Annotated in this window: 60 protein-coding genes and 1 riboswitch (1 of these 61 running past the window's edge); of the genes, 40 read left to right on the forward strand and 20 right to left on the reverse strand. The window is 56.7% G+C overall.

The features are described from left to right. The 20 genes from ruvC to folD form a co-directional block, all read left to right on the forward strand. Window positions 1–357, forward strand: the 3' portion of a protein-coding gene (ruvC, locus tag PH7735_RS03485) for a crossover junction endodeoxyribonuclease RuvC (protein ID WP_058311128.1). It extends 150 nt beyond the left edge of the window; the window shows 357 of its 507 coding nt (coding positions 151–507); its start codon lies beyond the left edge, outside the window; it ends in the stop codon at window positions 355–357. Then, the gene (gene ruvA / locus PH7735_RS03490; protein ID WP_058309915.1) at window positions 354–1,037 is read left to right on the forward strand and encodes a Holliday junction branch migration protein RuvA; all 684 of its coding nucleotides are present in this window, start codon (window positions 354–356) and stop codon (window positions 1,035–1,037) included. The genes ruvC and ruvA overlap by 4 nt, the downstream gene beginning before the upstream one ends. A 44-nt stretch (window positions 1,038–1,081) precedes the next feature. After that, window positions 1,082–2,107 carry a Holliday junction branch migration DNA helicase RuvB gene (gene ruvB, locus PH7735_RS03495; protein WP_058309916.1) on the forward strand — a complete coding sequence of 342 codons (1,026 nt, stop codon included), beginning with the start codon at window positions 1,082–1,084 and terminating at the stop codon, window positions 2,105–2,107. A gap of 126 nt (window positions 2,108–2,233) precedes the next feature. Beyond that, the gene (locus tag PH7735_RS03500; protein ID WP_058309917.1) at window positions 2,234–2,872 is read left to right on the forward strand and encodes a hypothetical protein; all 639 of its coding nucleotides are present in this window, start codon (window positions 2,234–2,236) and stop codon (window positions 2,870–2,872) included. After that, window positions 2,872–3,414 (forward strand): RNA 2',3'-cyclic phosphodiesterase, encoded by a 543-nt coding sequence (gene thpR, locus PH7735_RS03505; RefSeq protein ID WP_082645116.1) that lies wholly within the window; start codon window positions 2,872–2,874, stop codon window positions 3,412–3,414. The genes PH7735_RS03500 and thpR overlap by 1 nt, the downstream gene beginning before the upstream one ends. Before the next feature lie 68 nt (window positions 3,415–3,482). Further along, window positions 3,483–3,869 carry a tol-pal system-associated acyl-CoA thioesterase gene (ybgC, locus tag PH7735_RS03510; RefSeq protein WP_058309919.1) on the forward strand — a complete coding sequence of 129 codons (387 nt, stop codon included), beginning with the start codon at window positions 3,483–3,485 and terminating at the stop codon, window positions 3,867–3,869. 111 nt (window positions 3,870–3,980) lie between these two features. Continuing rightward, a complete protein-coding gene (gene tolQ / locus PH7735_RS03515) occupies window positions 3,981–4,655 on the forward strand; it encodes a protein TolQ (protein WP_058309920.1) in 675 nt (224 codons plus the stop codon). Between the two features lie 3 nt (window positions 4,656–4,658). Next, window positions 4,659–5,135 (forward strand): protein TolR, encoded by a 477-nt coding sequence (tolR, locus tag PH7735_RS03520; RefSeq protein WP_058309921.1) that lies wholly within the window; start codon window positions 4,659–4,661, stop codon window positions 5,133–5,135. A 7-nt stretch (window positions 5,136–5,142) separates the two neighbouring features. Then, window positions 5,143–6,216, forward strand: a complete 1,074-nt coding sequence (gene tolA / locus PH7735_RS03525; protein ID WP_082645117.1) for a cell envelope integrity protein TolA — start codon at window positions 5,143–5,145, stop codon at window positions 6,214–6,216. Continuing rightward, window positions 6,213–7,526 carry a Tol-Pal system beta propeller repeat protein TolB gene (gene tolB, locus PH7735_RS03530; RefSeq protein WP_058309923.1) on the forward strand — a complete coding sequence of 438 codons (1,314 nt, stop codon included), beginning with the start codon at window positions 6,213–6,215 and terminating at the stop codon, window positions 7,524–7,526. The genes tolA and tolB overlap by 4 nt, the downstream gene beginning before the upstream one ends. 74 nt (window positions 7,527–7,600) lie before the next feature. After that, entirely contained in the window at window positions 7,601–8,119 is a 519-nt protein-coding gene (gene pal / locus PH7735_RS03535; protein ID WP_058309924.1) for a peptidoglycan-associated lipoprotein Pal, read from the forward strand. Window positions 8,120–8,132: 13 nt separating this feature from the next. Continuing rightward, on the forward strand, window positions 8,133–8,960 hold the full coding sequence (gene ybgF / locus PH7735_RS03540; RefSeq protein ID WP_058309925.1) for a tol-pal system protein YbgF: 828 nt from the start codon (window positions 8,133–8,135) through the stop codon (window positions 8,958–8,960). Further along, a complete protein-coding gene (gene tilS, locus PH7735_RS03545) occupies window positions 8,957–10,192 on the forward strand; it encodes a tRNA lysidine(34) synthetase TilS (protein WP_058309926.1) in 1,236 nt (411 codons plus the stop codon). Before ybgF ends, tilS begins: the two co-directional genes overlap by 4 nt. Before the next feature lie 108 nt (window positions 10,193–10,300). Beyond that, the gene (ftsH, locus tag PH7735_RS03550; protein ID WP_058309927.1) at window positions 10,301–12,223 is read left to right on the forward strand and encodes an ATP-dependent zinc metalloprotease FtsH; all 1,923 of its coding nucleotides are present in this window, start codon (window positions 10,301–10,303) and stop codon (window positions 12,221–12,223) included. A gap of 125 nt (window positions 12,224–12,348) precedes the next feature. Further along, window positions 12,349–13,116 (forward strand): methyltransferase domain-containing protein, encoded by a 768-nt coding sequence (locus PH7735_RS03555; protein WP_082645119.1) that lies wholly within the window; start codon window positions 12,349–12,351, stop codon window positions 13,114–13,116. 20 nt (window positions 13,117–13,136) lie between these two features. Beyond that, window positions 13,137–13,736 carry an MOSC domain-containing protein gene (locus PH7735_RS03560; RefSeq protein ID WP_058309928.1) on the forward strand — a complete coding sequence of 200 codons (600 nt, stop codon included), beginning with the start codon at window positions 13,137–13,139 and terminating at the stop codon, window positions 13,734–13,736. A 170-nt stretch (window positions 13,737–13,906) separates the two neighbouring features. Next, window positions 13,907–15,583, forward strand: coding sequence for a formate--tetrahydrofolate ligase (locus PH7735_RS03565; RefSeq protein ID WP_058311130.1), 1,677 nt, complete (start codon window positions 13,907–13,909; stop codon window positions 15,581–15,583). Window positions 15,584–15,640: 57 nt separating this feature from the next. Continuing rightward, complete coding sequence (locus tag PH7735_RS03570) at window positions 15,641–15,946, forward strand: chorismate mutase (protein WP_058309929.1); 306 nt, start codon at window positions 15,641–15,643, stop codon at window positions 15,944–15,946. A gap of 11 nt (window positions 15,947–15,957) precedes the next feature. Further along, the gene (locus PH7735_RS03575) at window positions 15,958–16,851 is read left to right on the forward strand and encodes a bifunctional 5,10-methylenetetrahydrofolate dehydrogenase/5,10-methenyltetrahydrofolate cyclohydrolase (RefSeq protein WP_058309930.1); all 894 of its coding nucleotides are present in this window, start codon (window positions 15,958–15,960) and stop codon (window positions 16,849–16,851) included. A 14-nt stretch (window positions 16,852–16,865) separates the two neighbouring features. Then, entirely contained in the window at window positions 16,866–17,756 is an 891-nt protein-coding gene (gene folD, locus PH7735_RS03580; RefSeq protein WP_058309931.1) for a bifunctional methylenetetrahydrofolate dehydrogenase/methenyltetrahydrofolate cyclohydrolase FolD, read from the forward strand. 63 nt (window positions 17,757–17,819) lie between these two features. Here folD and PH7735_RS03585 read toward each other — a convergent pair whose 3' ends face one another. Next, the gene (locus PH7735_RS03585; protein ID WP_058309932.1) at window positions 17,820–18,248 is read right to left on the reverse strand and encodes a PaaI family thioesterase; all 429 of its coding nucleotides are present in this window, start codon (window positions 18,246–18,248) and stop codon (window positions 17,820–17,822) included. 158 nt (window positions 18,249–18,406) lie between these two features. On the opposite strand from PH7735_RS03585, the gene PH7735_RS03590 reads away from it, so the two are divergent. After that, the gene (locus PH7735_RS03590) at window positions 18,407–19,165 is read left to right on the forward strand and encodes a LytTR family DNA-binding domain-containing protein (RefSeq protein ID WP_158503169.1); all 759 of its coding nucleotides are present in this window, start codon (window positions 18,407–18,409) and stop codon (window positions 19,163–19,165) included. Between the two features lie 3 nt (window positions 19,166–19,168). On the opposite strand, the gene pdeM is transcribed toward PH7735_RS03590, so the two are convergent. From pdeM to PH7735_RS03655, 13 genes are all read right to left on the reverse strand, one after another. Further along, a complete protein-coding gene (gene pdeM, locus PH7735_RS03595) occupies window positions 19,169–19,831 on the reverse strand; it encodes a ligase-associated DNA damage response endonuclease PdeM (protein WP_058309934.1) in 663 nt (220 codons plus the stop codon). Window positions 19,832–19,901: 70 nt separating this feature from the next. Further along, the gene (locus PH7735_RS03600; protein WP_058309935.1) at window positions 19,902–22,313 is read right to left on the reverse strand and encodes a ligase-associated DNA damage response DEXH box helicase; all 2,412 of its coding nucleotides are present in this window, start codon (window positions 22,311–22,313) and stop codon (window positions 19,902–19,904) included. A 3-nt stretch (window positions 22,314–22,316) separates the two neighbouring features. Further along, on the reverse strand, window positions 22,317–22,637 hold the full coding sequence (locus PH7735_RS03605; RefSeq protein ID WP_058309936.1) for an ArsR/SmtB family transcription factor: 321 nt from the start codon (window positions 22,635–22,637) through the stop codon (window positions 22,317–22,319). Between the two features lie 64 nt (window positions 22,638–22,701). Continuing rightward, window positions 22,702–23,934 carry a mandelate racemase/muconate lactonizing enzyme family protein gene (locus tag PH7735_RS03610; RefSeq protein ID WP_058311131.1) on the reverse strand — a complete coding sequence of 411 codons (1,233 nt, stop codon included), beginning with the start codon at window positions 23,932–23,934 and terminating at the stop codon, window positions 22,702–22,704. Window positions 23,935–23,999: 65 nt separating this feature from the next. Next, the gene (locus PH7735_RS03615; protein WP_058311132.1) at window positions 24,000–25,088 is read right to left on the reverse strand and encodes a Zn-dependent alcohol dehydrogenase; all 1,089 of its coding nucleotides are present in this window, start codon (window positions 25,086–25,088) and stop codon (window positions 24,000–24,002) included. A 120-nt stretch (window positions 25,089–25,208) separates the two neighbouring features. Then, window positions 25,209–26,414: a TCR/Tet family MFS transporter gene (locus PH7735_RS03620; RefSeq protein ID WP_058309937.1), complete on the reverse strand. Its 1,206-nt coding sequence runs from the start codon at window positions 26,412–26,414 to the stop codon at window positions 25,209–25,211. 3 nt (window positions 26,415–26,417) lie between these two features. Continuing rightward, complete coding sequence (locus PH7735_RS03625; protein WP_058309938.1) at window positions 26,418–27,752, reverse strand: lyase family protein; 1,335 nt, start codon at window positions 27,750–27,752, stop codon at window positions 26,418–26,420. A gap of 2 nt (window positions 27,753–27,754) precedes the next feature. Beyond that, window positions 27,755–28,465 (reverse strand): alpha/beta fold hydrolase, encoded by a 711-nt coding sequence (locus PH7735_RS03630; protein WP_058309939.1) that lies wholly within the window; start codon window positions 28,463–28,465, stop codon window positions 27,755–27,757. Then, window positions 28,458–29,261 (reverse strand): 3-oxoadipate enol-lactonase, encoded by an 804-nt coding sequence (gene pcaD, locus PH7735_RS03635; protein ID WP_058309940.1) that lies wholly within the window; start codon window positions 29,259–29,261, stop codon window positions 28,458–28,460. Before pcaD ends, PH7735_RS03630 begins: the two co-directional genes overlap by 8 nt. 4 nt (window positions 29,262–29,265) lie before the next feature. Further along, window positions 29,266–30,459, reverse strand: a complete 1,194-nt coding sequence (locus tag PH7735_RS03640) for an endonuclease/exonuclease/phosphatase family protein (protein WP_058309941.1) — start codon at window positions 30,457–30,459, stop codon at window positions 29,266–29,268. A gap of 99 nt (window positions 30,460–30,558) precedes the next feature. Next, a complete protein-coding gene (locus PH7735_RS03645) occupies window positions 30,559–31,533 on the reverse strand; it encodes a threonine ammonia-lyase (protein ID WP_058309942.1) in 975 nt (324 codons plus the stop codon). After that, window positions 31,530–32,366: an alpha/beta fold hydrolase gene (locus tag PH7735_RS03650; protein WP_058309943.1), complete on the reverse strand. Its 837-nt coding sequence runs from the start codon at window positions 32,364–32,366 to the stop codon at window positions 31,530–31,532. The genes PH7735_RS03645 and PH7735_RS03650 overlap by 4 nt, the downstream gene beginning before the upstream one ends. Beyond that, complete coding sequence (locus PH7735_RS03655; protein WP_058309944.1) at window positions 32,367–33,053, reverse strand: haloacid dehalogenase type II; 687 nt, start codon at window positions 33,051–33,053, stop codon at window positions 32,367–32,369. A 161-nt stretch (window positions 33,054–33,214) separates the two neighbouring features. On the opposite strand from PH7735_RS03655, the gene PH7735_RS03660 reads away from it, so the two are divergent. Continuing rightward, window positions 33,215–33,643, forward strand: a complete 429-nt coding sequence (locus tag PH7735_RS03660) for an FKBP-type peptidyl-prolyl cis-trans isomerase (protein ID WP_058309945.1) — start codon at window positions 33,215–33,217, stop codon at window positions 33,641–33,643. 149 nt (window positions 33,644–33,792) lie between these two features. Here the strand turns inward: PH7735_RS03660 and PH7735_RS03665 are convergent, their stop codons facing one another. The 3 genes from PH7735_RS03665 to fabA all read right to left on the reverse strand — a co-directional run bounded on the left by PH7735_RS03665 (window position 33,793) and on the right by fabA (window position 37,303). Further along, complete coding sequence (locus PH7735_RS03665; RefSeq protein WP_199534965.1) at window positions 33,793–34,581, reverse strand: enoyl-ACP reductase FabI; 789 nt, start codon at window positions 34,579–34,581, stop codon at window positions 33,793–33,795. Window positions 34,582–34,768: 187 nt separating this feature from the next. Then, the gene (gene fabB, locus PH7735_RS03670) at window positions 34,769–35,998 is read right to left on the reverse strand and encodes a beta-ketoacyl-ACP synthase I (RefSeq protein ID WP_058309947.1); all 1,230 of its coding nucleotides are present in this window, start codon (window positions 35,996–35,998) and stop codon (window positions 34,769–34,771) included. 798 nt (window positions 35,999–36,796) lie between these two features. Beyond that, window positions 36,797–37,303, reverse strand: coding sequence for a bifunctional 3-hydroxydecanoyl-ACP dehydratase/trans-2-decenoyl-ACP isomerase (fabA, locus tag PH7735_RS03680; RefSeq protein WP_058309949.1), 507 nt, complete (start codon window positions 37,301–37,303; stop codon window positions 36,797–36,799). 173 nt (window positions 37,304–37,476) lie between these two features. Here fabA and irrA point away from each other — a divergent pair, with 173 nt between their 5' ends. Then, complete coding sequence (gene irrA, locus PH7735_RS03685; protein WP_058309950.1) at window positions 37,477–37,893, forward strand: iron response transcriptional regulator IrrA; 417 nt, start codon at window positions 37,477–37,479, stop codon at window positions 37,891–37,893. Between the two features lie 160 nt (window positions 37,894–38,053). Continuing rightward, window positions 38,054–39,040, forward strand: coding sequence for an NADPH:quinone reductase (locus PH7735_RS03690; RefSeq protein ID WP_058309951.1), 987 nt, complete (start codon window positions 38,054–38,056; stop codon window positions 39,038–39,040). On the opposite strand, the gene PH7735_RS03695 is transcribed toward PH7735_RS03690, so the two are convergent. After that, complete coding sequence (locus PH7735_RS03695) at window positions 39,037–40,572, reverse strand: phospholipase D family protein (protein ID WP_158503171.1); 1,536 nt, start codon at window positions 40,570–40,572, stop codon at window positions 39,037–39,039. The two genes, PH7735_RS03690 and PH7735_RS03695, sit on opposite strands and share 4 nt — an antisense overlap. Next, a complete protein-coding gene (locus tag PH7735_RS03700) occupies window positions 40,563–41,432 on the reverse strand; it encodes a hypothetical protein (RefSeq protein ID WP_058311133.1) in 870 nt (289 codons plus the stop codon). Before PH7735_RS03700 ends, PH7735_RS03695 begins: the two co-directional genes overlap by 10 nt. Window positions 41,433–41,543: 111 nt before the next feature. Here PH7735_RS03700 and miaB point away from each other — a divergent pair, with 111 nt between their 5' ends. From miaB to PH7735_RS03775, 15 genes are all read left to right on the forward strand, one after another. Continuing rightward, window positions 41,544–42,866, forward strand: a complete 1,323-nt coding sequence (miaB, locus tag PH7735_RS03705; RefSeq protein ID WP_058309953.1) for a tRNA (N6-isopentenyl adenosine(37)-C2)-methylthiotransferase MiaB — start codon at window positions 41,544–41,546, stop codon at window positions 42,864–42,866. Between the two features lie 378 nt (window positions 42,867–43,244). After that, window positions 43,245–43,766 (forward strand): OmpA family protein, encoded by a 522-nt coding sequence (locus PH7735_RS03710; RefSeq protein ID WP_058311134.1) that lies wholly within the window; start codon window positions 43,245–43,247, stop codon window positions 43,764–43,766. 12 nt (window positions 43,767–43,778) lie between these two features. After that, window positions 43,779–44,075, forward strand: a complete 297-nt coding sequence (locus PH7735_RS03715; RefSeq protein ID WP_058309954.1) for a hypothetical protein — start codon at window positions 43,779–43,781, stop codon at window positions 44,073–44,075. Between the two features lie 163 nt (window positions 44,076–44,238). Continuing rightward, entirely contained in the window at window positions 44,239–45,270 is a 1,032-nt protein-coding gene (locus PH7735_RS03720) for a PhoH family protein (RefSeq protein ID WP_058309955.1), read from the forward strand. A 66-nt stretch (window positions 45,271–45,336) separates the two neighbouring features. Further along, a complete protein-coding gene (ybeY, locus tag PH7735_RS03725) occupies window positions 45,337–45,840 on the forward strand; it encodes an rRNA maturation RNase YbeY (RefSeq protein WP_058309956.1) in 504 nt (167 codons plus the stop codon). 31 nt (window positions 45,841–45,871) lie between these two features. Then, entirely contained in the window at window positions 45,872–46,756 is an 885-nt protein-coding gene (locus PH7735_RS03730) for a hemolysin family protein (RefSeq protein ID WP_058309957.1), read from the forward strand. Beyond that, window positions 46,749–48,239: an apolipoprotein N-acyltransferase gene (gene lnt / locus PH7735_RS03735; RefSeq protein ID WP_058309958.1), complete on the forward strand. Its 1,491-nt coding sequence runs from the start codon at window positions 46,749–46,751 to the stop codon at window positions 48,237–48,239. Before PH7735_RS03730 ends, lnt begins: the two co-directional genes overlap by 8 nt. 33 nt (window positions 48,240–48,272) lie before the next feature. Next, window positions 48,273–48,321: riboswitch (SAM-SAH riboswitch) on the forward strand. 4 nt (window positions 48,322–48,325) lie between these two features. Continuing rightward, window positions 48,326–49,507 carry a methionine adenosyltransferase gene (gene metK, locus PH7735_RS21260; protein ID WP_058309959.1) on the forward strand — a complete coding sequence of 394 codons (1,182 nt, stop codon included), beginning with the start codon at window positions 48,326–48,328 and terminating at the stop codon, window positions 49,505–49,507. A 110-nt stretch (window positions 49,508–49,617) separates the two neighbouring features. Next, window positions 49,618–50,478, forward strand: coding sequence for a bile acid:sodium symporter family protein (locus PH7735_RS03745; RefSeq protein WP_058309960.1), 861 nt, complete (start codon window positions 49,618–49,620; stop codon window positions 50,476–50,478). A gap of 51 nt (window positions 50,479–50,529) precedes the next feature. Further along, entirely contained in the window at window positions 50,530–51,243 is a 714-nt protein-coding gene (gene trmB / locus PH7735_RS03750; protein WP_058309961.1) for a tRNA (guanine(46)-N(7))-methyltransferase TrmB, read from the forward strand. A gap of 145 nt (window positions 51,244–51,388) precedes the next feature. Continuing rightward, complete coding sequence (gene aroA, locus PH7735_RS03755) at window positions 51,389–52,741, forward strand: 3-phosphoshikimate 1-carboxyvinyltransferase (RefSeq protein WP_058309962.1); 1,353 nt, start codon at window positions 51,389–51,391, stop codon at window positions 52,739–52,741. Next, complete coding sequence (locus tag PH7735_RS03760; RefSeq protein WP_058309963.1) at window positions 52,738–53,271, forward strand: hypothetical protein; 534 nt, start codon at window positions 52,738–52,740, stop codon at window positions 53,269–53,271. The genes aroA and PH7735_RS03760 overlap by 4 nt, the downstream gene beginning before the upstream one ends. A 29-nt stretch (window positions 53,272–53,300) precedes the next feature. After that, window positions 53,301–53,807, forward strand: coding sequence for a hypothetical protein (locus PH7735_RS03765; protein ID WP_058309964.1), 507 nt, complete (start codon window positions 53,301–53,303; stop codon window positions 53,805–53,807). Window positions 53,808–53,871: 64 nt separating this feature from the next. Further along, a complete protein-coding gene (locus PH7735_RS03770) occupies window positions 53,872–54,483 on the forward strand; it encodes a (d)CMP kinase (RefSeq protein ID WP_058309965.1) in 612 nt (203 codons plus the stop codon). A 104-nt stretch (window positions 54,484–54,587) separates the two neighbouring features. Beyond that, window positions 54,588–54,860, forward strand: coding sequence for a DUF6525 family protein (locus PH7735_RS03775; RefSeq protein ID WP_058309966.1), 273 nt, complete (start codon window positions 54,588–54,590; stop codon window positions 54,858–54,860). Window positions 54,861–54,863: 3 nt separating this feature from the next. On the opposite strand, the gene PH7735_RS03780 is transcribed toward PH7735_RS03775, so the two are convergent. Continuing rightward, the gene (locus tag PH7735_RS03780) at window positions 54,864–55,244 is read right to left on the reverse strand and encodes a winged helix-turn-helix transcriptional regulator (RefSeq protein WP_058311135.1); all 381 of its coding nucleotides are present in this window, start codon (window positions 55,242–55,244) and stop codon (window positions 54,864–54,866) included. A gap of 124 nt (window positions 55,245–55,368) precedes the next feature. On the opposite strand from PH7735_RS03780, the gene PH7735_RS03785 reads away from it, so the two are divergent. Next, complete coding sequence (locus PH7735_RS03785) at window positions 55,369–56,010, forward strand: NAD(P)H-dependent oxidoreductase (protein WP_058309967.1); 642 nt, start codon at window positions 55,369–55,371, stop codon at window positions 56,008–56,010. The last annotated feature ends 115 nt before the right edge of the window (window positions 56,011–56,125 follow it).

The raw sequence follows: 56,125 nt of genomic DNA on the forward strand, positions 1-56,125 counted from the left end.
TTGACGGATGTCTTCGCGCAGTACCAGCCAGATCATGCCGCGATCGAGAATACCTTCGTGAACAAAGATGCTGTTGGTACGCTCAAACTGGGGCAGGCGCGAGGTGTCGCCTTGCTGGTGCCCGCACAGTTTGGGCTGGTGATTGGCGAATATGCCCCCAACAAAGTAAAGAAAACCGTTGTAGGTGTCGGGCATGCAGAGAAACATCAGGTGGAACACATGGTCAAACTCCAGTTGCCCGGTGCAAAGATCAACGGGCCGGACGCGGCGGATGCATTGGCGATTGCGATTTGTCATGCACATTATGCCCGTGCTGGAGCGGGCATTGAGGGCGCATTGAAAAGGGCACGGGCATGATTGGCAAACTTTCAGGGCGTATCGAATATCGAACGCTGGATCATATCCTGATCGATGTGCGCGGTGTCGGGTATATCGTGCATGTTTCAGAACGCACGCTGGCCTCGTTGCCCGCGAACGGAGAGGTCGTCGCGCTTTATACGGATATGCTGGTCCGCGAAGACCTGATGCAGCTTTTTGGGTTTCAGACCCTTCTGGAAAAAGAATGGCACCGGCTTTTGATGTCGGTTCAGGGCATTGGTGCCAAGGCTTCCCTTGCGATCCTCGGCGCGCTTGGTGCCGAAGGGGTCGGGCGTGCGGTTTCGCTTGGGGACGTCAACGCCATTAAGGTGGCCAAGGGCGTCGGGCCGAAAACGGCGCAACGGGTTGTGTTGGATCTGAAAGACAAGGCGCCCGCCGTAATGGCACTGGGGGGCACGCTGTCCGAGGCGGCTGGCGAGGCCACAGCAGAGGTGGTCGAAGAGATCACGGAAACGGTTGCTGTCAAAAAGCCGGCTCCGGCGAAACGATCCAATGCGTCGGCGTCGGCACAGGCCGAAGCCCTGTCTGCACTGGGCAACCTTGGATACGCACCCGGAGAGGCCGCCGCGGCAGTTGCAGAAGCGGCCGGAGATGCACCGGATGCAGATACCGCGATCCTGATCCGAACGGCGCTCAAGCTTTTGGCGCCGAAAGGGTGATGGATGGAACGAACTCAACTGCTGCGGCTTCCTAGGACATTGAAATGACCGACTCTGACCCGACCTTGCGTCCCGAAGCACAGCCCGGCGATGTTGATCGCGCCTTGCGTCCTCAGGCGCTTGAAGAATTTGTTGGCCAGGCCGAAGCGCGGGCCAACCTTCGTGTCTTCATTGAATCCGCACGCCAACGCGGCGAAGCGATGGATCACACCTTGTTTCATGGGCCCCCCGGACTTGGGAAAACTACGCTGGCGCAAATCATGGCGCGTGAGCTGGGCGTGAACTTTCGCATGACATCCGGACCTGTACTGGCCAAGGCCGGTGATCTGGCTGCGATCCTGACCAATCTGGAAGCGCGCGATGTTTTGTTCATTGACGAAATTCACCGTCTGAACCCCGCTGTCGAAGAGGTGCTTTATCCGGCTATGGAAGATTTCGAGCTGGATCTTGTCATAGGCGAGGGGCCTGCGGCGCGGACGGTTCGCATTGAGTTGCAGCCCTTCACTCTGGTGGGGGCGACCACGCGACTTGGGCTTTTGACAACGCCGCTGCGTGACAGGTTCGGAATTCCGACACGGTTGCAGTTTTATACAGAAGACGAGTTGAACATCATCGTGAACCGTAATGCGCGAAAGCTTGGCGTGCCGGCTGAGGATGCCGGTGCCCGTGAAATCGCACGCCGCTCGCGCGGGACGCCCCGTATTGCGGGGCGCCTGCTGCGGCGGGTCGTTGATTTTGCGCTTGTTGAAGGCGACGGACATATCACGCATGCCTTGGCAGACGGCGCATTGACGCGCTTGGGCGTTGATAAACTGGGGTTGGATGGGGCCGACAGGCGGTATCTGACCTTTATCGCAGAGAACTATGCCGGTGGTCCGGTGGGCATCGACACCATCAGCGCGGCCCTCAGCGAGAGCCGTGATGCATTGGAAGAGGTGATTGAACCGTTCCTGTTGCAACAGGGGTTGGTGCAGCGCACACCGCGCGGCCGGATGTTGGCCCAGAAAGCCTGGAAGCATCTGGGCCTGCATGCTCCCAAACGCCCCGATCAGGATGACATGTTTCGTTAACCTGCGGCGTCACGGGGTGTCCTCCGAAAACGGGGTAAATGATCACAAGGCAGGCTCGCAAAAGGTCATGGGGTTGCGTTTTCGACGATGAAAAGGGAAATAGTCGGTCCAAAGAAGGAGAGCCCGATGACGCCCGAAGCTGTGCAAGCGCTGTTTACGCGAAATGATGGCAACTACACCTTTGCCCGTTGGGGACGCCCGATTGTACCGATTGTTTTCGGGGTTCAGGATGAAACGCTCAAGGTTGTCAAAGGCGCTATCGAAGCGGTTGCAACTTTGGCCGGACACCAGATGGCCGAAACCGACCCTGAATTGGGGGCAAACCTGATGTTCTTCTTCTTTCGGGAATGGGAAGAACTGTTGGACGTGCCTGATCTGGGTCGTTTGATCCCTGATCTGCCTGCATTGGTCGCGCGGCTGTCCCAAGCGGACGCAACGCAATATCGCGCCTTTCGGTTTGATGATGACAACGCCATTCAGGCGGCATTCGTGTTTTTGCGCATGAATGAAGAAATGTCCCAGATGCCTGCGGATGGTCTTGCCTTGGCCCAAGCGGTTCAGGTGATGTTGTTGTGGGGGGACAAAGCCTTTTCGGAAACGTCGCCGCTTGCGATTTTGCCCGACAGTGGTGCCACTGTGCTTCGGCCTGAAATCGCGGCCATTATTGCCGCCGCCTATGACCGTATGATGCCGGTGAGCGCCAATGACGCCAGCCATGCGCTTCGGTTGTTTGCCCGTTTGCGACTGGATACACCCGAAGGCTGATGCGGTGCTTCCTTGCCCTTGATTTGCCGGAGGCGCTGCGGGACGAGGTGTCGGATTTGCAGATGCACCTGCGGGTCGGGCGTCTGGTTCCTGAAGAAAATTTTCACCTGACTTTGGCCTTTCTGGACGATCAGCCGAAAGCCGTATTGCAAGACCTGAACGAAGCTCTTTGCGAAATCGAGCTGCCGGTCTTCAAGGTCGGACTTCAGGGGTTGGATCTGTTTGGCGGAAAAAAGCCCCGCCTTTTGTACTTGCAGGCAAATGGCGGTCCGGCCTTGCGAGAGTTGCACCGCGTCATTCGCCGTGCCGCTCAGGACGTCGGGATCGATCTTGCGCGCGAGAGATTTCGTCCGCATGTAACGCTGGCACGGTTTGGGCGGTATATGCGCGAGGACGAGGCCGCAAAGCTGGGGCATTTTCTCGAATCCCATGCAGATGTGGATTTTGGGTCTTTTGAGGTGACGCAGTTCTGTTTGTTTGGCTCGACCCTGCATCCAGACGGGGCCGAGCACGAGGTTCTTGCTCAATACGCGCTTGGGTGACTGCGAGGGTTGCGCAAGTGGTGCGTTCTTGCTTTGGTGCCCGCGACTGATCCCAAGGCAGGTGCCCCATGACTCATAAGCTTACGATCCGCGTCTATTACGAAGACACCGACATGGCGGGTATCGTGTATTACGCGAACTATCTGCGGTACATCGAACGTGGTCGCAGCGAATGGGTGCGCGACAACGGCATGGATCAAAACGCTATGAAGGAAGAGGGCGTTGTTTTTGCCGTGCGCCGCGTCGAAGCGGATTACCTGTTGCCGGCGAAACTTGACGATGAACTTGTGGTAGAAACCGATGTGATGAGTGTTACCGCCGCACGGATGGTCATGGAACAGCACGTTAAACGGAACGAAGAGGTTCTGTTCCACGCGATCGTCACAGTCGTTTGTATTGGTGAAAACGGTCTTCCGACCAGACTTCCGGCGAAAGTCCGCCAAATGGTTCATTAATCTGGCCCGTTTCACGTGGATGACGCCAAATTGATGGCATTCCCCGTGGAACTCCTATAGCTTTGCCGCATAACAAGGCCGCAAAAGCAGGCCACAAAGCAGAGCAGGCATATGGAAGCAGCAGTCGATTTCTCGATGTGGGCGCTTTTTGCGCGCGCCACTCTCACCGTTAAACTTGTGATGTTGATGCTGATGATCGCGTCCTTTTGGTCATGGTCCGTCATCATCCAGAAACTTATCTCATATCGTGCCGCGCGCGCAGAAGCCGCGCAGTTTGATCGCGCATTCTGGTCCGGTGAACCCCTGGACAAGCTGTTCGATGACGTCGGCAACGAACCTGATGGCCGTTCGGAACGCATCTTTGCTGCTGGTATGATGGAATGGCGCCGGTCTCACCGTCAGGATGGCGGCCTGATCGCCAATGCCACCAGCCGGATTGACCGGTCTATGGATGTGGCCATCGCAAAAGAAGCCGAAGCTTTGCAAAAAGGTCTGCCGGTTCTGGCAACGGTTGGATCAACCGCCCCGTTTGTGGGCCTGTTCGGGACCGTCTGGGGCATTATGAACGCCTTTATCGAGATTGCGGCACAACAGAACACAAACCTTGCTGTCGTTGCTCCGGGCATTGCCGAAGCGTTGCTGGCGACTGGCTTGGGTCTTTTGGCAGCTATTCCTGCAGTTATTTTCTACAACAAGCTGAGCGCGGACAGCGACCGGATCATCGCTGGATATGAGGCCTTTGCAGATGAGTTCGCAACGATCCTCAGCCGCCAGTTGGACAGCTGAGCCATGGGCGCGGGTGTCATGAAAAAACAGGGGGGCGGGTCACGCAGACGCCGCCGGACAACCCACAGTCAGCCGATGGCCGAAATCAACGTGACGCCGTTTGTCGACGTGATGCTGGTGTTGTTGATCATCTTTATGGTTGCCGCGCCTTTGTTGACTGTTGGCGTTCCTGTCGAATTGCCAAAGACCGCCGCCAACCCTTTGCCCAGCGAACAGCAGGAAGAGCCGCTGACGATTACCATCGCCAGCGACGGAACGGTGGCCATTCAAACGTCAGAGACCCCGTTGGAGCAGCTGGTGCCAAAATTGCGGGCGATTGCGGCAGAGCGGGATTCGCAGCGGGTTTATCTGCGTGCGGACGGGGCCTTGCCCTATGAGACCGTGGTGCAGATCATGGGCGCTTTGAACGCAGGTGGGTTCACCGACATCGGGTTGGTGACAGATATTGGTGGCCCCGAATTGGGCAACGAAGACGGCTGAGGCGCGCGTGCATATCGGGCATTATATCTCGGGAGCGGCCCACGTCGGGGTGATCGGCTGGGTGCTTTTAGGCGGCGCGTTCCAGTCGGAGCCGCCTCCCATGGAGGTGGCTGGCGTATCGATGGTATCAACGGAAGAGTTTAACGCGATCCTGAATGCCGAGCGTGCGCCGTTTCCCGAAACGGATGTTGAAACGCCGGTTGCGCCCGAGTTGACGGAAGACAGCCCCGCCTTACCTTCCGAAGAAGACACGCCTGTCCCAACCGAGCGCCCTGCGGAAACCGAAACCATTGAACCGGACACGTCGCCTGATCTGAGTGACCTCACGGCCCCCAAGCCGGCAGAGGTGACAGATGATGCGCCAACTTTGACGCCGCCAACCGAAGAGATGGCGGTTCTCATTCCGCGCGAGATCGTGCGCCCGACAGCGCGCCCGACCAACCGCGTTGCGCCCGAACCGGTTGCCGAACCGGAACCAGATACCAAAGTGGACGACATTGTGCGCGAAACCTCGACGCCCGATGAAAGTGCCGCAGAAAGCATCGAAGAACCACAAGAGGCAACCGCGCCAGAGGCCGCTTCAACCGAGATCGTGACCGAGGCAAAAGAGCAGCCACCGCTTGCGCCCAAAGCGTCTTTGCGTCCTGTTGTACGCCCTCCGTCACAGGCAAGCCGCCCGGCGGCGAGTACGCCAAACGTTGCAGCGGGTGCCGACGCCGCAGTTGCCGCCGCATTGGCCGAGGCCGCAGCCGCGCCAAGTGGTCCACCCCTGACAAGTGGCGAGAAGGATTCCATGCGGGTGGCCGTGCAAAACTGCTGGGTGGTCGACGTGGGCAGCCAAGCTTCGAATGTGACCGTCACGGTCGGATTTTCCCTGTCACAAGAGGGCAAAGTGGAAGGGCCGGTCAACCTGTTGTCTTCCGAAGGTGGAGACCAGACATCGGTCAATACCGCCTTTCAGGCTGCGAGACGTGCTATTTTGCGGTGCCAAAAAGGTGGCTATAAATTGCCGATCGAGAAATATGATCATTGGCGCGACATTGAAATAACGTTTAACCCGGAGAAAATGAGGCTGAAATGACGAGACTTCTTATAACTCTCCTTGCCGGACTGGTGATGTTCTCACAGGTCGCCACGGCGCAAAACGGACCCCTCCGGATTGAAATCACCGATGGTGTGGTTGAACCTTTGCCGTTTGCCGTGCCGAATTTTGTGGCCGAGACCGGACAGGCCTCGCAATACGCCAGAGATATTTCTCTTTTGATCGCAACCGACCTTTCGGGAACCGGACTGTTTCGCGAAATTCCGGCCAAGGCGCATATCAGCAAGATAACCAATTTTTCCTCACCGGTTCAGTATGCGGACTGGAAAGCGATCAACGCCCAGGCTTTGGTAACCGGCGCCGTCAGCGTGTCGGGCAATAACCTCGAAGTGAAGTTCCGCGTCTATGATGTGTTTGCAGGACAGGAATTGGGCAGCGGGCTGCGGTTTAAGGGCACCACGGACGGCTGGCGCCGCATGGGGCACAAAGTGGCCGACGAAGTCTATAGCAGGATCACGGGCGAGGGCGGGTACTTTGACAGCCGCGTCGTGTTCGTTTCTGAAATGGGCCCCAAGAATGATCGCAAAAAGCGCCTCGCGATTATGGATTATGACGGGGCGGACATTCATTACCTGACCGACAGCAGTTCCATCGTGTTGGCGCCGCGGTTCTCTCCCGCTGGGGACAAGGTTCTTTACACGAGTTATGAAACCGGCTTTCCGCAAGTCTTTGTTCTTGACGTTGGCAGCGTGCAACGCCGCGCCCTGCAAAACCAAAAGGGCACGATGAGCTTTGCTCCGCGCTTTTCTCCGGATGGCAGCAAAGTGGTGATGTCGATCACGGAAAACGGCAACACCGATATTTATAGCATGGCCGTCAACGGAGGGGCGCCCAAACGTTTGACAAGTTCGCCCGCGATTGAAACCGCCCCAAGCTTTAGCCCCGATGGCAGCAAGATCGTTTTTGAAAGCGACCGGTCGGGTACCCAGCAACTCTATGTGATGAGCGTGAATGGCGGCGAAGCCAAACGGATCAGTTTCGGCCAAGGGCGCTATGGCACACCGGTCTGGTCTCCTCGTGGGGACCTGATTGCTTTCACCAAACAAAACAAAGGGCGTTTCCACATTGGCGTGATGCGCACAGATGGCAGCGAAGAGCGCTTGCTCACGGCTTCGTTTCTTGACGAAGGGCCGACTTGGGCCCCCAATGGCCGCGTCATCATGTTTACCCGCGAAACCCAGGGGGCAAGCGGTGGCGCGTCGTTGTATTCTGTGGATGTCTCTGGGCGAAACCTGAAGAAAGTCGCAAATGGCGCGTCGGATCCGGCGTGGTCTCCCTTGCAGAAATAGTGGCGCGTTCCCTTGATCGGGGGGCTGTGTTAAAATGTTCAAAAGAACTGAATGAATAATAAGAGGCAATTGGCATGAGTGGTTGGACAAAAGCAGCATTGCTGGTGGCAGGAATGACCCTGGCCGCCTGTAGCAACAATGACGGTCTGTTCGGAAGCGGCAGCTCGGGAACAGGTACCGGAACGGGCGCGACGGCAATCGAACCGGGTAGTGTGAATGATCCAACCTCTGTGGCCTATTTCCAGCAAACCGTGGGCGACCGCATCCTGTTTGTTGTCGATCAGTCGACCCTGACCGATGAGGCACGGTTGACGCTTCAGTCCCAAGCTAACTGGCTTATGGAAAACACAGATTATGTTGCCGTGATCGAAGGGCACGCAGACGAGCAGGGCACCCGTGAATACAACCTTGCCCTTGGCGCCCGTCGTGCCAGTGCCGTGAAAGAGTTTCTTGTGTCTCGTGGCGTTGCCGGATACCGCCTGAACACTGTGAGTTATGGCAAAGAACGTCCGCTTGAAATCTGCTCTGCCGAGGCCTGCTATTCGCAGAACCGTCGCTCGGTGACTGTTCTGACCGCTGGTCTGAGCAGCTAAAAGGGGATCACCGATGCGTTTAACGGTTTCTGTCCTAGCACTCTCAATTGCATTTTGTCTGCCGCTTGGGGCGAATGCACAGTCCAAAGACGAAACGCTGGCCGATGTGCGTCAGCAGCTTTCGGTGCTCTATGTCGAGATGCAACGCCTTAAGCGCGATCTTTCGACAACAGGTACGCCTCAGGGGATCGATACAAGTGGCACGACGCTTCAACGGCTGGATGCCATTGAATCCGAGTTGCAGCGCCTGACAGGACGTACCGAACAGCTTGAAAACCGTGTCGAACGTGTTGTGGAAGATGGCACCAATCGTATTGGTGATCTGGAATTCCGTCTTGTTGAACTCGAAGGTGGCGATGTGAGCCAGCTTGGTGAAACAACGACACTGGGCGGTGATGTCGAGGTGATCGAGGCTCCGGCGGAACCATCAGGGTCAACCAATTCAACAAGCGAGCTTGCCGTGGGCGAGGGGCCCGACTTTGACCGCGCTGCCAAAGCGCTTGGTGAAGGGGATTATCGCAGCGCAGCAGACCAGTTTAGCGCCTTTTTGATGACGTACCCCGGCAGCCCGCTAGAGGCCGAAGCGCATTTGCGCCGTGGTGAGGCTCTTGCCGGTCTTGGCGAGACCACCAGCGCCGCGCGCGCGTTCCTTGACAGCTATTCGGGGAACCCTCAAAGCCGCGTTGCAGATGAAGCTTTGTTTCGCCTTGGCAAATCCCTTGGTGTTTTGGGGCAGAAAAACGAAGCCTGCGTAACCCTAAGCGAGGTGAATGTTCGTCACCCGGGGTCCCCTTGGGTGGGGCAGGCCCAAAGTGAAATGCTCGCTCTGGAGTGCAATTGAGTCAGTCTGAGATAAGTCCGGAACATGCGGTTTCCGAATTTCTTGCCTCTCTTCCCGGTCTAACACTTGGTGTCGCTGTTTCTGGCGGCAGCGATTCCCTTGCCTTGTTGCATCTTGTCCACGAATGGGCCCGTCTGAACCATACCAAAGTCGTCGCTGCCACCGTGGATCATGGGTTGCGGCCGGAAGCCGCCGGTGAAGCCCGGCAGGTGGCTGGGGTTTGCGATGGTCTGGGAGTTTCTCACACAACGCTGACGTGGCAAGGTGCTGGCAGCGGCGGGAACATCCAGTCGATGGCGCGGGATGCGCGGTATAGACTGCTGGCAGACTGGGCAAAGAACGAACAGGTGGATTTTGTCCTTTTGGGACACACGCAGGACGATCTGGCCGAGAACCTTTTGATCCGGCTGGCCCGTCGCGCGGGTGTCGACGGGCTTGCTTCGATGGATGATCGGTTTGAACGCCAGCACCAGCGCTTTGCCCGCCCCATGCTTGATGTGTCGCGTGCGCATTTACAGTCCTACTTGCAGGATCGCGACATACAATGGGTCGATGACCCTTCTAACGAAGACGAGGTTTTTGACAGGGTGCGCGCGCGGCGCGCCCTGGTGACCCTTGCGGATGTGGGCATCGACAGCAGCGCCTTGGCGCAGGTCAGCCGGAACATGTCTGATGCCAAGGTCGCTTTGCATGACCAGATGGCCGATCTTGCCTGGACACATGCCCGCATCGAAAGTGGGGATTTGTTGATCCGGCGCGAGGCCTTTACTGACGTGCCCGTAGAAATCTCAAGGCGCCTGTTGCTGGTGGCCCTGCAATGGGTGTCTGGAAACGGATATGCCGCCCGTCGAGAGCCCCTTGTCGCATTGCTGCGATCCATACAGCAAAATCAGGGTGGCACCTTGCAAGGGTGTCTTGTGACTGTTGATGATCAAAATTGCCGGATTGGCCGCGAATATGCGGCAGTCAAATCCCTTTCGGCGGTTGATGGCATCTGGGATGGTCGCTGGAACCTGGAGGGCCCGTATCAACCCGGGTTCGAGGTGCGCGCCTTGGGAGAAGAGGGGCTTAGACAGGTGCCGGATTGGCGCGAGTCGGGGCTGGTTCGCAGCAGCCTGATCGCAAGCCCCGCTGTTTGGGGAGGTGATATGCTGGTCGCGGCCCCACTTGCAGGCTATAATAAGGCTTGGAGTGCCAAGTTGTTGCCGGAACGGGCAGTTTTCCTGCCCTAGCCGCCATGAACTGGCATTATCGCATTGAACATGCCGAACTGATGTCTATTTATCAGTAACATTCGCTGTGATAGGGACGGCGAAGATCGACGTTTGGGAGAATTTGCCTTGGGCAACGCACGCAATATCGCATTCTGGGTGGTTCTGTTTCTGCTGATCCTTGCCCTGTTTAATCTTTTCAGTGGCGGCAACAGCACGCTGCAAAGCCGTGAAATCGGATACTCAGAATTCGTGTCTGCAGTTGACAGTGGCAACGTCGCAAGCGTGACGCTGGATGGCGAGCGGGTCATGTACCGCACAAATGATGGTGGCGAATACGTCGCGATCAAGCCTGAAGATGCCCAAGTCACCGATCTTCTGATCGACAGCAACATCCCTGTGAAAGCGGAAAGCCAGCAACAGTCCGGCTTCCAATCGTTTATTCTGTCCCTGTTGCCGTTTGTTCTTCTCATCGGTGTCTGGATCTATTTCATGAACCGGATGCAGGGCGGCGGCAAAGGCGGCGCAATGGGCTTTGGCAAATCCAAAGCTAAAATGCTGACCGAGAAACATGGCCGCGTGACCTTTGACGATGTCGCTGGCATCGACGAGGCCAAGGAAGAGCTTGAAGAGATCGTTGAATTCCTGCGCAACCCGCAAAAATTCTCGCGTCTTGGTGGCAAAATCCCTAAAGGGGCCTTGCTTGTTGGCCCTCCCGGTACTGGTAAAACACTTCTTGCGCGCGCCATTGCTGGCGAAGCGGGAGTTCCCTTCTTTACCATCTCGGGATCTGACTTTGTTGAAATGTTCGTAGGTGTGGGCGCATCCCGTGTCCGTGACATGTTTGAACAGGCCAAAAAGAACGCACCTTGCATCGTGTTCATCGATGAAATCGACGCCGTAGGCCGCCATCGTGGCGCCGGCTATGGCGGTGGTAACGACGAACGCGAACAGACATTGAACCAATTGCTGGTTGAAATGGATGGTTTCGAAGCAAACGAAGGCGTGATCATTCTGGCCGCGACAAACCGGAAAGACGTTCTGGACCCCGCTTTGCTGCGTCCGGGCCGTTTTGACCGTAACGTGACCGTCGGCAACCCCGACATCAAGGGCCGCGAAAAAATTCTGGGCGTCCACGCCCGCAAGACACCTTTGGGACCAGACGTAGACCTGCGCATCATTGCGCGTGGTACACCCGGTTTCTCTGGTGCTGATCTGGCCAACCTCGTCAACGAAGCTGCTTTGATGGCGGCACGAGTGGGGCGTCGGTTTGTAACCATGGAAGACTTTGAATCCGCGAAGGACAAAGTCATGATGGGGGCCGAGCGTCGCAGCATGGTGCTCACTCAGGATCAAAAAGAGAAAACCGCCTATCACGAGGCCGGCCACGCCGTTGTCGGATTGGCCCTGCCGCAATGTGATCCGGTATATAAGGCGACAATCATTCCGCGCGGTGGCGCATTGGGTATGGTTGTGTCATTGCCGGAAATGGATCGTCTCAACTATCACCGTGATGAATGTGAACAGCGTCTGGCGATGACGATGGCAGGTAAGGCCGCCGAAGTCATCAAGTACGGCGAAGATCACGTGTCGAACGGCCCTGCCGGTGACATCATGCAAGCCAGCCAACTGGCCCGTGCCATGGTGATGCGCTGGGGGATGTCGGACAAAGTCGGCAACATCGACTACGCCGAAGCCCACGAAGGCTATCAAGGCGGAAGCGCCGGCGGGTTCTCTGTCTCTGCGCATACAAAAGAGCTGATCGAAGAAGAAGTGAAACGCTTTATCGAACAGGGCTATGCTAAGGCGCTCGAAATCCTGAAGGATCAAAACGAAGAGTGGGAACGTCTGGCACAAGGGTTGCTGGAGTACGAAACTCTGACCGGTGAAGAGATCAAGCGCGTAATGAACGGTGAGCCACCCCAGTCGGGCGACGATGACGCCGACGATGCGGACTCGGGAAGCGCCCCAAGCGTTACCGCGTTGCCCAAAACCAAGCCGCGCGCAAAGCCCGGCGGTGATGGTGGCATGGAGCCGGAACCAACAGCATAATAAAAAGAGGCCGGGCGCAACGCTCGGCCTTTTTTCATTTAGAAGGCAGACTGTCGTATAGACCGCGTCACCCTGCCAGCGAAAACAGTCAACATATGTGTTGCGGCAAAGAGAGAGGCCCTGACATGACGGATTGGAACCCTCAGAGCTATGACCGTTTTGCGCGAGTGCGTTTGCAACCCGCGATGGATTTGCTGGCGCGCCTGCCGGAATTGCCAGAAGGCGATATTATCGATCTGGGCTGTGGCAGCGGCGGCGTCGCGGGCGCCCTACACCAACGTTGGTCCGAACGACGGCTGATCGGGATAGACAGTTCGCCCGCGATGCTGGAAACGGCGCGGCAAACAGGGATTTACGCGGACCTTTTTGAAGCTGACATTCAGGAATGGACGCAACAGACGCTGCCCGCTCTCATCTTCTCGAATGCGGCCCTGCAATGGGTGGGCAAACACGAAACACTGATGCCCGCGCTTGCACGGCAATTGCCCACCGGCGGCGTGCTTGCGGTTCAGATGCCGTATCAGCATACGGCCCCCTCTCATACAGAATGGGTTGTGGCGAGCGAGCGGGTCCTTGGAACCTCTCCACCGTCCAAGCCCCTGAACGTTCTTTCGCCTGAAGCCTATTTTGAGCTGTTATCGCCGCTGGGCCAGTTCGATATCTGGCAAGTTGAGTACACACAGCATCTTGAAGCCTCTGGCGACGGGCACCCGGTTCGCCTGTTTACCGAAAGCACCTTTGGGAAACCTTATCTGGACCACGCCGAGACCGGCAAAAAGGCGCAGTTGATCGATGCGTATGAAGCAGGTATCGCAGAGACGTATCCATTGCGGGCGGACGGCTCGGTGCTGTTTCCGTTTCGCAGATTGTTTTTTACTCTGCGTGTGGCGTAGATCCAATTGAGAGAATTCCGATGCCTGCCTTGAAACCCACCGAATTTTTTGCCGAGATCCTGTGGTTGGGTCAGGTCGCCGACAGCGTTGAAGACCTTCGTGCCCAAGAAGTCGAAGAGATGGATCTGGGCTTTGAGGGTTTTGAAGGGGAATGCCACGCCGGATTGACCCGCCCCTCGTGCAGCCGTGTTTTGTCGCAACATCCACGGGGCACCGAAATCGCGAACACGCGCCAGATTTCCGTGCTGTCTGCAGAAGAGCTTGAAGAGATTTCCGAAGCGGTCGGAATCGAGGAATTTGATCCGGCCTGGGTTGGCGCATCGGTGATTCTGCGCGGCATTCCCGATTTTACCCATGTGCCACCTTCATCACGTCTTCAGGCGGACAGTGGTGCGACCCTTGTCATTGATATGGAGAACCGCCCCTGCGTGTTGCCAGGTCGCGTGATCGAAAAAGAAATGCCCGGACATGGCAAGGCGTTCAAGGCCGCAGCAACGGGAAAACGCGGGGTTACGGCCTGGGTCGAGCGCCCCGGTGTGATCCGTGTTGGAGATATTTTGCGGCTGCATATTCCGGATCAACCCGTCTGGGAGCACCTCGACTCTGCGCGAAACACTTAAGCGGCCTTAATGGATCACACAGGGCACATCCGTTTCCAAAAAGAAACGGCTGTGTATCCTTCCGACGCAACAAGCGTCGGAAATGTCGGAAATGCCACCTGCGACAGCCTTCCTTAGCGGTAATGAAAAAGGCAGAGAAATTCTGCACATCTGCCGGAACAGGGATTGCTATGAGCTACAAGACAGACATTGAAATCGCCCGCGAAGCGAACAAGAAACCGATCATGGATATCGGTGCCAAGCTTGGCATCAGCAGCGATGATCTGCTGCCATATGGCCACGACAAGGCCAAGGTAAGCCAACAGTTCATCAACTCGGTCCAGTCCAAAGAGGACGGCAAGTTGATCCTCGTGACAGCCATCAACCCGACACCAGCAGGCGAAGGCAAGACCACCACAACTGTGGGTCTGGGCGACGGTTTGAACCGCATCGGCAAAAACGCCATGATCTGTATCCGCGAAGCATCGCTGGGACCGAACTTTGGCATGAAGGGCGGCGCCGCAGGTGGCGGATACGCCCAGGTCGTTCCAATGGAAGAGATGAACCTGCACTTCACAGGTGACTTTCACGCGATCACATCGGCCCACTCGCTTTTGTCGGCCATGATCGACAACCACATCTATTGGGGCAACGAGTGCGAAATCGACGTGCGTCGTGTTGCATGGCGCCGTGTTGTCGACATGAACGACCGCGCCCTGCGCCAGATCAACGCCTCTTTGGGTGGCGTGGCCAACGGCTTCCCGCGTGAAACCGGTTTTGACATCACGGTTGCGTCGGAAGTGATGGCGATCCTGTGCCTTGCCAACGATCTCAAGGATCTGGAAAAGCGTCTGGGCGACATCATCGTGGCCTATCGTCGTGACAAGACACCTGTGTACTGCCGCGACATCAAAGCAGAAGGCGCAATGACCGTTCTGCTCAAGGATGCGATGCAGCCAAACCTCGTGCAGACCCTGGAAAACAACCCTGCGTTTGTTCACGGCGGCCCCTTCGCCAACATAGCACACGGGTGTAACTCGGTCATCGCGACCAAAACCGCCTTGAAAGTTGCCGACTATGTCGTGACCGAAGCAGGCTTTGGTGCTGACCTTGGTGCCGAAAAGTTCATGAACATCAAATGCCGCAAGGCTGGCATTGCGCCATCGGTTGTCGTTGTTGTTGCGACTGTTCGCGCGATGAAAATGAACGGCGGCGTTGCTAAGGCCGATCTGGGGGCGGAGAATGTTGATGCCGTCAAGGCCGGTTGTGCCAACCTTGGCCGTCATATCGAGAACGTCAAATCGTTTGGTGTGCCCGTTGTTGTCGCAATCAACCACTTTGTGACCGACACAGACGCCGAAGTCGACGCGGTTAAATCCTATGTGGAAGAGCACGGTTCCGAAGCGATCCTGTCGCGTCACTGGGAGCTGGGGTCTGAAGGCTCGGAAGCACTGGCAAAACGCGTTGCAGAAATCGCGGATGCGGATGCTGCTAACTTTGCGCCGATCTATCCTGATGACATGTCGCTGTTCGAAAAGATCGAAACCGTTGCCAAGCGTATCTATCGTGCGGACGAAGTTCTTGCAGACATGAAAATCCGCAACCAGCTGCGCGAATGGGAAGACGCCGGTTACGGACACTTGCCCGTCTGCATGGCGAAGACCCAGTATTCGTTCACAACCGATCCGACACAGCGCGGCGCGCCCACCGGTCACTCGGTTCCTGTGCGCGAAGTACGCTTGTCTGCGGGTGCGGGTTTCATCGTCGTTGTCTGCGGTGAAATCATGACCATGCCCGGTCTGCCACGCAAACCGGCGGCTGAAAGCATCTGTTTGAACGACGATGGCCAGATCGAAGGCTTGTTCTAAGACGCAAAATGCGCTTTCTGCGGCCCAGAGACCCTTTGGGCCGTAGGAGTTCTGAATATGAAAAACCTGATATCGCCAGTCGATTGTGCATCGATGCCGGAATTGCGCGTTGAAATCGATCACTTGGACAGGTTTCTGGTCGCGCTTCTTGCGAAAAGGGCGACCTACATTGATCGCGCGATCGAACTAAAGCAGATCAACGGCTGGCCGGCACGTATCCCGGATCGCGTCGAAGATGTTGTGGCGAAAGTGCGCGAAACTGCAAAAGCTGAGGGGCTTGATCCTGATTTGATCGAACGCCTTTGGCGAGAACTGATTGATTGGTCGATTGCCCGCGAAGCGCAGGTTATTGGCGACGAATAAGAGGGACAGCCATGCGAGCGGCTATCATAGATGGCAAGGCCATTGGCGCACAAATGCGTGCCGAGGTTGCCGAAGCGGCGGCGGAACTGGCAACAAAGGGGTGGCAACCCAAACTTATCTCGATAAGCGTTGGCGATACCGCAGCCGCCGAACTTTATGTTCGAAACCAGCAGAAACAGGCCAACAGCGCCGGTGTTGAATTTGAGGCTCGCAACTATCCTGAAGACACCTCGCTCGAGCAATTGACGGGCATTTTACAAGGTCTGAACGGCGATCCACGCGTAAACGGCATTATCATCCAGCGACCTCTGCCGGATCACATTCCGGTTAAAGTTCTGCAAAAACTCGTGCATCCCCTCAAGGATGTCGAGGGCATGCATCCGGCGTCGATTGGTAATATCGTCTATAACGATCTTGCTTTGGGCCCATGTACGGCTGTTGCCGCCGTTGAAATCCTCAAAACACTGCCGTTGCAGCTTGAAGGTCTGAACGTGACTGTGATTGGTCACTCGGAAATTGTGGGCAAGCCGATTGCCTTTCTTTTGATGGGGCTGGGGTGCACGGTCACCGTGTGCCATCACATGACACGGTCTGTGGCGATGCACTCGCGCGCGGCCGATGCGGTTTTTGTCGCCGTCGGAAAACCCGGATTGGTGACAGGCGAGATGCTTAAACCCGGCGCGGCCTTGATCGACATCGGGATCAACCGGATTGAAACACCGGAGGGCGGGAAAACCGTCGGTGATGCCGACTTTGCAAGCTGTGCAGAGGTCGCAGGCTGGATCACACCCGTGCCCGGAGGGGTCGGCCCCGTGACCGTGGCAACGCTTATGAAAAACGCCGTGTTGGCGACACGGATGCAAATGGATCATTACCGGGACGCTTATGCCCGGACGGACGTATAAGAAGGACACATGACATGACAGCGAATATCATCGACGGCAAAGCCTTCGCAGCCACTGTGCGCGAAAAGGTGACGGGCCATGTGGCACGTTTGAAAGAGGAAAACGGTATCACCCCCGGTCTGGCAGTTGTTCTGGTGGGCGAAGACCCGGCCTCGCAGGTCTATGTGCGCTCGAAAGGGAAACAAACCGTCGAAACCGGAATGAACTCTTACGAGTACAAGATGGACGCCGACACCTCGGAAGCCGATCTTCTGGCAGTGGTCGAGAAGCTGAACAACGATCCCGAAGTGCACGGCATTCTGGTTCAGTTGCCATTGCCCGGACATCTGAACGAAGATCTCATCATCAATTCGATTGATCCGGCCAAAGACGTGGATGGGTTCCACATTTCGAATGTTGGTCTTTTGGGAACTGGGCAAAAGTCGATGGTGCCCTGTACACCGCTTGGATGTCTGATGATGCTGCGTGATTATCACGGGTCGCTGTCCGGCATGAATGCCGTTGTGATTGGTCGTTCCAACATTGTTGGCAAACCGATGGCGCAATTGCTGTTGGGCGATAGCTGCACCGTGACGATCGCTCATTCGCGCACCAAGGACCTGCCAGAAGTCGTGCGTGGTGCAGACATCGTGGTTGCCGCTGTTGGGCGTCCTGAAATGGTCCCCGGTGACTGGATTCGCGAAGGTGCCACGGTGATCGACGTGGGCATCAACCGCATCGAGCGGGATGGCAAAAACAAGCTGGTAGGCGATGTTGATTTCGAAAGCGCGTCGAAAGTGGCGGGCGCTATCACGCCGGTACCCGGTGGCGTAGGTCCGATGACGATTGCATGCCTTTTGGCGAACACCGTAACCGCATGTTGCCGCGCAAACGGGTTGGCCGAACCTGAGGGGCTGACAGCCTAAACGCGCTTTTTCAACACAGACATGACAATGCGAACAGGGCGGCTCTCACGGGCCGCCTTGTTTTTATTTGGGCATGATCGGCACCATTGTCCCCGTCATGATCGCAATGTGGACCTCTTGGTCGTCTGTAATGGCGAAGACATCCGATTGAACAATAACCAGTCGGCGCCCCGGTTTGACCACGCGTCCTCGTGCCTCGATCCGGTCTCCCGCCGCTGGAGCCAAGAGATTGATCTTCATTTCGCTGGTCAGCACCTCGGCCTCAACTGGCATAACGGACAGGGCCGCATAGCCAGCAGCGCTGTCGCCCAGGCCAAATGTCAGGGCCGCATGACCAAACCCGTGCTGTTGTTTGCAACTTTCCGGAATCGCGCTTGTCAGGGTGACCAAACCGGTGTCGAGCTGCGACAATTCCGCGCCCATTGTGCGCATCATGGACTGTGCTTTGAAGCTGTTATTGATTTTTTCAATGATTTCAGGTGATAAAGCCATCCAGTTTTCCCTTTTTTCGCTTTAGTTTTGCGTCAATGATAGGACCACAGAGTTTTGCAAAGCGGTTCAAGAACATCGTTACGTTGGTATCAGACAGAGTTGCAGGTGTGTTTATAGCAGAAAGAATGGATAGGTTCCGCGCGACATACGCGACCCTCATGTCTTGGCGCATATTGGTTTTGTGCGGGATGATGATCGTTGTGGCCGGAGTGGCAGGTCCTTTTGGTACGTTCGAAGCGATGGATCCCCTACACCGTTTCGGGTACTGGGCCGCAGTTGTCGTTTCCTCGATTTTATTGGGCTACACCGCATATGCCTGCGCGAGCGCTTTGGTAGCGCCGGACAACCTCCCGCGTCTTACTCTGGTGGGCATATTGTTCGGGGCCTGTTTCAACTCGGTCGCGGTTTGGCTCATCACGATTCAGACATGGCTGTGGGGCACAAAGGTCGTTCCGACATTCTGGGAACTCGCTGGGTATTGCGTGTTGGTGCATATTGCCGTTGGCGTGCTGCGATTGTTCTTTAAACAGATCATGCATAGTTACCAACAAGGGGCGCAGGGTTACCAACAAGGGGCGCAGGATTCGGCGCCTTCCCCACAGCCGGCACCGCGTATTGCACGGCGCTTGCCGGACGACATGCAGGGCGACATCCTTCATTTGTCTGTCAGGGACCACTTTGTTGAAATTTTCACAGACGCGGGCTCTGTGTCTGTTCGAATGCGGTTTCGAGATGCACTGGACGAATTGGACGGCATCAACGGGTACCGCGTGCACCGGTCTCATTGGGTGTCGCATGCAGCGGTTCAGGGAATCGAAAAGGACCAGGCGCGGGTGTATGTGTGTTTGCCAGAGGGGCGGCGCGTTCCGGTGAGCCGGAACTATCACGCGGCTCTTGAGGATGCCGGCTGGCTTTGACCGTTACCGCGGCATGTCCACAATTCGAGGGGTCTGTCCTGTGACGATGGCGCGGGCCTCGACACGCATCAGGGAAACCAATGCATCGTCCGTGCTGCGCAATCCGCCCGTATAGGTGCCATAAGCCGGCATGATGATCCGGTCGCTGTCAAACAGGAACGCGGGCCGTGTCATGGTGCGCAGGCGGGTCTGTACGCGCACCTTGGGGTGATAGTGCCCCGAGATTTCGCCGCTTTGACCAGGAAGGGCAATATGGCGGAACGTAAGCGGGGGCAGGGGAAGCGTGGCAAGGTGGCTTCCACCAAGGTCGATGGGACCCGGATCATGGTTGCCTTCGATCCAGACCCAACGCCGTCCCGCCTGAAGGCGCGAAACCCAAAGCCGTTCTGCTTCTGGCAGGGATGCGGCGGCCTCCTTGTCGTCAAAGCTGTCGCCCAGACAGATCACAGTGCTGGCTCCGGTCTGACGCAGGTCGTTTTCCAGGCGGATCAAGGTATCGCGGGTTTCATAGGGGGGCATCGGCGGGCTGCCCTTGCGCGCCATGCGTTCAGACTTGCCAAGATGCAAATCGGACACGCATAAAATGCTGCGTTCGGCCCACCACAAAGCGCCCGACCCAAGGGCCGAAAGTTGTGCACCTGCCAATGATAGAGACACCCCGCTCATGCCTATATTGGTGGCGCAATTTCCGCGCATGAGCAAGACAATTTGCGGGTGTTAATGCCTGATTCAGGATCTACCCAAGGCCTGCATCCTGCATAACGCGTGCGCTTTCCTCGGCCAAAAGACGTTCTTCGGCTTCGCCAGCAACAAAAACCTTGCCAACTTCCAGAAACAAGGGCGCCGAGAGCGGTGTTACATGGTCCGTGCGCACAAGATCGATCCGACCCTCAATACGTGTGAGCATTTCTTCAATGCGGGAAAAATCGACCAGCCCGCTCATCGCTTCTTGTCGGGTAATCTGCATCAGCAGGTGGTCAGGATCATATTTGAGCAGGGTGTCATAAAGGATGTCTGACGAAAATGTCGCCTGACGACCCGATTTGCGACCCTGCGTAGAATTGCGTTCAATCAAACCTGCGATGGTTGCCGCCCCCCGAAACGTGCGTTTCATCAACGCATTTCCGGCAAGCCACCCATCCAGCCCTTCGCGCAATTGGGTTGGGTCAAACAGCGCAGCAGGATCGGTCACCGCGTCTAGTCCCCAGATAAGCGTGGCATAATCTGTTGAAACAAACCCCATTGGCGCAAGGCCGGTTTCCTCCATCCGTTTGGTTAACAAAAGACCAAGAGTTTGTTGGGCATTGCGTCCGGCAAACCCGTAAACGCAGATGTTCTCGCGCCCATCTCGCGGAAAGCTCTCTACAAGAAGACGATCTGGACGCGGCAGTTTGGACACCTCGCGCTGAAGGTGCAGCCAGTCCCGCGTGTGCTCTGGAAGCTCGGGCCAATCCGCCTTTTGAAAAAGAGTGAGAATACGTTGCGACAACTGCGTGGATGTCGCAAATTTGGTGCCTGAAAAAGTGGCGATCTTGGGCTTTTTGGCAGCGTTGCGAGTCACTTCCACGGTCATTTCGCGCAAGCCTTCATAGCGCACGATCCGCCCCCCGATCAAAAACGTATCGCCTTTGCTCAGTGACGCGGCAAAGCCTTCTTCAACCTCGCCAAGGGGTTTGCCCCCACGGGACCGTTGAAGCCGGACCTTGAGCTTGTCTGTGTCTTGAATGGTGCCTGCGTTCATCCGGATTCGAGAGGCCGCGCGAGGATCACGCAACTGCCATGCGCCATCGGGGCGTTGCAACAGCCGTTGCCACCGATCATAGGCACGCAGCGCATAACCGCCCGTGGCACAGAAATCGAGGCAGCCGTCGAATTCAAGGCGCGACAGGTCTGCATAGGCGCCGGCCGAGGTCATTTCAGCAAAGAGGTCATCGGAATCGAATGGTCCCGATGCCGCGCGCAAGAGGATATGCTGGCACAACACGTCGCGGGGGCCGGGTGCGCGTTTGTCTCCGTCCAGATCATGCGCCTGAACCGCCTGAAGGGCGGCGACGCATTCGATGACTTCAAACCGGTTTGCGGGCACCAGCACAGCTTTTGATGGGGCGTTATAACGATGGTTGGCCCGACCGATACGCTGGACAAGCCGTTTTACGTTTTTCGGGGCACCGACCTGAACGACCAGATCGACATCGCCCCAGTCGATCCCGAGGTCCAGACTGCCTGTGCAGACAATCGCCCGAAGGTCGCCGCGCACCATGGCGGCCTCGACACGCTCGCGCTGTTGCCGGTCAAGGCTGCCGTGGTGGATGCCAATCGGCAGCGCATCCTCGTTGGCTAGCCAAAGGTTGTGAAAAAAGATTTCGGCCTGTGCGCGCGTATTGTGGAAGATGAGGGTGGTGTTATGGGCCTTGATCAGATCCATCACAGCCGGAATCGAATAAGCCGCGCCACCACCCGACCACGGCGGCGGCTCTTGGGTGCGCAACATCGAGATATCAGGCTCGGGTCCGGGGTCGGCCATAACGATGTCGCATGGATCAGGATGTTTCGCGAGCAAACGCGCAATATCGTCGGGATCATCAACTGTCGCCGACAGACCGACCCGCGTCATTTGCGGGCACAAGGCATGCAGACGGGCCAGCGCCAGCATCAATTGGTCTCCGCGTTTGCTTTCGGCCAGAGCATGGATTTCATCCACGATCACGCGCTTTAACCCGCGAAACATGCGAGGCGCGTCTTCATACGAGGTGAGCAGCGCCAGACTCTCGGGGGTGGTCAAAAGAATATGGGGAGGATCGACCCGCTGTGCCTTTTTCCGCGTGCTTGAGGTGTCTCCGGTGCGGTCTTCAATACGGATGGCCAGTCCCATCTCTTCAACCGGCGTGCGCAGGTTGCGTTTGATGTCAGCAGCAAGTGCTTTCAGCGGGGAAATATAGAGCGTGTGCAAGCCGTCATGCGGCGCATCGGCGAGATCAACAAGTGACGGCAGAAAGCCAGCCATTGTTTTGCCGCCGCCCGTCGGCGCGATCAAAAGGGTGCACGGGGCGTCAGACCGCTGCAGCATGGAAATCTGATGCGGATGTGGCTGCCAGCCTTTGCTTGCGAACCAATCTTCAAAAAGCGGAGGCAGACCCTGCCGGGCCAAGGGTTACTCTTCGCCCGGACCGCAGAACAAACGGTACAGCATGCCGATGACTTCGGCTGTGCTTTCGTCTGCCAGACTGTAGAAAATGGTCTTGCCGTCGCGGCGTGTGCTGACCAGCTTTTCTTCGCGCAGGCGGGCCAACATCTGGCTTACCGCGGCCTGTCGGATTTCGAGAAGGCTTTCCAGTTCGCCCACGGATTTCTCACCCGAGCCAAGATGGCACAGGATCATCAACCGCCCCTCGTGGGCAAGGGTCTTGAGGTATGCCGCTGCGCTTGCGGCACTGCGCGCCATTTCGGTGGGTGGAGCCGGGGTATTCTGCATGTTCACTTGCGTGTTTCCTCAGTCTTTTCCTTCATATATCACGCATTTTTGAAAAGCGCGAGGTTCAGGTTTCTGAAGCCGGGGCTCCGCCTTGGAAATTGTTCCCATTCTGATAGTCACAGGGCGTTTCCTGCATTTGCAGGTGCAAATCCTGCCCTGTGTAGGGGTGCGCACGCGCAAGGTCTTCGTCCACATCTATGCCTAAACCCGGTGCCTCGGATGGCGTGACATAGCCACCTTCGACGCGGATGCTTCCCTTGATCAGTTGATCGTGGAACGGGGTTTCAATGCTTTCGATCATCAAAAGGTTGGGAATTGAGGCTGCAAGGTGGATGTTTGCCGCCCATTCAATCGGGCCGGCATAAAGGTGTGGCGCCATTTGGGCGTTAAAGACCTCGGCCATTGCCGCGACCTTCTTCATCTCCCAGATACCGCCGGCGCGCCCCAATGCGGGTTGCAGGATCTCTGCGGCTCCGGCGCGAAGCACGGCGCCAAATTCGGCTTTGGTTGTCATCCTCTCGCCCGTTGCGACCGGAATGCGCACATTGCGGGCGACCCGTGCCATGTCCTCGATGTTATCGGGGGGCGTGGGCTCTTCGAACCAGAGGGGAGAATAGGGTTCGAGTGCCTGACCCAGCCGGATCGCCCCGGCGGTGTTGAACTGTCCATGGGTGCCAAACAGAAGGTCTGCGCGGTCTCCGACGGCCTCGCGGATGGCTTTGCAGAAGGCAACCGAAGTTGAGATATCGCTCATGGCGGGCATATGCCCGCCTCGCAGAGTATAGGGACCGGCGGGATCGAATTTTACTGCTGTATATCCCTGCCGAACCATTGCGGCTGCGGTCTCTGCGGCAAGATCCGGCGAGGTCCAGAAATCCGCCAGGGAATGATGGGACAGGGGATAAAGGTAGGTGTACGCGCGAAGACGATCGTTCATGCGCCCGCCCAGCAGAGCATAAACTGGCCGGTCCCGATCTTTTCCGAGGATATCCCAACAGGCGATTTCCAGCCCCGAAAAAGCGCCCATAACGGTTAGGTCGGGCCGCTGTGTAAAGCCGGAAGAGTAAGCCCGTCGGAACATCAATTCGATGTTTTCGGGGTTTTCCCCCTGCATATGACGCTCGAAAACATCGTGGATGACATGTGTCATGGCTTGGGGACCAATCGACGAGGCATAGCATTCGCCCCAGCCTGTCACGCCCGTATCCGTGGTCACCTTGACCAAAATCCAATATCGCCCTCCCCATCCGGGAGCGGGAGGTGCGGTGATGATCACTTCAAGGTCTTGCAGGCGCATGGCATTTGTCCCCATGTTGGTCGTCAGTGCTGCAAACCGGTTTCCCCGCTTGCAGCACTGTTTCGTTATCGATTGAACAGGATGACGTTACGCTTGGCCGATCCGGTTTTTGTATCGGTGATCGCTTCGTTGATCTGATCCAGATCCCAGCGCCCCGAAATCAGCTCATCAAGTTTGAGGCGACCCTGCTGGTACATGTCGACCATCCACGGGATGTCCCGTTTGATGACCGTGTCGCCCATTTTCGATCCCTGCATGCCCTGACCAATGGCGGCCAGAACAACGGGTTCGTAGCTGGACTTCGCACCGGAATGCGGCATGCCCACCATGATGACCTTGCCACCGGGGGCTAGATATCGCGGCGCTTCGTCATAGGCCGGGATCGCACCAACGGTGACAATGACGGCGTCCGCACCACGGCCCATGGCGCGCATTGCTTTGACATAGGGTTTTTTGTCTGTCGCAAGGACACCGTCCGTGGCGCCGAATTCTTTTGCGATCTCGAGCTTTTCTTCGCTCATATCGACGGCAACAATACGGCGTGCCCCTGCAATGCGGGCGCCTTGGATGGCGTTCAGTCCTACGCCGCCGGCACCAATCACAACAACGTCCTGCCCAGCGCGGATTTGGGCGGCGTTGACAACCGACCCAACACCGGTGATGACACCACATGCGATCAGGCTGGCAGCCTCCATCGGGATGTCGTCGGAAATCTTCACGACCTGGCTTTGGTCAACCACAACCTTCTCGGCGAAGGCACCACAGGCCATCGCCTGATGAAGTTTGCCACCTTCTGCGGTGGTCAGCGGACCTTTGTCGCCGTCGTAAGGCGTTGAGCAGATGACGGGTTTGCCTTCCGAACACGACGGGCAACTGCCGCAGGACCGGATCAGGGTCACGACAACCGCATCGCCTTCACCAATGCCCGAGACACCGGGGCCGACATGGGTCACACGACCAGCGGCTTCGTGGCCATAGACCGCAGGTAGCGATCCGCCCCATGCGCCGTCTGCAAAGGAAATATCCGAATGGCAAATGGCCACGGCATCAAGTGTGACCTCGACTTCACCCATTTCCGGCGCGCGCAATTGCACCTCTTCGACGACGAGCGGCTTGCCAAATTCATGACACACCGCAGCTTTTATTGTTTGCATCAGAGACTCCCAGTTGATGTTTGAATCAGCGTTGCAAAGCACGGGGTGAATAAGCAAGGTCGTTTTCAGGAATAGAGGTCGCTGTTGTTCTATCAGCCCTACGACGTTGGGGCATTTTGTTTACGATCGGCGTCGCGAGGATCGGAAAAACACCACAAGCCCGCAAATCAGAAGTGCGGCAGACAGCAGGAAAGGGGCTCCGGGCATATAAATCGTGGCATCGGGTCGGCTGAAATAGGCAAAGGTCTGCGTCATGATCAAAGGTGACATGATCGTTGCCAGCGACATCAGACTTGTCAGAACGCCCTGCAGCTCGCCTTGGGCATCATCGGCCACGCGTCGGGACATGATCCCCTGCAATGCGGGCATCCCGAGCGCACCAAGCGCGGCAAAGGGAACAGCAGCCAGAACCAGCGCGCCCCAGTTCACGACCCCCAGGAAGCAAAGCGTGACAACTTCGATCGCAAGCCCCAAGGCCACAGTGCCGCGATGGCCAAACCGTTTTATCGACGGCGCTACCAGCCCGCCCTGTACGATGGCAAACCCCAGACCAAATGCCGCCAGCGAGACGCCGATCATGCCTGGAGACCACCCAAACCGTTCAGTGGTAAAGTAGGACCAGATGGCGGGATAAACTGCGGTTGCGACCTGATAGCAGAAAAACACCAGAAGCAATGACGCGAGACCGGGCAGCTTTGTGACAGCCAGCAAAGCCCCCAGCGGATTCGCCCTGCGCCAGTTGAACGGGCGGCGGATTTTGTCCGTCACGGTTTCCTTTAACACGTACCAGCCCAGCGCGGCATTCATCGCGGCCAGCACTGCAGCCCCCCAGAATGGGGCGCGTGTCCCAAATTCTGCCAAGAGGCCGCCCAGCGCAGGCCCGAACACGAACCCCACCCCAAACGCCGCCCCAATAAGACCAAAGTTGCGGGCCTTTTCATCAGGGGCAGAGATATCCGCCATATAGGCCGACGCGGTCGAATGTGTTGCGGCAGTGATGCCACCAACGATACGCCCCGCAAACAGCAGCCAGATCGACCCAGCGACAGCCATAACCACATAGTCCAATGCCATCACGACAAGGGAAATGAGTAAAACAGGGCGTCGACCGAACCGGTCAGACAAATTGCCAATCACGGGACCGAACAGGAACTGCATCAAGGCAAAGGCGGCAGACAGGACGCCGCCCCAAATCGCGGCATCTGCCAGACTTTCGCCGGTCAACTCTTGGATCAGGTCCGGCATCACGGGCATGATCAGACCGATCCCCATGGAATCGATGACGACGGTCATAAAGATAAAGATGACGGGCAGTTTGGTTCGCATGAATTAGCCTGTCACCTTGGTGACGCGCTGGGCAAAGGCGCGGGCATCACGCGGTCCGAGGCCCATCTGTTGCAAAGGATCAAAAACAGCCGAGACATCCAGATCCGGATAATCCCGCGCAACCAGTTGTGAAAGGGGGGTGCCGGTTGCGTTGGCTTCCTTGCACATGGATTTGGTTGCGGCTTGTGCATCCGGGCGGCGCAGCGTTTCGCTTAACGCAAAAGACAGGGCTTCGGCGTGAATAAGGTCAAGAGGGTCTTGCGCGGTTTTGGCCATCTCTTCGGCCCGTGGTGAAAGAGCGGGCAGCAGTTTTGTCGCGGTGCCCAGTGCCGAGATCGCCCCCAAGCATATTTGCGGCAGACACAGCCATTCGGTAAACCACGCGGCCGCATCCCTTTGGTGTTTTTGCATGGCGGCTCCATTAAGGGTCGCCTGCAACCCGTTACCCTGATGGGCAAGGGCGACCAGCGCAGAGGCCGCAACGGGGTTTTGCTTTTGCGGCATGGTCGAGGATGATCCCCCACCGCCAAGGTCGATTTCACCAATACCTGTCATCGACATCGCAATCAGGTCATCCCCAAGTTTTCCAAGGGCGACGTTGACCCGCCCCAACCAGTTTGCGATGCGCAAAATGGGGGTTCTGTCCGTGTGCCAGCTGCGATCCGGGTTCTGAAGGTTCAGGGATGTCGCCAAGGCCGCGCGCAATTCGGCGGCTTCGGGGCCATAGGCACCAGAGGTGCCTGACGCACCCGACAGAGATACCAAAAGGCACGAGGTGCGCAATTCCGCCAGTTCCGCCAAGAGGTTCACCAGCGGATTGCCCCACTCGGCAGCCTGCGCGCCAAAGCTGGTCAGCGTTGCGGCCTGTCCCCAAGTGCGCGCCACCATAGGGGTCTCCGCGTGGGTCTCGGCCAGTTTGGCCAGCGCGGACAGGCAGGATTGCAAATCTTTTTCGACGAGCGTGAGCAGGGACCGCAAGCGCAGCATCAACCCAGTGTCGATGATGTCCTGTGACGTTGCCCCCCAATGGATGAACTGTGCGTGCTCGGGTGCTTCCATTGCTTTTCGGAAGGCGGCCACAAGACCCGGGACATGGACGCCGTTCTGTCCGGTTTCATCTGCTAGGCCTGCGGGATCAATTTGCACTTCCATCGCGGCGCGGTGGATGAAAAAGGCGCTGTCCTGAGGAATGATGCCCATCTCGCCCTGAACCTTGGCCAAAGTGCCCTCAACCAAAAGCATGGCACGCACTTCTGCCGTGTCGGTGAACAGGCGGCCGGCTTCACCGGTTGGAAACAGGCGCGAAAAAAGAGGGCTGTCAAAAACGGATGCGGCCATGGTTAGTCCTTCACGATACGGTCAATCAGCGCCACAAGCCCTTTGGGATCGGCAAAAAAGGGCGAATGGCTGGTCGCCATTTCGTAAACGTCCCTAGCCGGAAAGTCAGCCGCCATTTCTGCCTGAAACTCGGTCGGGATGGCCTCGTCGTAGAGGCAGCGGATATAGCTGCGCGCAACAGTCAGGTGTCCAGCCCTAAGGCGGGCGGGGGTCATCTGGGGCAGGGTGGCCTGCGGTGTGAGGTGCTGCAATGCATAATCCGTCGTCCCCTCGGGACAATCGGCATAGAACACATCACGGGTCTGGTCTGGGAACGTGGTATAGCTTTTGCTATCTTCCGCACGGTTGATCGCTTTCAGGATCGGCTGGCGCGGGGCAAGTTTGCGCATATCGACAAGCGAAAGCCCCTCTCGTGGAACGTAAGCGCAAAGATAAATCAGACGTTTGATTTTTTGAGGGGCAATGTCTGCGGCAAGTGTTGCGGGAAACCCGCCCCAACTGTGCGCGACAACAATTGTATCGGTTGCCAAAGCTTCAACAACCGCGGCTGTACACGTCTCGAGCGTGACGTCTTCAATCGGGGTTGTGTCCTGCCCGTGGCTTGGCATGTCGATTGTGCGCGGTGTGTGGCCCAGTGCCTCTAGGTGAGGCACGACATCACGCCAGCACCATGCACCGTGACACGATCCGTGAACCAGAAGTATATCAGCCATCGGTGGCCTCGATATGTCCGGTTTCATGCAAGAAACGCGTCAGGATCTCGGCATATTCATCCGGCTTTTCCACGCACGGCAAATGACCTGCGCGGCGGATCAGGGCAAATTGCGATGCGGGCACAAGGTCGACGGTTTCGCGCACCAGATCAGGCGGCGTTGCGCCGTCTTCGGACCCGGCAATGCCCAACGTCGGCAATCGCAGCCCGCTTGTGGGGGTGTAAAAATCTGTACCGGCAATAGCGGCCGCGCAGGCGGTATAGCCTTCCGCGGGTTGCCGCGTGAGCATATTGCGCCACAAATCAATTTCGCTGTCGGATTGAAAATCACGTGAAAACCAGCGCTCCATTGTGGCATCCGCCAAAGCCTCGATCCCGCCCTCGCGTACGGCTTCAATCCGGTCTTGCCACATGGTGGGTTGCCCGATCTTGGCGGCGGTATTGGACAGCACCATGGCCCGCACCAGATCAAGACGTTTGACGGCCAGCCCTTGCGCGATCATGCCGCCGATCGACAACCCGACGAACATGGCATCCTTGACTTCCAGCATATCAAGCAACCGTTCGGTGTCGCGGATCAAAGCCCCCATCGAGTAGGGACCAGTCGGGCAGGAGGACAAACCGTGCCCGCGCTTGTCATACCGGATGATGCGCAATCCTTTGGGAAGCCGCTCCACAACCTTGTCCCACAGGCGCAAGTCCGTACCAAGCGAATTGGCAAACACGATGGGGGCACCATTCGGGTCTCCATCAAGGCGATAGTACAGCTTGATGCCGTCCAGTTCAGCGATGTGCATGAGGTCAGTCTCCGATCTTCATATGGGCCATGATTTGCCCATGGTCGCTTGCCAGCTTGTTATAGGGCGCTTCGGCGTGGCTGCCATCCGTGAGGTGGTCATTGAAAACACTAAAGTACTCCATGTCACCAATCCGGCCGGCGTTGTCGGGATGGAAATGGCGGGACAGGTAAATCTGGTCAAGGCTTTCATAAATACCGCCAAAGGCCGCCGTATAGACCATGTCGCGCATGGACTTTCGCACAAAAAGCCCCTCGGCACTGGTCAGTTGATGGGCCAGAACCGCGTTCGTAATCGCCTTGTTTTCTTCTTTTGTATAGCGATCATTATAGTCTTTTGCATCATGGCGCAGCATCCAGGAATAATTCCTGAAGGGCGTCTCTCCCGAGATGATTTCGGAACTGACGGCGTGTTCCCCGTCGTTGAAATCCCCGAGAACCATGACGGGATGGCCTGCCTGTAACTCGCGCACGATTTCGCGGCGCAAAACCCAAGCCTCTGCCATACGCCGTAACGCAGATCGCAACGCCCCAAGCGCACGCCCCACGGGGTCATATCGCGTCAGGTCGGATTCCGGCGCATAGTCGGCACCGGCCGGTTTGGGAAACTCGCCGAGTTTGGATTTCAGGTGGCAATTGAAAACGGTGATGACGTGTTTGCCGACCGGTATGCGTGCCTTGAGGATGGGGCGCGAGAGGCGCGATAGTGTGAAGAATCCACCGTCTTCACCGGTCAGTTCGCTAAACGGGATCTTCAAAGGCGTGTCGAGAACTTGGATAATCTCTGGCGTGCCAACAAAGCCGTATCGCGACAGGATGGCGACACCCGGTCTGCGCCGCCCGGGCTGTCCCGTGTCGTTGGCGTTAGGCGCAAAGGCCAGTTTGGCATCTGTATAGGGCGCATAGCTGAGTTTGCGGAAAATGGCTTTCTTGCGATAGCTTTTGGTCTTTGAAGGAAGCACAGCATCATTGCTTTCCCGGCCTATGCGATCCGTTTCGCCGATAACCGCCTGCAACGCCTCTTCCTCGAAAATCTCTTGAAAACCGATGATATCAGCATCCATCGAGAACATCTGCTGAGCCATCCAGTCTTCTTTCCACGCGTATTCTTCGGGCGTGTAGGACTGGAATTCGTAGTATTCTTTGTCAGGGCCGATCAGGTTCTTCACGTTGAAAGACGCAATGGTAAAGCGGGTCATCGAAAATCCCTTTTCCTGTTGAAGCCTTGATCAAAAGGTCCGGCGCTTTGTGCCGTGCCGGACCTTTCAGGGTGACAATCTGTGCCTGTGCGCAAGGCGTCAGGCGAAACGGTCAAGCGCCGTTTTGAACATATCAGCATCGACATTGCCTCCGGTGCAGACCGCAAAAACGTTGTCGCCTTCGATTTCATCCGGATGGAACAATGCCGCAGCAAGCGCCGCTGCGCCCCCGGGTTCGACCACGATTTTCAGCCGTGAGAATGCCAACGCCATGGCGTGCAGGCATTCGACTTCGGTCACTACAAGACCCGGACCACACAGCCGATACATGATCGGAAAGGTCAACTCTCCCGGGGCGGGCGTGATAATGGCGTCGCAAATATTGCCCGAAGTTGCATTGTTCTTTTCAATCCCGCCCGAACGCAGTGATCGTGCCACGTCATCAAACTCCTCAGGTTCGCAGGGCCGCGTGCGCAGTCCCGGTGCGTCTGCTTCAAGCGCCATTGCGATACCAGAGGTCAATCCGCCGCCACCGCAACAAATCAGGACATCCGCGTCTGTGACGCCAGCCTCATTGGCCTGTTCCGCGATTTCGAGACCCGTCGTGCCCTGTCCGGCAATGACATAGGGATCGTCATAAGGGCGGATTAAGGTCAGTTCACGATCCTGGGACAGTGCGTCACCGACCGCTTCGCGGCTTTCCCCGCCAGCGCGGTCATAGAGAACCACCTCTGCCCCCAATGCGCGGGTGTTTTCGATTTTCATGCGTGGGGCATCTTCCGGCATGATGATCACCGCAGGCGCCCCGTGCTTCGCCGCCGCGAGAGCAACCCCTTGGGCATGGTTGCCCGAGGAAAAAGCGATCACACCTTTTTTTCGTGTCTCTTCGTCCATCGCGGACACCGCAGACCAGCCGCCGCGAAACTTGAATGATCCGGTGTGTTGCAGGCATTCGGGCTTTACCCAAACCTGACGCCCCGCGATTTCGTCCAGAAAGGGGGATGTTAACAATGGTGTCTTGCGCACATGCCCTGCAAGGCGGTCGGCTGCGGCTCGGATCATATCGATGTTCATGACGGGTCTTTCAGTTTGGTTATCCAGTCTTGCAAGGCGCGGACTGCTTCGGGTTCATCGAGAAAAGGAACATGGCCACGATCGGGAACAGTAGCGGCGATCAAAGGCAGGCGAGCCGCCATCTCATCCAGTGTTTCGGCGCTCATCAGGTCAGAGTTTGCACCGCGGATGGCTGCCAGCGGCAGGCCTGACAAGGCCTCGTAAAACGGCCAAAGGTCTGGCGCTTCGGCCTCTGGGTCAAATGTCGCCAAAACAGCATCGCGCAGCTTTGGATCATAGTTGATTGTCAATCCGCCCTCGACCTCGACGAAGTGATGCTCGACCTCTTCGCGCCATCGGCTTGCGGGCACATTGGCAAAACCGGCCATGCGCTTGCCAATGATGTCCTGTGCCTCGTCCAGAGTTTTCCAGACAGGATTGAGCCCGATAAAGGTCAACACAACTTCCAGCCCCGCGGTTTCAATCACCGGACCGATGTCCACAAAGCAGACTCCAAGCATACGCTCACGCGCCATCGCGGCCAGAGTGAGGGAAATCAACCCGCCGCGCGATGTGCCCACAAAGGCCGCTTTCTCGAGGCCCAGATGGTCCATCAGCTCCAACACATCCTGTGTTTCGCGCGGGATTGTATAGGTCATGGGATCTTCGGCCCATTCCGATTGCCCGCGCCCGCGATAATCGGGACGGATAACGCGCACGCCTTGCATGGCGGGCATGGCATAATCGAAATCCGAAGCGTTGCGGGTGAGACCCGCAAGGCAGATCACGGGCAGGCCTTCGCCTTCGTCGAGATAATGCAGCGAAAGGCCGTCAGAACTTGTATAACGGGGCATTTAGGCTCCTGTCAGGTCGGGAATAGACGTCAGGTCTGTCAAAATGGTTTTGGGCACCCATGGCAAACGGTCCACAGGTTCGCCCGCGCGATTGACCCATGCGGTGGTAAAGCCATAGCCCGTTGCACCGGCCGCATCCCAGCCGTTCGAGGATACAAACAACACCTCGTCGCGGGCACAGTTGAACCGTCTGGTCACAAGTTCGTAAACCTGATCCGCAGGTTTGAAAATACCAACATCCTCGACACTCAGCACGTCGTCCAGAACATCCCCGATACCAGCACTGTCTACTGCGCCGTTCAACATGTCCGGCGATCCGTTGGACAGGATTGCGGTGTTCATGCCCTGTGCCTTGAGCGTGGCAAGCATGGCAGGCACCTCCGGATATGCGGTCAGTTCCCAGTAAAGTTGCAAAAGCCGTTCACGCAGGTCTGCGTCCCCGTCCAGCCCGTTGGCCTCCAACGCCCAGTCCAGTCCGTTTTGGGTGACTTCCCAAAAATCCGTATGCGCGCCAGTAATGGCACGCAGCCATGTGTATTGAAGCTGTTTCAAGCGCCAGTGCTCGGCCACTTTGGGCCAATGCTCGGCGAAGCGTTCTCTTTCGGGTTCTGCAGCAGCCTCGCGTGCGGCGGCCGCGACATCGAACAATGTGCCATAGGCATCAAAAATGCAGGTGGTGATGGTCATCTAAGCGTCTCCCTCGGTTACGCATAGTGGCCATTGGCGCGGCACTGTCAAAGCCAGAATGGCCCCGCCGTTGCATTTCCACAATCCAACCCATAGGGTGCGGCGGATTCTTTTCGGCGGAAACGACCTTCGCCAGACACTCAACAAGAACTGGAACTGAAATGACTGTTGCAAAATCGGGCGATAAGGTCCGCATTCACTACACCGGCACCCTGAGCGACGGCTCTGTTTTCGATAGCTCGGAAGGTCGCGACCCTCTTGAGTTCACGCTGGGCTCTGGTCAAGTGATCCCCGGCTTTGACGCCGGTGTTGCCGGCATGGCGATCGGTGACAAAAAGACCATCGAGATCCCGTCTGATCAGGCCTATGGCCCGTCGCATGACGAAGCGATTCAGGACGTTCCTCGTGAACAGATCCCTGCAGAAATTCCTCTTGAGGTTGGTCTGCAACTGCAGATGCAGGCGCCGACAGGTCAGGTTGTTCCCGTGACTGTGATCAAAATCACAGAAGACACAGTGACACTGGACGCAAACCATGCGCTGGCCGGTAAAGACCTGACTTTCGCGCTGGAACTGGTTTCGGTCAACTAAGCGCCAAGATCACTTTGATATTTGAGAAAGCCCACAGTGTGACTGTGGGCTTTTTGTTTGGCGGCTTTGGTTTTAGGCGCGTGCGATGAACGGCAGGCCAAAAAAAACCGCGCTCTGAGGCGCGGTTCCATGGTGTCTTGTGCCTGATCTCAGAGGTTTTCTGGTTGAGGCATACCAAGCACGTGATACCCGCCGTCCACACGGATGATCTCACCGCTGGTGCAGGCACCTGCGTCTGATGCGAGGTAAACAGCTGTGCCGCCCACCGCTTCGAGCGTCGCATTGGCCCGCATTGGCGAATTGGCTTCGGTCTGGCGGAAGGTTTTGCGTGCGCCACCGATTGCGGCCCCTGCAAGGGTTTTCATCGGGCCGGGCGAAATCGCATTCACGCGAATGCCTTCCGGACCAAGATCGTTTGCCAGATAGCGTGTTGCGCTTTCCAATGCAGCCTTGGCCACACCCATCACGTTATAGAAGGGCGTCACACGGTTTGAGCCCTGATAGGTCAGGGTCAGGATCGTTCCGCCATTGTCTTTCATCAAAGGATGCGCGCGACGCGCCACTTCGATCAGCGAATAGCACGAGATATCCAGCGAGTTCTTGAAGTTGTCCCGCGAGGTATCGAGAAAACGGCCAGTCAGTTCGTTCTTGTCGGAATAGGCGATGGCGTGAACGACAAAGTCGATGCTGTCCCAGCGCTGGCCCAGCTTTTCAAACGCATTGTCCAAAGATTCATCATCGGTGACATCAACGTCGACCAGAAAATCACTGCCCAGACGTTCTGCCAATGGGGCCACACGTTTGCCAAATGCCTCGCCCTGATAGGTGAAAGCCAATTCGGCGCCAGCTTCGTGCATCGCTTTGGCAATACCCCAAGCGATCGAGCGTTCATTGGCAACGCCCATGATCAGGCCGCGTTTTCCAGACAATGACAGCATGTTCTTCAATTCCTTTTTCGATTGCCCGTCACATGGCGTTTTTTGCGGGTTAGGTCAAGTTCAGGGCAAAAGGCTGTTTTGGCCTTTGCATGGCTCCGAAATCCCGATCACAACACACCGGGCGCGCCTGACACCACCTGTAAAATCGAAGGGCAGGGAAGCTCCCCGCCCATCTTCTATAAATGGCTTAGCCTTGGTATTTGGACAGGATCATCGACCCGTTTGTACCGCCAAAGCCAAAGCTGTTTGTCATGACGCTGTCGAGACCGGCATTTTCTACAAGCGCGGTGGCGATTTCGCCCTCGTTGATTGCGGGATCCTGTGTTTCCACGTTGATCGACGGGGTGATAAAGTCGTTGTCCAGCATCAGCAGGCAGAAGATAGCCTCAAGAGCACCAGCGGCGCCTTGAGCGTGTCCTGTCATCGATTTGGTCGACGAAATCGGCGGCTGCTCCATGCCTTCAAAGACACGACGGACCGCTTCGACTTCGCCCACATCCCCAACAGGTGTCGAGGTGCCGTGTGCGTTGATGTAATCCACCTTGCGACCCTCGGGCAGGGTTTGCAGGGCCAGACGCATCGCGCGCTCGCCGCCTTCACCAGATGGGGCCACCATGTCATGGCCGTCCGAAGTTGCCGCGAAACCGGTGACTTCGGCGTAAATCTTGGCGCCACGCGCCAGCGCATGGTCGAGGTCTTCCAGCACAACCATGCCGCCACCACCGGAAATCACGAACCCGTCGCGGTTTTCGTCAAACGCGCGCGAGGCCTTTTCGGGGGTGTCGTTATACTTGGACGACATCGCGCCCATGGCGTCGAACAGGCAGGACAGGGTCCAGTCCAGCTCTTCGCCGCCACCCGCGAACATCACGTCCTGCTTGCCCATCATGATCTGCTCGGCCGCGTTGCCGATGCAATGCAGCGATGTCGAACAGGCCGAGGTGATGGAATAGTTGATGCCCTTGATCTTGAAGGCCGTCGCGAGGTTGGCCGAGATTGTCGAAGACATGCATTTGGGCACGGCAAAGGGGCCAATGCGCTTGGTTGCGCCGGTCTTTGCCACCGTTTGGTGCGCGGTCAACATCGCGCTGGTCGAAGGGCCGCCCGATCCGGCCACAAGGCCGGTGCGGACGTTCACAACGTCGTCTTCGCCAAGGCCCGCATCTGCAATCGCCTGACTCATGGCGACATGTGCATAGGCTGCGCCATCCCCCATGAAACGCAATGTGCGCTTGTCGACGTGCTCTTTGGTGTCGATCTTGAGAGTGCCCGCAACCTGGCTGCGGAACCCGTGCTCAGCCATCTCGGGGCTGGCCTCGATACCTGATTTACCTGCTTTCAGCGAGGCGATGACCTCTTCGGCATTGTTGCCGATGGATGAAACGATGCCCAATCCGGTGACGACGACACGACGCATACGTGCTCTCCCTTATTTGCTTATGTCTTTAGTATGCATTGGGGGCGTCAGGTGCAAGATGGGTAAATGAACACAGAGGTCCCAAGACCCGAAAGTCAGCCCGATAAGCCAGTATTCGGAGGACAAAACAACGAGAGGTTGGGTTTCTTTTCTATTGCCTGCTTAGCCCGAGAGGATAAGGGAGTGTTTGTTACGTGTTGCTTTGCAAATGTCGTCTGTTGCAGCTGATGATGTCCCATCAGCGAACTTGACATAGACTTCGAAAACACATGTTCCGTTTCCGTCATCAATGTTGAAAGCCTTGCTTTCTCCGGACTTGATATTCGCCCCGAATGGCAACAGGTCGACCATCCCCTCGGCGTTGCTATTGATAAGATCAAGGGTGGGTTGTCTGCTTGCCGGTGTTGTTCCGGGTCTGCCTACGTAAATCGAAATGACAGGGCTTGGGTCTAAATTGCCAACATGAAGTATTCTTTGTTGGCCGTCGTTGCTTGACGGTGTCGTGCAGGATGCGAGCATGGCAAAAGCCAAAGCTCCCACTGGGTATAGCTTTGAAATAGTATGCATTTCTGAAAATCTCCCTAAAGATCAAACCTGTCACTTTTGAACCTCAGAAGCAATGAAAGTTAATTTTTGACATTGGGACGCTGTCCGTTCGGGGACGTCAAATCCTTGGTTGTTCGGGTTGCTGCCGTGGCGTTCGTTGGCCCGCCGGTTTGAAAGTTCGCCGTGCGCATAAACAAAAAAAGAGGCCCACAGGCCTCTTTCCATCTGGATCACGTCAGGGTCGTGCGGCGCTTATTCTGGCGCGAGACCGACGCGCATGTCTTTGACCTGATAAATCTCTTCGCCATCCGCATGCACGGTGCCGTTCGCAACACCCAGTTTCAGTTTGCGATCAATGATGCGGGTGAAATCCACGTGATAGGTCAGCATCTTGCGGTCAGGTTTGACCATGCCCTTCAGCTTCACTTCGCCAACGCCCATCGCCATGCCTTTGCCTGGCATCCCGCGCCAGCCGAGGTTAAAGCCGGTCAGCTGCCACAGACCGTCCAGACCCAGACAGCCGGGCATGATCGGGTTGCCGGGGAAGTGGCAGTCGAAGAACCACAGGTCGGGTGTGATATCGAATTCTGCGATCACGTGGCCTTTGCCGAACTCTCCGCCGTCCGCAGAGATATCAGTGATGCGGTCCATCATCAGCATGGGTGGCATAGGAAGCTGCGCATTGCCGGGGCCGAAAAGTTCGCCACGGGCGCATTTCAGCAAGTCCTCTTTGTCGAAGCTGGTTGGGTAGTTGGCCATGCGGGTATGCCCCTTATCGTCTGTGTCTGTTGCTTATGACCCCTCTAGCACCCTGTGAAAGGGTCCTGCAAGTGCGGCCATGTCACAGTATGTGCGAAGGTTGCGATTGATTTTCAATTGAATTTTGCGGGCCGAAGGCCTTATATTGGCCTGCAAACAAAAGGTGCGCCCGCATGAATGAGCAAGCAATCACCATAGGAACCAACTGGCTGTCCGGTGCCGGACTGCGCCCGACGCGCCAGCGCGTTGCTTTGGCGTCGCTGCTGGTGGGCGATGGCATGGATCGACATGTGACGGCAGAAAGCCTGTATGCCGATGTTTGCGAGCGCGGTGAAAGTGTCTCTCTTGCGACTGTTTACAATACCTTGCGTGCTTTTTGTGACGCGGGCTTGATGCAGGAGATTACGGTGGATGGATCGAAAAGCTATTTCGATACCAACACTCATGATCATCCGCATTTCTTTTGGGAAGAAGATCGCGTGCTGACCGATGCACCTGCCGATCAACTCGAGATTCTGCGTTTGCCAGAGCTTCCCGAAGGGGCGGAGATTTCGAAAGTTGACGTCGTGATACGTCTGCGTCGCAAGTAATTCGTTCGAAAATTTTGCCAGATTGATTGGGTTCGCCCGATTGAGGGCCGTGTTTCTATGCCAATGTTTGGTGTGAGACCGCAGTTATGCCAGATTTCCAGTCTTGTCTTTCAAGCTGGCCACATGACACAGTCGCCCCGACTGAAACGAGGGGATTTTCATGAAAGCGGTGGTTTATCAGGAATTTGGCGCAGCCTCGGATGTGCTGCGGCTTGACGATATGGAATCTCCGGTGGCGGGACCGGGCGAGGTGTTGGTGCGCGTCGCGTTTTCGGGTGTGAACCCGTCCGATGTCAAAGCGCGCAGCGGCACAAGGCCGGGCGTAACCAAACCCGCATTCCCGATGATCATTCCACACAGTGACGGTTCGGGCATAATCGAAGCGGTGGGAGAGGGCGTTGATCCTTCCCGCGTGGGCGAACAGGTCTGGATCTGGAACGGCCAATGGCAGCGGGCCTCGGGGACCTGCTCAGAATATATCGCGTTGCCGGCATCGCAAGCTGTGGCACTGCCCGACGGCGTGTCACTTGAAAGCGGTGCGGTGCTGGGTATTCCCGGCCTCACGGCAGCGCACTGTGTGTTTGGCGGTGGCGCTGTGACCGGAAAAACCGTTTTGATCAGTGGCGGCGCAGGGACTGTTGGGTATCTTGCAGTGCAATTGGCCAAATGGGGTGGGGCGAAAGTCATCGCGACAGGGTCTCCTCGCGATTTCGATCGTATGACGGCGGCTGGTGCAGATCACGTCGTTGACTATCGAAGCGAAACTTTGGCGGCTGACATACTGGCGGCCAATGGCGGCGCTTGTCTGGATATGGCAGTCGAAGTGGAGTTCGGCGTCAACGTGGGCCTGCTGGCCGAAGTCATGGCCGAAAATGCCAGAGTTGCGATTTATGGATCAGCCAAAAACATGGCGCCCGAAATTCCCTTTGGCCCTTTGCTGTTCAAGGCGCTGACACTGGATATTGTCCTGATTTACATCCTGCCAGAGGCACCCCGGGCAGAGGCGATCAATCAGTTGCATGCTGCGCTGACGGATGGCGCTTTGGACTTGCCCATCGCGCACGTATTCTCTCCGCAAGAAGCGGCACAGGCACATGAGGCCGTCGAAGCGGGCGGTCGCGCGGGTGCTGTTCTCGTCGGGTTCTAAAGAAGCCCTTCCAGACCGAAAACCTGTGGCAGCACTGCCAGAAAGTGCTGCCAGCCGGTGGCACCGGGTTCTTTATAGGCCACCTCTTCGGGCCCGCCGCTCCACGTCCAGATAAATTCGCCATTGTCGTCGAGTGTCACCTGATAGGCATAGTTGGTCAGCGACGTTTCGAGCCGTTTCAAAAGAGCTGTCGCATATGCGGGGCTCTGGATGAACAACCCGATTTCAGAGTTGGTCTTGACCGATCTCGGGTCCAGATTGAGCGAGCCAACAAATACCCTGTCCTGGTCAAAAATCGCCATCTTGGTGTGCAAGGTGATCGGCAGGTCCTGATCGGCAGGGATGTCACCCAAGGCGTTGAGTGCGTCCTCGCGGAGTTCGTAAAGCTCTATACCGGTTTCAAGCAAAGCCTTGCGGTGGCGGGTATACCCACCGTGGACATATGCGTGATTGTTCGATGCTAGTGAATTGGTAATGATCCGGACCCTGATCCCCTGTGCGCGCAAATCCTGAAAGAAACGGGCGCCATAGTTTTCGGGAACGAAATAGGGGGTTATCAGCGTGACCTGATCCGTGCTGCGCCGCATTTCGGCAAACAGGTGTTCGCCCAGAATGTGTGGGCCTTGGCCATCTGGGTTACGCAGCTTTTCAGGTGTGTCAAAGACGAGCTCTGACGTGCCCCAAAAAGGAGCGCGGGTTCCGTTGTCGATCTCTGCCAGATAAGGTGTCGAAATGGCTTGGCGATAGGCGTCAATCTCTGCGTCACTGATATCATAGCGCCACGTGGGATCGTCCGTGATGGTCTTTCCGTTCTTTGCAACAACATCAAAGTTGGCAAGCGGCACCGAAAGCTGGTCATTCCAGTAAGTGTCGAAGGCAAGATCCAGTTCGCGCGCTTCGGGGCCGAAGATCAGAACGTCATAATCCGCGAAGGCTTGGGTCGGCTTCAGTTCGTAATATTCATCTGCATAGTTACGCCCGCCCATGATCGCGATCGAGCCGTCCATCACGAAGGACTTGATATGCATGCGCCGGTTGACCCGTTTGAAATCCCACAGAAACCCCATCTGTTTCGGGGCATTGCGCGAAGTCGGATTGAACACGCGCATCTCGATGTTGCGGTGGGCATCCAGTGCGGCGAGGTCTTCGTCCGGCACGGTGGTGAATACATCGTCAAACAGGAAACGCACGCGCACGCCACGGTCTGCCGCATCAAAGATACGATTCATGATCAACTTGCTGGCCGTATCGGGTTTGATCAGAAAAGTCGCAATATCCAGACTATGTTGGGCCTGTTCGATCATCCGCAATCGTGCGCCTAAGGCATCGGTGCCGCTGGATAACTCAAAGTAACCTGATCTGGTTGGATTGGGTCCAAGTTCGGACGCGACCACCGGATGCAGGAATGTGCTTTGCTCGGTGCTCAAGGCGCGTGTCACCTCGCGGGGGGCGTCAAACGGAACATAGGCGCAAGCCGAGACAAGGCCAGCCAAGGCCGCAGCGCAAAGCAGGCGCATTTTGCCTAGAACCACTGGCCCGGCTCCATCAGGCCAAGATCCAAAAGCTGTCTCGAATGCCATTCGAACGGCACCGAGTTGTGCCATTCAAAGGTGTCGATGTCATATTTGCTGCCCGGATTTCGCTTGAGCGCTTTGGCCGTGCGGAAGGAACACACAGCCGCGGTGAGGTTGTTGTGCCACTCGCAGGCATAGGTGTTGTATTCTTCATCGTTAAAGGTGAAGTCAGGCAAAATTTGCAAATCGGGTTTTGATTTGAAAAGCGAAATCCGGTCGATCTTGCGTCGTACGGCGGGGACGTGTTCTTCGAATCGCCACCGCAATCCACCGAAAAAGTCCAGCTGCCGTTCTTTGGGATAATTGTGATTGTCCGGGTTTGCGCGCGCCAAAGCATAATAACCGGACCGATCCAGAAGCGTGTCCTCAAGCGAGACAGCATCGGGGTTTTTCTCAAGATCCTGAGAATAAAGGTCCACAACATAGGTGAGCATGGCACTGCGCCGCTCTTCTGTGTGGAACGTCAGCATTTCGCCAATGCTTCGGTTTTCGCAGAACGGAAAGAACAGGTATTCTGCGTTAAAGCAGTAATACATCCAGATGTCCGGCGCGGCGGCGATGATCGCATTCATCGCGTGGATCATGCCCATGCCGGACGGGTTTTCCAAACCGACCCGAGAAATCTCTGCTTCCAGGTCTTCGGGCACATAAAAGCTTTTGGGAACCAGCAGGACAATGTGCTTAAAGCCAAGTTGTTGGTGATGGCGCAACGTCGTGTCCATTTCGGTTTCATCTTCTCCGAAAATGAAAGCGACCGGCCCTTTGGTCAGTACGGCGCGGCCGTTCTTGAGAAAGTCCAACAAACTTGCGTATTTCATGGGTATGCCCTGCTCTTGTTGCTGCGCAGAATCGATCAATTTGTCATGCATTGCAAGACACACCAGTTATGATGTAGTGAAGCGCCTTGAAATCGCGACGGGACCGGGTACATGGCCAACGAGAAAAAGCTCTTTATCAAGACATATGGCTGTCAGATGAACGTATATGACAGTGAACGCATGGTCGAAGCCATGGGCGGGGCTGGATATACCACGACGGATACCCCCGACGACGCGGACATGATCCTTTTGAACACCTGTCACATCCGTGAAAAGGCGGCAGAAAAAGTCTACTCGGAATTGGGGCGCTTCAAGGGGCTGAAAGCGGAAAAACCAGATTTGAAGATTGGTGTTGCGGGCTGTGTTGCACAGGCCGAGGGCGAAGAAATCATGCGCCGCCAGCCTATTGTCGATCTGGTAGTTGGCCCGCAGGCTTATCACCGTCTTCCCGAGATGGAAGCCAAGACCCAGCAGGGCGCCAAGGCTCTGGACACTGATTTCCCCGAAGAAGACAAATTTGAAAAGCTGAAAGGCCGCCCAAAGGCCAAACGTGGGCCAGCGGCGTTTTTGACGGTTCAGGAAGGGTGTGACAAGTTTTGCGCCTTTTGTGTTGTGCCCTACACACGCGGGGCAGAAGTGTCGCGTCCGGTCGAACGTATCCTGACAGAGGCCCGCGATCTCGTTGAGCGCGGCGTGCGTGAAATCACCTTGCTGGGCCAGAATGTGAATGCCTATCACGGGCTGTCAGGTGGGGGAGACAGCTGGTCGTTGGCCAAGTTGATTTGGGAGCTGGACAAGGTCGACGGTCTCGAGCGTATCCGGTTCACCACCAGCCACCCTAACGACATGATGGACGACCTGATCGAAGCGCACGGAACCTGTAAAAAGTTGATGCCTTACCTGCATCTTCCGGTGCAATCGGGCAGCAACAAAATTCTCAAACGCATGAACCGCAGCCACGACCGCGACAGCTATCTCAAGCTGGTCGAGCGTATTCGCGAAGCCCGCCCCGATATCCTGTTGTCAGGCGATTTCATCGTCGGCTTCCCCGAGGAAACCGAACAGGATTTTCAGGACACGATGGACCTGATCGAAGAAGTGAAATACGGGCAGGCGTTCAGCTTCAAATACTCCCCACGTCCCGGAACTCCCGCAGCAGAACGTGCGGTGATTGATGACGCTACTGCGTCCGAGCGCCTTTACCGTTTGCAGGCATTGATCACCCAGCAGCAGCGCGAGATCCAGGATAGCATGGTGGGACGCGAAGTGAGTGTTCTGCTTGAAAAGAATGGACGTCTTGAGGGGCAGATGGTCGGAAAGTCCGAATATCTTCACTCGGTTCATTTGACTGCGGAAGATGCCCAGATCGGGGACCTGGTTCGCGTAAAGATCGTCAAAAGCCGCACAAATTCTCTGGCTGGCGAATTGGTCTAGACCCGAACGGCGCAGAACAAACCGGAAAACGGCCTGAATCGTCTGCACATTCCGTGTGCAGGCGTATTTCGAGGGGCATTGCATTGGCGTGGCATTGGAAACAAAGATGCGCTTTGGGTTTGGTTGTGTGTGTTGTGTAAAAAATCGAACTGAAATGTCCGAAATTTCGCGCAGCACGCCACATTGCTGCCACATTTTCCTACCACATGTTGTGAATTATCCTTCACACAATCTCTAAATTTGCTACAGTATGGCATATTACGAACGAGGCATGCGCTCAGGCGAGGTTACGTGCCCTAGGGGATATGTCAGAGGAAATTTGCTGTGGCGGACAAGACAACACATAAAGTACGGGCCGCAATCGGGGGGATCGCTGCAATTTGCATCGCAGCCGTGTCTCTCGCTCAACCAGCGGCGGCTCAGACCCAGCGAACTGTTTTGGGTCAAGAGTATGTTCCAACGGTTTGGGTTGATCCGGACGGATGCGAGCATTGGGTAATGGATGACGGTGCCGAGGGATACATGACCCCCCACGTGAGCCGTCAGGGCATTCCAGTATGCCGCCGTGGCAATGTCTGCGGTGTTATGAATTCGGATCAGTTCTTTGCGACCGATAAGTATTACATCAACTCGGCCAACAAGCAGCGTCTTCAAGAGTTCTTTCAGACCGCGACCGCGTCGACCTTTATCATTGCGGGCCACACCGACAGCCGGGCATCGGACGAATACAACATGCGGCTGAGCTATAACCGTGCCAACTCGGTTGCGAAAATTGCCCAGTCTACGGGAGCACGTGTCGTGGACGTGCGCGGATATGGCGAACGGATGCCGCGCGCTTCGAATGGTACATCCTCAGGCATGGCGCAGAATCGCCGCGTCGAAATCATCTGTTTGCGTTAAGGGAGAATGAACATGAAACTAATGCGTGGTCTTCTTCTTGTGGGCGCGGTTGCTGCGGTTGCAGCATGTGACAACAAGGTCGACAAAACCGTTGACCGTGGTTGGGATGCGAAACACCTGAGCCAGTTGAAAGCTGGCATCTGGGTTGATCCGAATGGCTGTGACCACTGGATCATTGATGATGGCTTCGAAGGCTATCTGTCCCAGCGTCTGGACAAATACGGCAAGCCGGTTTGTTCCGGTGTCGCCCCTCCCGGAGTGGCAACAGGTCCATTCAAGCAAGGCTCTCCGGTCAAAGACCAGATTTGATGCTAGCGACATACCAAAACAAGAGCCGCGTGTTTCCGCACGCGGCTCTTTTTTGTGTCGATGTGATGAAATTTGCTGCCCAGACGCTTGCGTATCCCGCCGCAACTTGGCACGCTTTCTTAAATACTAACGCCAGCAGGAGAGTTGATTGGCTACAGGTGTCATGCCCCCACCGCCTTCACCCGAAAATGTAACCGAAGTTACGGTTGAATTTCCGGACAATAGATTGCTGATCGACCTTTGCGGCGAATACGACCGTAACTTGGCCGACATCGAACAAAAACTCTCGGTCCAGATTTTGAGGCGCGGCAATCTGCTCGCTATTTTTGGAGAAGAGAACGCGCAAGCCGAAGCCAAGGAAGTGCTTGAAGCACTGTACGAGCGGCTGGAAACCGGAAAATCAGTTGAGCATGGCGATATCGATCGCGAGTTGCGAATGGGCGGGTCCGAACAAGGCACCGGAACACGCTCTGGCGATCAGCTCGAGATGTTCAAAGGTGGTCCGGTTGAAATCAAAACCCGCAAGAAGCTGGTTGAGCCACGCACGGATGCGCAAAAGGCGTATGTCTTGTCATTGTTCAAACACGAACTGGCCTTTGGCATTGGGCCGGCCGGCACCGGTAAAACCTATCTGGCGGTGGCCGTTGGCGTGAGCATGTTCCTGCAAGGCCATGTAGATCGTATCATTCTGTCCCGTCCTGCCGTCGAAGCGGGCGAAAAGCTTGGGTATCTGCCGGGTGACATGAAGGACAAGGTCGATCCATACATGCAGCCGTTGTATGACGCGCTCAACGATTTCCTACCGGGCAAACAGCTGGCCAAGCTGATCGAAGAGAAACGCATCGAGATCGCGCCGCTGGCCTTTATGCGGGGCCGAACATTGGCCAATGCCTTTGTGGTTCTGGATGAAGCCCAGAACGCGACAACGATGCAAATGAAGATGTTTCTGACTCGTCTGGGTGAGGGAAGTCGCATGGTCATCACGGGTGACCGCAGTCAGGTTGACCTTCCGCGTGGAGTGCCGTCAGGGCTAGCAGATGCCGAACGGTTGCTAAAAGGTATCCGGGACGTCAGCTTCAACTACTTCACAGCAGACGATGTTGTGCGACATCCACTTGTCGCCGCGATCATCAAGGCCTATGACGCCGACGCGCAACGGATGCTTGCGGAACGTGGGAACAAGAAATCAACGTGATTTCGGTTTCGTGACGTTAAAGTCCATGAAGGGAAGGGGGCGCTCTGCCCCCGTCAAGAGCTTGATATGCTGACAGATACGATTTTCGAAGACGACCGTTGGCAGACTGTCGACTTTGAAACCCTTGCCGAGACCGCGGCGCAGGCTGCATTGGCGCATATCGGTATGGAGCCGGGCCAGTTTGAAGTTGCGGTTCTGGCCTGTGATGATGCGCGGATTGCAGAATTGAACGCCGACTTCCGGGACAAGCCCACACCGACAAATGTGCTCAGCTGGCCCGCCCAGGAACGTGCTGCGGAAGATGACGGCGATACCCCTTCACCGGTTGTGCCCGCCTTTGAGGGCATCCCGGAAGAGTTGGGAGATATCGCGATTTCCTATGACACGTGTCTGCGCGAAGCACAGGGCGCTGGCAAAAGTTTTGAGAACCATGTGACACATCTTGTCATTCATGGGGTTTTACATTTGTTGGGCTATGACCATATCCGTGACAAGGATGCCACGTTGATGGAAGGTCTTGAGACAGCCATACTTGGCAAAATGGGTATTTCTGACCCATATAAAGAGTAAGCGGGGCCACCCCCCAATTTGGAAAGGTAAAATGGGCGACAGTACCGACGGGTCTTCTAACGCAGCGCTAAGCGCGCAGCCTTTGGCCCCAAACAAATCGCAGAACGGCTTTTTCGGCCGTATCGTTAAGGCTCTTTCACCAACGGACGCGGAGGATGCCGGGACTGTAGCTGCTCCTGTGGCGCCTCGACCCCAGACACATGGCATGATCAACTTGCGCCGGATGCGGGTTGAAGACGTTGCCATCCCAAAGGCCGATATCGTGGCGGTGGCCGAGAATATCACCAAAGACGAACTGGTTCAGTTGTTCCGCGACAGCGGTTTGACACGTTTGCCTGTCTACGAAGGGACGCTTGATACACCTATCGGGTTTGCCCACCTCAAGGACCTTGCCCTGAAGCACGGGTTCAACGGCAGTGGAGGAGAATTGCATCTCAAGCAGATGTTGCGCCCGCTGTTGTTCGTGCCCCCGTCGATGCCGATCGGCGTTTTGCTGACAAAGATGCAGACCGAGCGGCGCCACATGGCGCTTGTTATCGATGAATACGGTGGTGTTGATGGTCTCGTCACGATTGAAGATCTGATTGAACAGGTCATCGGCGAGATCGAGGATGAGCACGACGTCGGCGAAGATGCTTTCTGGGTCGAAGAAAAACCGGGCTGTTATTTGGTGCAGGCCAAAACGCCTCTGGAAGATTTCGAGGCAGAGATTGGTCGGGATTTGACCGCGCATGAAGATGTTGATGCGGAAGACGTCGATACGCTTGGGGGATTGGTCTTTACCCTTTCCGGCCATGTGCCCGCACGCGGAGAAGTCGTGTCCCATCCAAACGGTACCGAATTCGAAGTTGTGGATGCCGACCCGCGCCGTATCAAACGGCTGAAGGTGCGGCTTGCCGAGGCTCAGGATGGCTGAACAGGCGCCCGTGCGCTGGTGGGCTGCGCGGTCGCGTTGGCAGCAACTCGCACTGACGATGCTGTTCGGGGCGATTGCAGCGCTGGGGCATGCCCCTTTCAACCTTCCTATTCTGACACTTGTTGGACTGGCTTTGGGCTTTGCCGTCTTTTCAGCGTCGCAGACACCGGCGCAGGCGCTTTGGCGGGGGCTTGCACTGGGAACCGGATATTTCGCGGTTTCCCTGAACTGGATAGTAGAGCCTTTTCTGGTCGATGTTGCCCGCCACGGGTGGATGGCGCCGTTTGCGCTCGTGTTTCTTGCTTCGGGACTGTCGCTGTTCTGGGGGGGGGCGTTCTGGGGCGCTTACCGGTTGCGCGCCGGTGTTCTGGGGCTGGTGGTGCTGCTTGCCGGAGCCGAGATGCTGCGCGCCTATGTGTTCACGGGCTTTCCTTGGGCGATGCCGGCCTATGTGCTGGTCAATAGCATCACTGGACAGCTGGCCGCCGTTGTCGGATCACACGGATTGAACCTGTTGTTGTTTTGCGGCGTGGGCGCCTGTGCCATTGCGGGGCGTCACAAGATTTTTGTAGCGCTGGGCATCGTTGCCATCACGGCTGTGCTTTGGCCCGTGTCCCAATCCGATCTGGCCTCGGAGGGCCCAATCGTTAGGCTTGTTCAACCCAACGCGCCACAACACCAAAAGTGGGATCCGGCGCTTATGCCGGTGTTTTTCCAGCGCGGGCTCGCAGCTACCAAAGCCGGACCTGTGCGGCCTGATCTGATAGTCTGGCCGGAAACGGCTGTTCCTGTGGCGTTGAACTATGCCGACAGCACGCTTGCCGCAATGTCCGACGCCGCAAGTGGCGTGCCGGTTGTGTTTGGAGTCAACCGTTTTGACGGAGAACGGATCTATAACTCTGCTGGTGTACTGGCTTCAGACGGCTCAGTTTCCCAGATTTACGACAAACATCACCTCGTGCCTTTTGGTGAATACATACCCTTGGGGGATATGTTGGCGCGGATTGGTATTCACGGTATGGCTGCGCGTAACGGCCAGGGGTTCAGCGCGGGACCGGGTCCCGAACTTTTGGATCTGGGGGCGCTTGGGCGGGCCTTGCCGCTTATCTGTTACGAGGTGGTTTTCCCTCAGGACGTGCTGTCGGTGCCGGAACGTCCGGACTTTTTGTTGCAGTTGACCAATGATGCATGGTTCGGAAACTTTTCGGGCCCATACCAGCATTTGCAGCAGGCGCGGATGCGCGCCATTGAAACCGGATTGCCCTTGATACGGGCCGCGAACACCGGCGTCTCGGCCGTTGTCGACCCCAAGGGGCGTTTGACCGCGCAATTGGCCTTGAATACGGCGGGGCATCTGGATGCCATTCTTCCCCCTGCGCAGCCTCAAACGCTGTATGCGCGTTCCGGCGATCTGCCTTTGGGCGGTGGTTTGGTGATGATTACCATTTTGTTACTGTGGCGGTCGCGGGTGAATAGCGATTGACCATTTCCCAAATGGCGCGTATGGCCGTTTGATCTGTCGTCACAACGGCTTCCTGGCGTGACGATCAATACCCAGTGGAGCATTTCATGAGCAGACAGAACTATACTTTCACGTCCGAGTCGGTTTCCGAAGGCCACCCGGATAAAGTGTGCGACCGCATCTCGTATGCCGTCTTCTGCTTGAAAAAAAACGAAGAACCCGAAGCGCGCGTCGCGTGCGAAACATTCGCCACAACCAACCGGGTTGTGATCGGCGGCGAAGTCGGCCTTTCGGATCAGGCAAAGCTGGCGGAATACCTCGGCAGAGTGGATGAAATCGCGCGGGCCTGTATCAAAGATATCGGGTACGAGCAGGAAAAATTCCATCACGAGACTGTGGAAGTGACGAACCTGTTACATGGCCAGTCTGCGCATATCGCACAGGGTGTGGATGCCGCTGGTGACAAGGATGAAGGCGCAGGCGATCAGGGCATCATGTTCGGGTACGCAACGACCGAAACAGACGCGCTTATGCCGGCCCCGATCCAGTACAGCCATGCTATCCTGCGTCGTTTGGCCGAAGTGCGTAAATCAGGTGCCGAACCGGCGCTGGGCCCCGATGCGAAATCGCAGCTTTCGGTAATCTATGAAGGCGGTAAACCCGTTGGTGTAAGCTCGGTCGTTCTGTCGACCCAGCACCTTGATGAGGCGCTGACGTCTGACGACATTCGCGCGATAGTCGAGCCGTACATTCGCGAAAGCCTGCCGGACGGGTGGATTACAGACGAAACCAACTGGCATGTTAACCCAACGGGCAAGTTTGTTATCGGCGGCCCTGACGGGGACGCAGGTCTGACCGGGCGTAAAATCATTGTCGACACCTATGGCGGCGCAGCGCCCCATGGTGGCGGTGCGTTCTCGGGCAAAGATCCGACCAAAGTGGACCGGTCCGCAGCCTATGCCGCACGGTATCTGGCCAAGAACGTGGTCGCCGCTGGCATGGCCGAACGCTGCACCATTCAGCTGAGCTATGCGATTGGTGTCAGTGAGCCGCTGTCGGTTTATGCGGATACCTTCGGGACAGGTGAGGTTCACCCCACAGAGATTGAAAAAGCAGTGCGCAGTGTCATGAGCCTGACGCCGCGCGGCATTCGCGAAAAGCTGGGCCTGAACAAGCCGATTTATCAGCGCACCGCGGCTTATGGCCATTTCGGGCGGGATCCGGAGGCCGATGGCGGCTTTAGCTGGGAACGCACCGATCTGGTCGAGGATCTCAAGAAAGCCATCTAACGCCAGATTCGAAACTTCTGAAAAGGCCAAAGTCTTCCGTAGCGGAACACTTTGGCCTTTTTGCATTTCTGTGGCACGGTCTGCGCGACAAAGAGAAAAGGAATTCTTGCATGTTGCTGGATGTTGCATTGCCACTGTCGTTGGCATTCATCATGTTTTCGCTGGGCTATGGCCTGACATTTTCCGATTTTGGCCGTGTCCTGAGCATGCCAAGGGCCGCGTTGACCGGTGTATTCCTGCAAATCGTAGCGGTTCCGGTTGTCGCCTATATTGCTTTGATGATCGTTGATCTGCCGCCAGCCCTGGAGTTTGGCGTGATGATCCTTGCTTTTTGTCCCGGCGGCGTGACATCGAACATCCTGACCAAGATCGCGGGGGGAACCGTTGCCTTGTCGATCACCCTGACGGCGGTGGTCAGCCTGTTGTCTGTTGTGACGGTGCCTGTTTTGGCCAGCTGGGCAGCTTCGACCTTTCTTGGAGACGCTGCAATTGAGGTCAACGTGACATCAATCGGTGTATCGATGTTTGCAATCACCGCTGCGCCGGCCCTGATCGGTTTGCTTGTCCGCTTTGTAGCGCCTGATTTTGCACAAAGGACAGAAGGTGCCGTTTCCGGCATTGCTGTTGTTTTGTTTGTGATCATCCTTGTGGCGGCTTTGGCGACCAACTGGGATATGTTTACCGCAAACGTCGGATATCTTGGACCGGTGCTGATCGGGATCAATCTGGTGTTGCTGATCGCAGGGGTTCTGATCTCTCGGGCGGTTGGGCTGAAGGGCCCTGACGGGATTTGTATCTCGATCGAAATGGGCGTTCAAAACGCGGCTTTGGGCATCACGGTTGCGGGTCTGATCGCGGGGCAGGGCGGCATTCCAGAGTTTGCTGTTCCAGCTGCTGTATACGGGATAACCATGTATATTGTGACCTTGCCGGGCATTTTGGCACTTAAGGCGATTTTCGGGAAAACTTGACGCTGGCCTCCTGACAGGGCACATGGCCCTTAAATCAGAACTGGCGGAACGATGAGCGACTCTCAACATCCTTCGGGCGCCCCATGGCGCAACTTTTATGGCCGTTTCAAAGGCAAGGGCTTGAGAAAGTCCCAAGAGGCATGGCTGGATGAAGATCTGGCCAAGCTTGCGCCAGGCAAAGTGGGCTGGGATGAAAACCCCGACCGCGAGAATATCGACCTCAGCGCCCTGTTTGGGGATCGGGATGTCTGGCTTGAAATCGGCTTTGGTGGCGGCGAGCATATGGTGCATCAGGCCGTGAACAACCCTGACGTCGGTATCATCGGGTGCGAGCCTTATATCAACGGTGTCGCGATGCTTCTCGGGAAAATTCGCGAGGCCAAGGCAGGCAATATTCGGGTTCATCCGGGCGATGCGCGCGATATGTTTGACGTCCTTCCCGAGCAAAGCATCTCGCGGGCGTTTTTGCTCTATCCTGATCCGTGGCCCAAAAAGCGCCATCACCGGCGTCGCTTCGTTACACCGGAACATCTCGAACCCTTGTCGCGTGTGCTCAAGCCGGGCGCCATTTTCCGTGTCGCCACGGACATACCCGATTATGTGCGCCAAACCCTTGAGCAGGTGCCCTCAGCCGGCTTTGAATGGTTGGCCGAAGGCCCTTCGGACTGGCGCGAGCCCTGGGGCGACTGGATTTCGACCCGCTATGAACAAAAAGCTTTTCGCGAAGGACGCACGCCTCACTATCTGACGTTTCGCAAAACGTAATTTGGCCCATGTTGTCGGCCCGAGTGCGGGGCGATGCCGATCCCCAGAAGGATCGGGGACGGCCGAAAGAAGTGGCAAATCGCGCATGGACGGTACGGCCTGTGTGCGCTAACAGAAAATCAACACACGATTGAAGGAAACGCGCATGTCCGGTCACGGCACCCCTATTCCCATGACATCCCGCGCTTGCGGCCCCCTCACAGGCGAAGCCAACGTCCCGGGCGACAAGTCGATTTCGCACCGTTCGTTGATCCTTGGGGCGATGGCAGTGGGCGAGACCCGCATCTTTGGTCTGCTTGAAGGCGAAGATGTTCTGGACACCGCCAAGGCGATGCAGGCCTTTGGCGCAGAAGTTACCAACCATGGCGACGGCGAATGGTCGGTGCAGGGCGTTGGTGTTGGCGGATTTGCCGAACCCGATGGTGTTATCGATTGTGGCAACTCTGGCACCGGTGTTCGGTTGATCATGGGCGCGATGGCGACATCCGGAATTACGGTCACCTTTACCGGTGATGCATCTTTGAACAAACGTCCGATGGCGCGTGTCACAGACCCCATTGCCCTGTTCGGCGCGCAATCGGTGGGCCGGTCTGGAGGTCGCTTGCCGATGACCATTGTTGGCGCATCCGATCCCGTGCCTGTGCGCTACAATGTACCGATGCCTTCGGCCCAAGTGAAATCTGCCGTGCTTTTGGCGGGATTGAATGCCCCGGGCCAAACAGTGGTCATCGAGAAAGAAGCGACCCGTGACCATACCGAGCGCATGTTGACCGGATTTGGTGCCGAGGTTTCGGTTGAGACCACCGATGAAGGGCGCGTGATCACCTTGACCGGACAGCCCGAGCTAAAGCCCCAGACAATCACCGTTCCGCGCGATCCGTCATCCGCAGCATTTCCTGTATGCGCCGCGATTATTACACCTGGTTCGGATGTCTTGGTGCCCAATATCGGTCTGAACCCGACGCGCGCCGGATTGTTCACCACGCTGCGAGAGATGGGCGCCGATCTGGTTTATGAAAACGAGCGCGAAGAAGGCGGCGAACCCGTTGCGGACCTGCGCGCGCGTTTCTCTCCTGATCTGAAAGGCATCGAGGTCGATCCGGCCCGTGCCGCCAGCATGATCGATGAATATCCCGTTCTGTCCGTCGTTGCGTGTTTTGCGCAGGGCGATACCGTCATGAAGGGCGTGAAAGAGCTGCGCGTAAAAGAATCCGATCGGATAGATGCAATGGCCACCGGACTTCGTTTGAATGGCGTCGAAGTTGACGAGGGTGAAGATTGGTGGATCGTGCATGGTCGCGGCCACGGCAATGTCGCCGGCGGCGGTACCTGCGAAAGCCATCTGGATCACCGGATTGCCATGTCCTTTATGGTCATGGGTATGGCCACCAACGCCCCTGTAAGTGTCGACGATGGTGGGCCAATCGCAACTTCATTCCCGGTTTTTGAACCTTTGATGGAAGCGCTTGGTGCAAAGATCGAAAGACTCACCATTTGAGCACATACACCAAAGCCCTTATCGCACTCAGCGCCGTCACACTGGTGATGTATTCATCATTGGTGGCGACGGGTGTGTGGCATTTGGTTTTGGGGCCGGACCATCTGCCCCCGTTTGATCTGAGGGTGCTTGGGTATACCTATTTCGATGCCCGCGCCTATTTGTCGTTGCTGACCCCGGAACAGGCGGCCCTCTATGTGGGCACGTTGCGAAAGATGGATACGATCTTTCCGCTGTTGATGGGATTGTGGATCGGGATGTGTCTTTGGGGGGTGACCCGAAACCTGCATCCCTGGTCGCGGCTGATCCTGTTGATTGCGCCCGCCAGCTTTACGGTGATGGACCTTTGCGAGAATGCGTTGATCGCAGAGATGGTCAGAAGCGGGCCTGACGCGCTTGAAAGAGACCTCGTCGCCTTGGCAAGCGCTTACACAATGTCGAAATATGTTACCCTTTTTGTTGCTTTTGGGCTTTTGTTGGTCATGATTGTCCGAACGGTCGGTGCTACCGGCGGAAAGACAAAGCCTTAGGGCGGCCTCTCTCTGTCGGGGAGGGGGATATGCAGCGCGCTTTCTGGATTAGTTTGACCTGCGCAATGGGTCTCTATTTGTTGATGGTCTTCTGGTCCATCCCGTTCGTCGCTTATGAGGCGGGGGGGCAGGTTCCGTTTGACATGCGCCCGATGGGCTATGGTCTGGACGAGGCGCGGTCCTTTTTACAGGCGTTGACGGCGGAAGGGCGGTCCTTCTATCTCGGCACACAGTTGAAGCTTGATCTGGTCTATCCTGCGCTGCTGGGCTTGTCCCTTATCCTAGGGTTGCAATTGGTCATACGACAGCCTTGGTCGACAGCCTTTGGTGTTGTTGCGTTGATGGCGACGGCTTCGGACTATTTCGAGAATTTCCTGATTTCCGTCATGCTTCACACGCCAGTCGACGAGATCGACGAGGCCACGGTTCAGGTGGCCAGCTTTCTGACCTTAAGCAAATCCATCGGCCACACTGTGTGCTTTGTTGCGCTTCTGACCGGAGCGATGTTCCGATTGGGCCGACGTTTGTTGCGTTAGGTCTTGAAACGGGTCTTTGTGGCTGTGATAGAAGAGCGACCAAGCATCAGCGCAGGGAAACAGGATGAGCTTTACCATCGCAATTGACGGGCCCGCCGCAGCCGGCAAAGGCACAATCTCCAAAGCTGTTGCATCGCATTTCGGGTTTGCCCATCTGGATACAGGTCTTTTGTATCGCGCGGTTGGGGCACGCACGTTGGACGGAACGGATCCGATTGAAGCCGCAAAAGCGTTGGTCGCGGAAGATCTCGAAGCAGACAATCTGCGATCGCCAGAGGTGGCTCAAGCGGCCAGCAAAGTGGCCGTGATTGCAGAGGTTCGGGCCGCGTTGATTGATTTCCAGCGTGCCTTTGCCCGCCGGTCAGGTGGCGCGGTGCTGGACGGTCGTGACATTGGAACCGTGATTTGCCCGAATGCCGAGGCCAAGCTCTTTGTGACCGCAAGCGCCGAGGTCCGCGCAGAGCGCCGGTATCTCGAGTTGTCGGACAAGGACATCGATATTAGCCGCGAGCAGGTGCTGGCAGATGTCAAAGAACGGGACGCGCGTGACATGGAGCGTGCCGAAGCACCTCTCAAACCGGCGGCGGATGCTGTTGTGATTGATACCAGTGATCTGGCGATTGATGCCGCTGTTGCCAAAGCGATTGCCGCGATAAAGGCGCGCCGCGAGACTTGACTTAAATTTTGGGGATACGAGGCAATTCGGGGCTTTTTCTCGCTTCAGGTGTTATGTAATAACATTTATAAGTCGCAGCCCGTTCCCTATCGATCTTGTTCTTCATGTCAGACACTGTTTCCCGAACTCCACGCAGATCCGCCCGCAACCTGTCCTCCGCGCTCAGCGGACGTCGAAGCCAAAACCCCATGCGGGAATTTGATGCCTTGCCGCCAGAGTTGCGGCGCTGGCTTGCACAGGCCGCATTGCCTTGGTCTGCAAGGTCTGTTCGCAAAATCTGGCGCAAAGGGCTGCAAGAGGGTGGTGTTCCCGCGGCCCTTGCACGGCTGAGTGCGGCCGAGGTCGCGACGCTTTCTAAAGAAAAGCTTGCCCGATAAGGGTCAGGCGCTTTTGACGTCTTTTTCGGCGGCGTCATCGTACTGTGCGCGCGCTGCGTCGATGGCTTTCAGATTTTCCAGACCCCACACCGCGAGCACTTCTACAGGTTCCCTGAACGAATCCCCCAGCGGGGTCAGGGCATACTCGACCTTGGGGGGGATGGTCGGATAGTAGGTGCGGCTTACCAGCCCGTCACGTTCCAGATCGCGCAACGTCAGGCTGAGCATCCGCTGGGAGATGCCGAGGTTGCGTTTCAATTCGTTAAACCGAAGCGTCCCGTACTGGCTGAGCGATGCGACGATCAAAACACTCCAGCGGTCCCCGACGCGTGACAGAACTTCGTTAAGGCGACGACAATCTGGACATTGGGCGATTGGGGCCATGGTGGTTCCCTTCATGTAACCGGGGCTCAGGAATGTGCCTTCTTGCGGGGCTCTCTGGTGCCCCTTATATCGTCAGTATCGAAAATATACCACCCATTCCGGGTGAGGCAAAAGGACGTTTCACATGGCTGCGAGCACATTGATCGAAAAACTGAACTGGCGGTATGCCACCAAAAAAATGGACCCTGCAAAAGCGGTTCCGCAAGAGAAGGTCGATCAGATTGTCGAAGCGATCCGTATGGCCCCTACGTCGAGCGGCACGCAACCTTTTGAACTGTTCGTCGTGACCAACCCGGAGGTGCGCGCCGACATCCGCAAAGTGGCCTGGGATCAGGCACAGATCACGGATGGATCGCACCTGTTGGTGTTTGCTGCGTGGGACAACTATTCCGCTGACCGCATTGATGCCGTGACATCGCAGATGACAGAAGAACGTGGTGAGCTTCCGCTGCTGAACCAATATTACGAGAACCTGAAGGCCACTTACCTGCCTCGTGAACAACAGACCAATCACGACCACGCCGCCCGTCAGGCCTATATCGCGCTTGGCTTTGCGATGGCCGCAGCGGCCGAGCTGGAAGTGGATTGTTGTCCGATGGAAGGGTTTGACCCTTCAAAAGTCGACGAGATTTTGGGGCTGAAAGAAAAAGGTCTGGGCTCGGTTTTGCTTTTGCCGCTTGGCTATCGTCAGGATAACGCTGACTGGCTGTTGCCAATGAAGAAAGTGCGCAAAGGCAAATCAACCATGGTGACCGAGGTCGCCTAAATCAGGCTTAATCCTTAAGGAACCAACAGAGAGCGGAACTTAGGTCCCGCTCTTTCTGCTTTAGCGCCTTCAGAAAAGCTTGGGAAATTCACGGAAATCTATTGCGCCTCATTTG

Origin of the sequence: Shimia thalassica (assembly GCF_001458215.1) — a bacterium.
In the GTDB taxonomy this organism is placed as follows: domain Bacteria; phylum Pseudomonadota; class Alphaproteobacteria; order Rhodobacterales; family Rhodobacteraceae; genus Shimia; species Shimia thalassica.

Coding starts and splice junctions, on each gene's coding strand:
- ruvA (WP_058309915.1), top strand. CDS start 354: ATGATTGGCAAACTTTCAGGGCGTATCGAATATCGAACGCTGGATCAT.
- ruvB (WP_058309916.1), top strand. CDS start 1,082: ATGACCGACTCTGACCCGACCTTGCGTCCCGAAGCACAGCCCGGCGAT.
- PH7735_RS03500 (WP_058309917.1), top strand. CDS start 2,234: ATGACGCCCGAAGCTGTGCAAGCGCTGTTTACGCGAAATGATGGCAAC.
- thpR (WP_082645116.1), top strand. CDS start 2,872: ATGCGGTGCTTCCTTGCCCTTGATTTGCCGGAGGCGCTGCGGGACGAG.
- ybgC (WP_058309919.1), top strand. CDS start 3,483: ATGACTCATAAGCTTACGATCCGCGTCTATTACGAAGACACCGACATG.
- tolQ (WP_058309920.1), top strand. CDS start 3,981: ATGGAAGCAGCAGTCGATTTCTCGATGTGGGCGCTTTTTGCGCGCGCC.
- tolR (WP_058309921.1), top strand. CDS start 4,659: ATGGGCGCGGGTGTCATGAAAAAACAGGGGGGCGGGTCACGCAGACGC.
- tolB (WP_058309923.1), top strand. CDS start 6,213: ATGACGAGACTTCTTATAACTCTCCTTGCCGGACTGGTGATGTTCTCA.
- pal (WP_058309924.1), top strand. CDS start 7,601: ATGAGTGGTTGGACAAAAGCAGCATTGCTGGTGGCAGGAATGACCCTG.
- ybgF (WP_058309925.1), top strand. CDS start 8,133: ATGCGTTTAACGGTTTCTGTCCTAGCACTCTCAATTGCATTTTGTCTG.
- PH7735_RS03555 (WP_082645119.1), top strand. CDS start 12,349: ATGACGGATTGGAACCCTCAGAGCTATGACCGTTTTGCGCGAGTGCGT.
- PH7735_RS03560 (WP_058309928.1), top strand. CDS start 13,137: ATGCCTGCCTTGAAACCCACCGAATTTTTTGCCGAGATCCTGTGGTTG.
- PH7735_RS03565 (WP_058311130.1), top strand. CDS start 13,907: ATGAGCTACAAGACAGACATTGAAATCGCCCGCGAAGCGAACAAGAAA.
- PH7735_RS03570 (WP_058309929.1), top strand. CDS start 15,641: ATGAAAAACCTGATATCGCCAGTCGATTGTGCATCGATGCCGGAATTG.
- PH7735_RS03575 (WP_058309930.1), top strand. CDS start 15,958: ATGCGAGCGGCTATCATAGATGGCAAGGCCATTGGCGCACAAATGCGT.
- folD (WP_058309931.1), top strand. CDS start 16,866: ATGACAGCGAATATCATCGACGGCAAAGCCTTCGCAGCCACTGTGCGC.
- PH7735_RS03585 (WP_058309932.1), bottom strand. CDS start 18,248: ATGGCTTTATCACCTGAAATCATTGAAAAAATCAATAACAGCTTCAAA.
- PH7735_RS03590 (WP_158503169.1), top strand. CDS start 18,407: ATGTCTTGGCGCATATTGGTTTTGTGCGGGATGATGATCGTTGTGGCC.
- pdeM (WP_058309934.1), bottom strand. CDS start 19,831: ATGAGCGGGGTGTCTCTATCATTGGCAGGTGCACAACTTTCGGCCCTT.
- PH7735_RS03605 (WP_058309936.1), bottom strand. CDS start 22,637: ATGCAGAATACCCCGGCTCCACCCACCGAAATGGCGCGCAGTGCCGCA.
- PH7735_RS03610 (WP_058311131.1), bottom strand. CDS start 23,934: ATGCGCCTGCAAGACCTTGAAGTGATCATCACCGCACCTCCCGCTCCC.
- PH7735_RS03615 (WP_058311132.1), bottom strand. CDS start 25,088: ATGCAAACAATAAAAGCTGCGGTGTGTCATGAATTTGGCAAGCCGCTC.
- PH7735_RS03620 (WP_058309937.1), bottom strand. CDS start 26,414: ATGCGAACCAAACTGCCCGTCATCTTTATCTTTATGACCGTCGTCATC.
- PH7735_RS03625 (WP_058309938.1), bottom strand. CDS start 27,752: ATGGCCGCATCCGTTTTTGACAGCCCTCTTTTTTCGCGCCTGTTTCCA.
- PH7735_RS03630 (WP_058309939.1), bottom strand. CDS start 28,465: ATGGCTGATATACTTCTGGTTCACGGATCGTGTCACGGTGCATGGTGC.
- pcaD (WP_058309940.1), bottom strand. CDS start 29,261: ATGCACATCGCTGAACTGGACGGCATCAAGCTGTACTATCGCCTTGAT.
- PH7735_RS03640 (WP_058309941.1), bottom strand. CDS start 30,459: ATGACCCGCTTTACCATTGCGTCTTTCAACGTGAAGAACCTGATCGGC.
- PH7735_RS03645 (WP_058309942.1), bottom strand. CDS start 31,533: ATGAACATCGATATGATCCGAGCCGCAGCCGACCGCCTTGCAGGGCAT.
- PH7735_RS03650 (WP_058309943.1), bottom strand. CDS start 32,366: ATGCCCCGTTATACAAGTTCTGACGGCCTTTCGCTGCATTATCTCGAC.
- PH7735_RS03655 (WP_058309944.1), bottom strand. CDS start 33,053: ATGACCATCACCACCTGCATTTTTGATGCCTATGGCACATTGTTCGAT.
- PH7735_RS03660 (WP_058309945.1), top strand. CDS start 33,215: ATGACTGTTGCAAAATCGGGCGATAAGGTCCGCATTCACTACACCGGC.
- PH7735_RS03665 (WP_199534965.1), bottom strand. CDS start 34,581: ATGCTGTCATTGTCTGGAAAACGCGGCCTGATCATGGGCGTTGCCAAT.
- fabB (WP_058309947.1), bottom strand. CDS start 35,998: ATGCGTCGTGTCGTCGTCACCGGATTGGGCATCGTTTCATCCATCGGC.
- fabA (WP_058309949.1), bottom strand. CDS start 37,303: ATGGCCAACTACCCAACCAGCTTCGACAAAGAGGACTTGCTGAAATGC.
- irrA (WP_058309950.1), top strand. CDS start 37,477: ATGAATGAGCAAGCAATCACCATAGGAACCAACTGGCTGTCCGGTGCC.
- PH7735_RS03690 (WP_058309951.1), top strand. CDS start 38,054: ATGAAAGCGGTGGTTTATCAGGAATTTGGCGCAGCCTCGGATGTGCTG.
- PH7735_RS03700 (WP_058311133.1), bottom strand. CDS start 41,432: ATGAAATACGCAAGTTTGTTGGACTTTCTCAAGAACGGCCGCGCCGTA.
- miaB (WP_058309953.1), top strand. CDS start 41,544: ATGGCCAACGAGAAAAAGCTCTTTATCAAGACATATGGCTGTCAGATG.
- PH7735_RS03715 (WP_058309954.1), top strand. CDS start 43,779: ATGAAACTAATGCGTGGTCTTCTTCTTGTGGGCGCGGTTGCTGCGGTT.
- PH7735_RS03720 (WP_058309955.1), top strand. CDS start 44,239: ATGCCCCCACCGCCTTCACCCGAAAATGTAACCGAAGTTACGGTTGAA.
- ybeY (WP_058309956.1), top strand. CDS start 45,337: ATGCTGACAGATACGATTTTCGAAGACGACCGTTGGCAGACTGTCGAC.
- PH7735_RS03730 (WP_058309957.1), top strand. CDS start 45,872: ATGGGCGACAGTACCGACGGGTCTTCTAACGCAGCGCTAAGCGCGCAG.
- lnt (WP_058309958.1), top strand. CDS start 46,749: ATGGCTGAACAGGCGCCCGTGCGCTGGTGGGCTGCGCGGTCGCGTTGG.
- metK (WP_058309959.1), top strand. CDS start 48,326: ATGAGCAGACAGAACTATACTTTCACGTCCGAGTCGGTTTCCGAAGGC.
- PH7735_RS03745 (WP_058309960.1), top strand. CDS start 49,618: ATGTTGCTGGATGTTGCATTGCCACTGTCGTTGGCATTCATCATGTTT.
- trmB (WP_058309961.1), top strand. CDS start 50,530: ATGAGCGACTCTCAACATCCTTCGGGCGCCCCATGGCGCAACTTTTAT.
- aroA (WP_058309962.1), top strand. CDS start 51,389: ATGTCCGGTCACGGCACCCCTATTCCCATGACATCCCGCGCTTGCGGC.
- PH7735_RS03765 (WP_058309964.1), top strand. CDS start 53,301: ATGCAGCGCGCTTTCTGGATTAGTTTGACCTGCGCAATGGGTCTCTAT.
- PH7735_RS03770 (WP_058309965.1), top strand. CDS start 53,872: ATGAGCTTTACCATCGCAATTGACGGGCCCGCCGCAGCCGGCAAAGGC.
- PH7735_RS03775 (WP_058309966.1), top strand. CDS start 54,588: ATGTCAGACACTGTTTCCCGAACTCCACGCAGATCCGCCCGCAACCTG.
- PH7735_RS03780 (WP_058311135.1), bottom strand. CDS start 55,244: ATGGCCCCAATCGCCCAATGTCCAGATTGTCGTCGCCTTAACGAAGTT.
- PH7735_RS03785 (WP_058309967.1), top strand. CDS start 55,369: ATGGCTGCGAGCACATTGATCGAAAAACTGAACTGGCGGTATGCCACC.